We start from the raw sequence: 56,879 nt of genomic DNA, 5'->3' as shown, positions 1-56,879 counted from the left end.
CAGGAAGCGCCGCGGCCTGGCGGTGCGCTCCGGGATTCGGTTCGGCATGCGGCTACCTCCGCCGTCCGGGGGGGTGGGTTCCGGTCCGGTGTCCGGCGCGGCGCCGGTCGACGCCCGGAGCACGTCCCGGAAAGGCGGCTGCCCGAAGACCCCCGTTCGCACACGCGCACGGGCCGCCGGAACGTCGCAGCCCCCGGCGCACCCGGCGCGACCACCCGGCGCACGGGGCGCGCGCCGCCGCCGCGCCGCGCCGCCGCCCGCGCCTGCGGCGGGGGTGGGCGAGGCGGCGACCGCGGGGGTGAGCACGGGGCCGCGACCTGACGTTCCGTCCGCCGATCTGCCCTACGTGGTCCATCTCACGTACCGCAACCGGCCACCTACGGTGGCGTAGGTCACTTGAGACAGTGAACTATCTACTTCATGCCGAACCTCCAGGAGACCCTTGACCTCAGTTCGTACGCCGCCCTCGGGGACAGCTTCACCGAAGGCCTGAACGACCCCGGCGTCGGCGGCGCCTTCGCCGGCTGGGCGGACCGGCTGGCCGGGCTGCTCGCCGACGGACGGCCGCCGGGCGCCTTCCGGTACGCCAACCTCGCGGTGCGCGGGCGGCTGCTCGACCAGATCGCGGCCGAGCAGGTGCCGCAGGTCCACCGCATGCAGCCCGATCTGGTCACCTTCTGCGCCGGCGGCAACGACATCCTGCGCCCGGGCAGCGACCCGGACGAGGTGGCCGAGCGCTTCGAGTCGGCCGTCGCCCAGCTGGTCGACTCCGCCGGCACGGTACTGATCTGCACCGGCTTCGACACCCGCGGCGTGCCGCTGTTGAAGCACCTGCGCGGCAAGATCGCCACGTACAACGGCCACATGCGCGCGGTCGCGGACCGCAACGGCTGCAAGGTCGCCGACCTCTGGTCGCTGCGCGCGGTCCAGGACCGCCGCGCCTGGAGCGAGGACCGGCTGCACCTCTCCCCCGAGGGCCACCAGCGGGTCGCCCTGCTGGCCGCCCGCTCGCTGGGCCTGCACACCGAGCAGGACCCGGAGGCGCCGTGGCCGGTCCTGCCCGTGCAGTCCGCCGCCGAGCAGCGGCAGGAGAACCTGCAGTGGGCGCGCGAGTTCCTGATCCCGTGGGTCGGCCGCCGGCTGCGCGGCGAGTCCTCCGGCGACCACGTCGAGGCGAAGCGCCCGGACCTGCTGCCGCTCTGACGCAGCGTCAGACCGCTCCGGCCGCAGCCGCTCCCGTCATCGGGGGCGGCTGCGCCAGGATCGGGCGGCAGCCGCGTGCAGCGCTGCGGCCGCCGCGGCACCGACCACGTACCAGAACAGGTCCGGCGGATTGAAGGTCGAGCCCAGGACCAGCCGGGCGAGCGTGCTGCGCCGGCTGAGCTCGTCCGGCACACCGGTGAGCTGGAACAGCTCCACCGCCCAGCTCAGCCCGGCCGCCGCCAGGGCGGCGGGCAGCGGGCGCAGCCGCGGCGCGGCCAGCAGCACCAGGGCGTAGACCAGCACGGTGTAGAGCGCGTCGCCCGCGGCCTTGGCGAACTCACCGCCCGCCACCGCGCGTACGCCGAGGCCTGCCGCCACCGTCACGACCGCCGCCACCAGGGCCGCCGCACGCACGGCCCGCCTCCCCCGAAGATCATCCACACGGGCCAGCCTAGGGCGTCCCTTCGGCCGGGTGCTCCGAGTGTCGGGCAAGCCTGCTCCGAGTGCCGGGCAAGCCTGCTCGACGCGTCGTGCGATCAGGCTTCGAGGGCGTGTGCGCGGTGTTCACTGGGGGTGATCCCGTACGCCGCGCGGAAGGCGCGGCCGAAGGAGCCGGCATTGGAGAACCCCCAGCGGGCTGCGATCACCTGAACGGACTGGTCGCCCAGGCCCCGGTGCGCGAGATCGGCGTGGCAGCGTTCGAGGCGGCGTTGCCGAATGGTCGCCGCCACGCTGGCCGGCTGGTCACGGAAGAGGAGGTAGAGCGCGCGCAGCGAGATGTGGTGACGGTCGGCGATCGCCTGGGGCGTCAGCGCCGGGTCGCCGAGGTTGTGCTCGATGAAGCGGTCGATCCGTTGCAGCATCACCTGGGCGCGGGCCTCGGCAGGAGCCTTCTCCGGGGCGCCCAGCTGCTGGGCCAGGCAGGCCGTGGCCAGGTCGAGCGCGACGGCGCCGATCCCGGGCAGTTCCTCGGGGCCGCAGCCGGCGCCGAGGTCGAGCAGCGTTCCCATGAAGCGGGCGAGGATCGCCCCGGTGCCCCGCTGTGCGGGGATGCGCCGGGCGAGGAGTCCGTCCAGCCTGTCCGGGTGGAGCGGCAATTCGGACCGGGGCACCTGCAGCATCACCACCCGGACCGGTCGGCCGTCGCAGCCGGAGAAGTTCACCATCGGGCGCGAGGTGTCCGTCAGCACCAGGTCACCCGAGACCACGGACTCGTTGCGGAGCTGGGCGGTACGGATGGCGCCGTCCGTGATCAGCGCGAGCTGGTACTGCTCGGGATCCCCCTGCCGGACGTGGCAGGCGCTGCGGCTCGCCGACACCGGCGAGTAGGCGAAGCTCGACACCTGGACGGCTCCCAGCCCGACGCTCCTGATCTCCGCTCGGAAGCCGGCCGTGTGCTCCGCACGGATCGTGATGGGCATCAGGTCGCCCGACACCGCCTCGCAGAACCACTCGAACCGGTCCCCCGGCGGCACGACGGTCGACGACACGCACACCTCTCCCACCAGTACCTCCCCCTGCCCGACGAACACACCGACCCGCCCGGCCGCCGGCACGGCGGGATCGGTCGCGACCATCACCATGATCGATTGGCGCCCGTTCGGCAACTCGAATCCGGACGCCCGCCCGGATTTCCGGACGCGCCCCCGCGACGCCCCGGAACCGCCGCCACCCGCGTGGCGTCCCTCCCTCCCGACAGGTCGCCCCGACCGAGGGGTAGCCTGCTGCCCGGCCCGCCGAGGGGCCGGGTCCGCGCAGGTCGCGGACGGAACGACGGAAAGACGGGGCGGGGCGCAGTGACGCAGCTGACCGATGGGGTTGAGGGATCCGGCCTGGGGGCCGGCGCGCCAGGCGGCGGCCGGAAGGCCGGGCGGCGGTTCACGGTGGACGGGTTCGCACCGCGCCACGACGGCCGCGCCCGGGAACACGGCAAGGCGCTGCGCACACGCACCCCGCGCGAGCGGCACGCCGAGTTCGTGCCCACCGGCGACCGCCCGACCGCCGTCGAGGCGATCGAGGCGTCCAACGCCGGCCGGCTCACCGACCTGGTGCCGATCCGGCTCGGCCGGATGGCCGCCACCCCGTTCGCCTTCCTGCGCGGTTCGGCCGGCCTGATGGCCGCCGACCTCGCCGGCACCCCCGCCACCGGCGTCTCCGCGCAGCTCTGCGGCGACGCGCACGCGGCCAACTTCGGCCTCTACGGCGACGCCCGCGGCCGGCTCGTGATGGACATCAACGACTTCGACGAGACCGTCCCCGGCCCGTGGGAGTGGGACCTCAAGCGGCTCGCCGCCAGCCTGGTACTGGCCGGCCGCGAGATCGGCGCCGACGAGACCACCGCGCGCCGGGCCGCCTTCGACGCGGCCGGCTCGTACCGCCGGACCATGCGCGCGCTGGCCAAGCTCTCCGCCCTGGACGCCTGGAACGCCGTCGCCGACGAGCAGTTGGTCTCCTTCGCCCAGGCGCACGACCTGGCCGAGGTGCTGGAGCGGGTCGGCACCAAGGCGCTCGGCAACACCGGTGCCAAGTTCGCCGCCAAGTCCACCGTCCGCACGGAGGACGGCGGTTGGCAATTCACCGCGGCGCCCCCGGTGCTAAGCGAGGTGCCGGACACGACGGCCGCCGCGGTGGCCGCCTCACTCGGCCCCTACGTGCAGACCGTGCCGGCCGAGCTGCACCCGCTGCTCTCCCGCTACCACGTCCAGGACGTGGCGTTCCGCGTGGTCGGCACCGGCAGCGTCGGCACCCGCTCGTACGTCGTGCTGCTCACCGACCACCGTGACCAGGCGCTGGTACTCCAGGTGAAGGAGGCCCGCCCGTCCGTGCTGCTGCCGCACCTGGCCAAGGCGGGCCACCCGGTGCCGGCCGCCGCGATCGACGGCCACGAGGGCCGCCGGGTGGTGCTCGGCCAGAAGCGCATGCAGGTGGTCAGCGACACCCTGCTCGGCTGGACCACCGTCGACGGACTGCCCTACCAGGTCCGGCAGTTCCGCAACCGCAAGGGCAGCGTGGACCCGGCGGCGCTGCTGCCCGGCCAGCTCGACGACTACGCCCGGATCACCGGCGCCCTGTTGGCCCGCGCCCACGCGCACACCGCCGACCCCGGCGTGATCAGCGGCTACTGCGGCAAGAACGAGGCGCTGGACGAGGCGATCGCGACCTTCGCCGTCGCCTACGCCGACCGCACCGAGGCCGACCACGCCGACCTGCTGGCGGCGATAAGGGCGGGCCGCCTGCCGGCCGAGCACGGCATCTGATCGACCACCAGGAGGGTCGGGGCCTCGGGGCCTCGGGGCGTCAAGGCCTCGGGGCGTCAAGGCCTCGGGACCCCTGGACCTCAGGACCCACCACCCCGGCCGGCCGGATCGAGGAACGGCGCGACCAGCGCGACGTACTCGGCCGGCCGGCTGTGGTGCACCAGGTGCCCGGCGTCGATGGTGACCACCCGGCAGTCCGGGATCCGGTCCGCCAGCTCGGCGATCCGGTCCTGCGGGACGTGGCTGGTGGGACCGCCGGCCACCACCAGGGTGGGCGCGGTCACGGCGGCCATCCGCTCCAGCCAGACCGGGTCCGGGGTGTCGAGCTGCGCCTTGACCGCCCGCACCACCGCCCAGTCGAAGTCCACCGGCTCGGCCGGCGCCTCGGCCACCGGGCTCGCCGGCCGCGGGTACGGCACGGGGATGTCCTCCAGCACCAGCCGGCCGATCCGAGCGGGGTGCTCCTGCGCCAGCAGGTACGCGACGACGCCGCCCATCGAGTGTCCGACCACGTCCACCCGGTCGAGGCCGAGTGCGTCCAGGAAGCCGAGCACGTCGTCCCGCATCAGCTCGACCCCGTACGCGCCGGGCCGGCCGCTGTCGCCGTGGCCGCGCAGGTCGAGCGCGAAGACGTGGTGGTGCGGGGCGAGTTCCGGCAGCACGCCGTCCCAGTCCCGGGCCCGCTCGCCGAGCGCGTGCAGCAGCACCAGGGGCGGCGCCCCGGGCCTGCCGTGCTCCTGGTAGGCGAGGGTGACCCCGGGCAGGTCGACGGTCCGGTGGGTCCGGCGGGTCTCCCACCCCTGGTGGGTCCGGTGCCCCGCGCGCCCCTGGTGGGCGGGCCGGGCCGGAGTCCGGTGATCGGTCATGACAGCACCGTACCCGCGAACTCCGACCCCGCGGCCGCCCGTTCGCCCACCGCTCAAAAGCCCGTCGGCCGAAGGACCGCCGTGCAGGGGCCCGCCACGCGGGTCCCGCCGTCGAGGACCGGGGATCGGCGGCCGCCGGTCAACGCCCGCCGCCGGGTGCCGCGTCCTCCCGCACGCCGGGCGCCGGGGCCTCCGGAGTCGCGTCCACCCCCGCCGCGGGCGCCTCGCCGTCCCGCGCCGAGGCGCGGCCCGCGTACACCGAGGCCAGCACCGCCAGACCGGCCACCGCCGCGCAGACCGCGCTCGCATACGCGTACGCCGCGCGGTGCCCGCCGCCGCCCGCGGTGGCGCGCAGGTAGACGCCGGAGAGCGCGGAGACGCTCACCGCCGCCGCGATCCGCTGCGTCATCTGCAGGATCGCCCCGCTCACCCCGGCCGCCTCGGCCGGGGCGTGCCGCAGCACGAACGCCTGGTTGGTGGCGCCCATCACGCCGACCGCCGCCCCGCCGAGCAGTTGCAGGGCGGCGAGCAGCCAGGGCAGGGCGCCGGTCGGCCCCCACTGCACCACCAGTCCGCCGGCCAGCATCACCAACGCCGAGGCGACCATGCCCGCGGTGACGGTCCGGCGGCCGAAGCGCTGCACCACCCGCCAGGCCAGCGCGGAGGCGACGCCCATGGACATCGCCGAGGGCAGCGCGACCAGCGCCGCGCCGATCGGGGAGAGCCCGAGACCGTCCTGCAGGAACATCGCCAGCACCAGCCCGGCCGCGATGGAGGAGCCGAACTGGGCCATCGCCACCGCCGTACCCAGCGCGTACGGCGCGGAGCGGGTGAGCGCCGGGTGGATCAGCGGGTGCCCGCCGGCCCGGGCGTAGCGCCGCTGCCACCAGGCGAGCGCGCCGAGCAGCAGGCAGGCGCCGGCCGCGAACGCGAGCCAGCCGGTCCAGGCGGGCGGCTGGACGAAGGGCAGCATCAGCACCAGCGTCAGCGCGCCGACCAGCAGCAGGCCGACCAGGTCGAGGTCGGCGTGCCGGGCGCTGGGGCGCGGACGCGGCAGCCAGCGCGCCGCCAGTGCCACGGTGGCCAGGCCGAACGGGACGTTGAGCAGGAAGGTCAGCCGCCAGCCGGCCTCGGGGCCGACGGCGGCCAGCACCGCGCCGCCGATCGGCGGTCCGAGGGCGAAGGCGAGGCCGCCGGTCACGGCGTACATGCCGAGCGCCCGGGCGCGCAGCTGACCGTCGAAGACGTCCTGGAGGGTGCCGATCATCTGGGAGTTGACCAGACCGGCCCCCGCTCCCTGGAGCAGCCGGGCCGCCACCAGCACCCACGGCTCGGTCGCCGTCGCCGAGAGCACGCTGACCGAGGTGAACAGGGCCAGGCCCGCGACGAAGAACCACTTGCGGCCCCGCACGTCGCCGAGCCGCCCGCCCGGCACCAGGGCCAGGCCGAAGGCGAGCGAGAAGCCGGCCACGATCCACTGCAGGTGGGCGGGTTGGGCGTGCAGGCTCTCACGCAGCGCGGGTATGGAGGTGTTGAGCACGGACTGGTCGAGCAGGGTGGTGAACCCACCCGCGACACAGACCAGCAGGACGCGGCGCCCGGCGGCGTCGAACCGCTCCCGGGGCGCCGCCGGGGCGGGGTCGGCCGTCGACCGCTTCACGGGACGACCACCACCAGCGCGTACCGGGCCTCCGCCGGCCCCGGGCAGCGGAACCGGGTGGTCTCCGCGACGAACCGCAGGCAGTCCCCGGCCGCCAGCAGGTGCGGCTCACCGTCCACGGTCAGCTCCAACTCCCCCTCCAGCAGCCAGAGATGGTGTTCGAGCCCGGGGACGGACGGCCGGTCGTAGGCGAGGTCGGCACCCGCCGGCAGCCTGCCCTCGATCACCTCGGCCCGCAGCGACCCGTGCGGCGGCGACACCGACCGGCGCACGAACCCGGTCGCCTCGTCCCGCCACACCCGCTGCTCGCCCGCCCGCACCAGCCGGGCCGGCACCGACTCCACCTCGGCGAGCAGGCGCGACATCGTCCACCCGTACACCGCGCAGAGCCGCCCGAGCACCGCCGCCGTCGGGCTCACCTCCGCCCGCTCCACCCGCGACAGCGTCGACCGGCTGACATCCGCCCGCTGCGCCAACTCCTCCAGCGTCCACCCCCGTTCCACCCGCAACTCCGCCAACCGCGTCGCCAGCCGCTCATCAGCGGCGGTGTCGATTCCCATATTCGCGATGCTATCCCGGATATGAGATCACCGATACGGGGCCGGCGGGCCTGCAACCACCCCGCACCCCCGGGCACCCCCGCCGGACGGACGCGGGCGCCGGAGCCGGAAACGGTGGCGACCGGCCCGGCGGTGATCCGCTACGATCGCGCAGCCCGTGAACGTGTACACGGGGTGAAGACTGCGCGGGGGGACAGCTGGCATGAGCGAAGACGTCGTGGTGGCCGACAAGCGCGGGCCGAGTGCGTGGGCCCAGGCGGCGACGGCCCTACTGATGGTCGGGGGGACGGCGGCGGCGCTGTTGGGCCTGGGAGAGATCGGCGAGCAGGCCGCGGACGCGGACACGCCGGCCACGTGCCAGGCGGCCACGGACACGGACACGCCCGAGTACCCGGCGCTCTGTGCCGCGCTCAACCGGCCGGACTTCCCGGCCCTGGCCGGCATGCCGACCGAGCACGTCTCCCACGCGCAGTCCGGGGGCGGAACGATCACCTTCGTGGACGGAACGAAGAAGCGCAACGCCACCGCGGAGGTACAAATCGGCACGCTCCAGGTGCGGATCTCCGACCTCCACGACCTCCCGGTGCAGGACTACCTCGTCCTGGGCGGCGGCCCGACCACCCGCACCACGTTCCTCGGCCACCCCGCGATGACCTACTCCGATCACACCGCCGCGATCTACCTCAACCTCGGCGGCGGCAAGGCCACCACCGGCACCGGCGGCATCGCCCGGCACCTCGTCGTCGGGAAGGACGCCACCGCCGACGGCGGGTCGTACGAGCTCACGATCTGGCACCAAGACAGCGCCATCCCCGACGACGCGGCGCTGTTCCGGATCGCCGAGAAGGTGCTCCCGACACTCCAGGGCTGGACCGCGGGCCGGTAGCAGCGCCGGAGGCCGCGCCTCCACCGCCGGTCGGACCGTGCGCGGGCGACCGGAGCATGCGCGGCGCAGGCCTGCGATCACGGAGAGTCATACGCCTTCGGAACCCCTCCCACCTGGTCATATGATGTGCGCCGCCAGGGCCGATCAAGCCCTGGTCGGATGAGGGGGGATCATGTTCGGCATCATCAGACCGTGTCGTCACCGGCTCTCGGAGCGGTTGCAGACCTCGTGGATGGCGCACCTGTGCGGGCTCTGCCTGGCACTGCGGGACGACCACGGCCAGCTGGCGCGGACCGCCACCAACTACGACGGCCTGATCATCTCGGTGCTCGTCGAGGCGCAGAGCGCCGCGGACGACGCCTCCTGGCGCCGCACCGCCGGGCCCTGCCCGCTCCGGGGGATGCGCACCGCCTCGGTCGCCAAGGGGGAGGGTGCCCGGCTGGCCGCGGCGGTCTCGCTGGCGCTCGCCTCGGTGAAGATCCGCGACCACGTCGAGGACCGCGACGGCGTCTTCGCCCGCCGGCCGGTGGCGGCCGGCGCGCGGGCGGTGACCAGGCGCTGGGACCGCAAGAGCGCGGGCAGCGCGTCGTCCGTCGGATTCGACACGGCCGTGCTGCTCGACGCCGCGGCCCGCCAGGGCGAGCTGGAGCGCTCGCTGGCGCCGGGCGGCTCGGTGCTGCTGGTCACCGAGCCCACCGAGAGCGCCACCTCGGCGGCCTTCGCGCACACCGCGGAGCTGGCCGGCCGGCCCGGCAACGCCGCGCCGCTGGCCGAGGCGGGGCGGCTGTTCGGGCGGCTGGCCCACCTGCTGGACGCGGCCGAGGACCAGACCGCGGACGCCGCGAGCGGCGCCTGGAACCCGCTCACCGCGACCGGCACCGACCGGGCGGAGGCCGAACGGCTCTGCCGGGACGCCGTGCACGGCATCCGACTCGCACTGCGCGACGTGGAGTTCACCGACCGCGCGCTGGTCCACGTCCTGCTCGGGCACGAGACGGAGCGCGCCGTCGACCGGGTCTTCGGCCAGGCCGCGCACGCGGCGTCCTGCCGCACCAAGGCCGCACCGGGCGGCACCGCGCCCCACGCCGCGGCGCACGACGCCCAGCCGCACGCCGCACCGCACGCCGCCAACCCGTACCAGTCGCCGCCCCGGCAGGACCCGAACCAGGCTCCCCCGGCCGGCCCCGGGGCGCCGATCCCACCGTGGGTGCCGCAGGGCCCGGGCTTCACCCCGCCCGGCGCACCGCGCCCACCCCGGCGCAACCTGCTCTCCGGCTGCGCGATCTGGGCCCTGATGGCCTGCTCGTGCCAGCTGATGTGCTGCGACCACAACGACCCGTTCTCGCGCGAGCCCCGCGAGGGCTGGTGCGCCCGGCAGGACTGCGGCTGCGGGCAGTGCGACTGCAGCGGCTGCAGCAACTGCGACGGCTGCTGCCAGTGCTGCGGCGACGACGGCTGCTGCGACGGCTGCGGGTGCGACGGCTGCTGCGACGGAGGCTGCGACTGCGGCGGGTGCAACTGAGCCCGTGTTCGTGAGCGGCTCGCCGGCACGGTGGCGACAGGCGCACCGCACCGCACCGGCGAGCCGCTCTCCTTCCCCCGCAACAACATGACGGACGGTCAACACAGCGGGAGCAGCCGGCTGTTGCCATCCTCGCAGGCCAGGCCAGCCACCGGCACACCCTTCACCATCGACCCCTGTCGGTGATATCCGGCGATCCGTCCCCATATCCGTGCATTAGAGTGGCGTTCTAAACGGGGCCGGGGCGATCGGGGGATCATGCGGAACGCCGGTTTGGTGCATCAGGTACGGATGCTGCGGGCGGGAGTGGGCGACCCTGCGTTGATGGTGGCCCAGTTCCGGTTGAGTGCCGTACTGGTGCCGCGTTGGGGCGAGGAGGCGGTGTGGACCGCCGACCACGAGGGCCTGCGGTGGATCTACGCGTTCACGTCGGAAGAGGAACTCGCGGCGTTCGCACGGCTGAAGGAGCTTCCGGTGGACGGCCTGCCGTATCTGACGGTACTGGGCTCCCGGTTGCTGGACGTGGCGGTGCCCGCGCTGGGGATGCCCGGCGGCGTGGCGTTGGACGTGGCGGGGGCGGAGCCGATGTTCTTCCCCCCGATGCGGGGGATCGTGCCGGACGAAGTGGCCCTGGACGGGGCAGCGGTGTCGAAGGGGGAAGGCTGAGATGGCGGGGACGGGGTTCGGGGTTGATCCGCAGGCGCTGAAACTGGCGGAGGAGGGCATCAACGGGGCGATCGAGGAGCTGCAGAAGCTGGGGATCGCGGGTTTCGCGGAGTCCGGGCGGGGGTTCTCGGAGCTGGAGATGACCGGTATGGAGGCCGGTGACCCGGATCTGGGGACCGTGTTCACCGAGTTCTGCGAACGCTGGTCGTGGGGCGTGCGGAAGCTGGTCCAGGAGGGCACCACGATCGCGGGCAAGCTCGGGCTGTCGGCCGGTTACTACCACGAGCAGGAGAAGTACGCGAACGGCCTGTTGAAGGACGTCGTCGCGGCCGGCATCGGGAATCCGCACCAGACGGAGGAGCAGATCGAGGGCAAGTCCTGGGACCAGGTGTTGGGTGACAACCCGTACACCCAGATCACCAATCCGGACTTCTCCCCGGAGTCCGCGGACAAGGCCTTCGACAACATGAAGAAGACCTGGAAGGACGTCGCGAAGGAGAAGGCCGAGGGTCCGTTCGGGATCAACAAGGCGATCGCCGAGGCGGCGGGGGGCAACGGCTGATGGGCCTGCACTTCAGCATCACCGATGTGGTGGACGCGGCCGACACCTTCGTCGACGTGCACGTCAAGGCGGGTGCCAAGGTCCTGCAGAAGGGCTCGCACCTGACCGGTGACCTGCTGGACGAAGTCGGCCTGCACGGTGCGGCCCAGAAGGTCAACGGGTGGGGCGACGACGTCGCGGACGAGGCCGGCCTGAAGGTCGGCGAGCGCAGCCTCAAACAGACCGACGACCCGAAGGAGCTGGTCCACGGGGACGCGAAGAAGCTCAACGAGGTCGCCGGGCACCTGAAGAAGTTCCACGACGCGTTCGACAAGACCGGCAGCGGCCTGGCCAGGCTCGACCACGAGCACTGGACCGGGGACGCGGCCGAGGCCTTCCGGAAGGCGTTCCAGCCGCAGCCCAAGCAGTGGCTGACCGCCGCCGACGCGTGCGGCAAGGCCGCCGCCGCGCTGGAGACCTTCGCGCACACGGTCACCTGGGCGCAGGGGGAGGCCGCGGAGGCCGCCAGGATGTGGAAGGCCGCGAAGAAGAAGTCCGACGCGGCGGCCAAGGCGTGGCTTGAGCACGCCATGACGTACAACCTGCAGGTCAAGGCCTACAACGCGACTCCCGCGGACCAGCGGCCGACGCAGAAGCCGGTCGATCCGGGCGAGTTCAAGGACCCGGCGCAGGCCGAGTTCGAGCAGGCCGAGGAGAAGCTGGACGCAGCCCGCACCCAGCGGGACTCCGCCGCTCGCACCGCCACTGCCGCGATCGCCGCGCTGGTGCAGTCGGCGCCGAACATGCCGAGCAAGATGCAGATCCTCAAGGCCGACGTCATGGACGGTCTGGCGGGCGCACCGGTGATGTACCAGCACTTCACCGGTGGTCTGATCAAGAGCGGTACCGACCTGCTCAAGCTCGGCCGCTCGCTCAACCCCTACGACCCGTACAACCTCACCCACCCCGCCCAGTACCTCGACGGCCTCTCCACCATCACCGCGGGGCTGATCAAGGCCGGTGACCACCCCGTCGACCTGCTCAAGGGCCTGGTCGGCAGCGGGTGGGGCAACGACCCGTCCGAGGCGGGCGGAAGGCTCGTCGGCGACCTCCTCATCGGCGCCGGTACCGGTGGCGGCGGTACCGCCGCCACCGTCGCCGAGCGCGAGGCCGCCGCCGTCGCCAAGAACGCCGCCGAGAAGGCCGCGAAGGAGTCCGCGGAGAAGGCGGCCCAGGAGGCTGCGGAGAAGGCCGCGAAGGAGTCCGCGGACAAGGCGGCCCAGGAGGCTGCGGAGAAGGCCGCGAAGGAGTCCGCGGACAAGGCGGCCAAGGAGGCCGCCGAGCAGGCGGCCGCCAAGGCCGCCAGTGACGCCGACAAGTTGAAGGCGGCCGTCAACAAGGACATCAACATCGATGACATCACCCACGATCCGGTGTGGCGTGACAGCAAGGAGCCGCTCTGGCGGTACGACGACCGCCATCCGGAGGAGATCTTCGGGTCCGACAAGCCCGGGTTCGCGCCGCGGAGCAACACGGAGCACAACCTTCGCGGCTACGCGCACGCGAACTGGGACTCGATCTACGTCGGGACGAGCAAGGACCCTGCCTACTCGCTGGGCCGGAACTACAAGTACGAGGTCGACGCGCCGGGTGGCATCGACATCAACGCCACGTTCAAGAACGGCGACTACCCGCACGCGCACGAGAGCGAGATCGCCTTCCCCGGCGGCATCAGGGCGGAGAACGTCAAGGGCGCCTGGCGGCTCGACGAGAACCGGCAACCGTTGGAGTGGATTCCGAATCCGCGCTACCAGCCGGCCGCCGGCGCGAACCCGCCGCTGCCGTAGGCCCGGACCATCCCGTGACCCCGTTCGGCAACCGTGAGAGGCACAACACATGACCAAACCGTCCGACGGCCCGGCCGATCCGCCCGTGACCGACGCCCTGCGGGCCGAAGCCCGTCGTCGGCGCGGGGGCTGGATCTACTCGATCGACCCGGCCTTCGACCCGAACGGGGAGGTTCCCAACCACGCGGTCATCGGCGGCTGGCAGGTGGACGCCAACGGCGCGCTGGTCCGCTTCCTCCACAACCCCAACTACCGCCCCTCACCGCAGAGCCGGGGCTGGGCCAGGCCGGAGACCGAGGCCGAGGAGGCGTTGCAGTGGGCTGCGACGGGGTACTGGGGCGAGGAGAGGCTGAAGGCCGCACTGCTCGACGCGGAGCTGCTCGTGTTCGCAGAACCCGGCCCGATGAACCTGCACGTGGTACCGGGACCGGACGGACGGAGCGTTCTGGAGGCGTGTACGTCGGAGCGCCATCTGCCCGGCCACTGGCCCGGGTTCAGCCGGATCACGGGACGGCGGCTGGCGGAGCTGACACGTGGCCTGGACCTGCGTGTGAACCCCGGCGCCACCCCGTCGGTCACGCTCCCCCTCGACGACCTGGCGGGCTGAGCGGCGGCGGCTGCCGGGGTCAGCGGACCTCGGCAGCGGCCGTGACGGGAGCCCGCAGCGATTCCGGCAGCAGGGGGCTGTTCTTCCAGAATCCGAGCATCTCCAGGAGGATCCCCCAGGCGCGGGCCGCGGCGTGGGCGGCCCGGGGGGTCGTCCGCTCGTCGCCGAGCACCGTGACGTACCTGACGGCCATCCTGGTCCAGGCGCTGTAGACGGCGTACGTCGTCGGTTCCATCCCCCGGTTCATCCGCTCGATCTCCGCCTGCCGCTCGATGGTCGTCACGAAAGTCCGCAGGTCGCGGTATTGCGTGGCGGTGGGCAGGTCCGGTTCTGTGCTCAAAGGTGCTCCCCGTCGGTTCCCTCGGTCGCCCCGAAGGATACCGGCGCCGGCAGGCTGATCCGGGCCAGGCCTTCCGCGAGGACGCAGACGACGTCGCCGGGGGCAGTGGCCAGAACGGTGCGGACGGGCGTTCCGAGACGGACGTCGACCGCCGGGCCGTTCCGGTCGACGGGAACGGCCCTCAGGAGTCCGTCCTCCCAGGCCATGGCCAGGAAGAGGCCGGAAGGAGTGTTCGTCAGGCTCACCGAGACGACCGCACGGGCACGCTCGGCGATGCTGCCGGGCATCGGCGGCAGGCCGGGACGCCAGGCGCGGACCCGGCCGTCGGCGCCTCCGCTGACGACGAGTGACCGGGCCTTCGCCTCGTCGCCGGGGAGCAGGACGCCGCTCAGGGCGGTGACCGGCCCCCGGTGGAGCGGCTCGGCACAGGCCTCCCCCGGCGCGAACCAGTGCACCGTCCCCGTTCCGTCGCCGACCGCCGTGAGCTCGGCCGATGCCGTCCACCGGCCCGTCGCGGGCGGTGGGAGCCGCAGGTCGCCGGTGAGCAGCCGCACCTCGCCGTCGGGGCCGAACGCCGCGACCGTCCCGTCCGGGTGACAGGTGAGCGCGGTCAGGTCGGCCGGTCCGACGAGCGCCCTGCGGTCGAGAAGCCGCCCCGTGGCCAGGTCGACCAGGTGTACGCCGCCGGTGACGTCCGCCACCAGGATCCGGCCGTCGAACGCCCCCCGGCCGAGGGCCGCCGCGACGAGCGGGGCGTCCGCCTCCGCGGGCCCGCAGAACCACTCCGCGTGCCAGGGCGCACCGGAGACCGGCGGGAAGGTGTGGTCGGTGCCGCCCTCCAGCAGACGCACCCTCAGGATCTCGGCCCGCGAGGCGCCGGCGTCCTCCCCCAGCAGGGCGGGGCCGGCCACCTGCCACGCGGTGCGGAGAGGGCTGTCGCCGTGGGAGCCGAATGCCGCCGCCACGGCGAGCGGATCCGCGCAGGCGATGAACAGCGGGTCTTCGAGCAGCTGTTCCGCCATTCCGGCCCGGACGCACTGGCCGAGGAGAAGGCCGAGCCGGTCGGAGTCCGCGCTCAGGAGGTCCGGAGCGCCGTCGGCCGCCCGGGGGACGGTTGCGGCGAGGGCGCGGGCGACGTCGGTCGGGTCCAAGGGGGCGGCGCCGGCCGTCACGACCTGTCGGAGCGGACCGACGGGCAGCCACCACGTGTCGCCGGCCGGGGAGTCCGCCGGCAGCCGGTCCACGGCCCGCTCGACGGCTGCGGGATCGGCCAGGACCGCCCACTCCTGCCGGGTGAGGGGTCGCACCGCGGCCGTCAGCGCGCCCACGGCCGGACGCACCTCGTCCGGCAGCGAGGCCCACCACGCCGCGGGCACGTCCGGGCCGAGCGGGCCGACCGGGCCGACCGGGCCGACCGGGCCGACCGGGCCGACCGCCGGCAGCATGGCCCCGGCCGGGACCTTGGCCGCGAGCAGGGCCAGACCCGGGCTCGGGTACACCTGCTCGGCACTGAACGGAGAACCTGCGCGCCGCCGGTCGTACCAGGAGGCGAAGCGCCCGGCGTCCGTCCACCGTGCCTCGTCCAGCGCCAGCACCGCCGGCTGCCCGGCCACCGGCAGGGCTCCGGGCGACTCGACGACCATCCGGACGCGGGGCACCTCCGACAGCGGGCCCACCAGGAGCTCGGCCACCGCCTCCGGCTCGGCCGAGCGGTTGAGATCCCACAGGAACAGCAGCCAGGGGCGGTCCGCCGCACGCAGCCCGGCGACGAGCTCCGCGGGCGTGCGCGCCCACACACCCAGGCGGGCGGCGATGCTCCACGTGGCGCTCCGGACGGTCGCTCCCGCCAACGACACCGCAGCGTCGGGCCGTTGCGCCGCGGGCGTGGCAGGGTCCGAGCAGGCGGTGGCCAACCAGGTCAGCAGTCGGGTCTTGCCGATGCCGGCCGGGCCGGTCACCTGGCACACCCGGGGCGCCCGGGCGTCGTCCAACAGGGCCAGCAGTGCCCGACCCGCAGGACGGCGACCGGCGCCCAGAGGCGGTATCCAGCGCGTGGTCGTGTCCATCCAGCGCGTGGCCGTGTCCACCCGGTCTCCCCCACTCACCCGTTCAGCGATCATGATCATACGACCCCAAAGGGGTTGTTCATACACGGATCCGACCCAACGGGTTCTTACCGGGCCCTGGTCGCGCCCTTGAACACGCCGCCGCCCTCGGACCGTTCGCCGGGCGCCTGCTCAACCGGGCGTTGCTGCACGCCCTCTGGACGCGGGCTGTCCTGAGCATGTAAAACATCTCTCCCGGCGGCTTCTTCGCACAGCGCCACCCCCACACCGCTCGCGCACCCGGTCGGCGCCCGCGCCGACACCCCTGCCGACACCGTGACCGGCTCCCCCCTTCGCCGGCACCGCTGCCGGCGCCCGCGTTCCCCACCCGCGTTCGCCCGCCCGCGGCCAGGTCCGCCCGGCCGTGCCGCGCCCGAGCGCCGACTCCCCCCGCCGCTGCCGCCGTTCACCGCGCACCGCCGCCGCATCCCTCGCCGGCGCGCCGCCCTGCCGCACCTCGGCACCCCGTGCCGCAGGTGGTGGCGCGCGCCGCCGCCGCGGCCACCGCCGAGAACCGAGGAGCACCATGACGTTCCGTCTCCGCACCACCGCAGCAGCCGTCGCCGTCGTCGTCGCGGCCACCACCTTCACCGCCGCCGCCCTCCCCGGCAGCGCGTTCGCCGCCCCCGCCGCGGCTCCCGCGCCCGCCGGAGCAGCCGCCACCGCGGTCGCGGTGGGCCAGGCCGACGCCGCGCTCACGGCCAACGCGGCCCGGCTCGGCGTGACCGCGCAGCAGGGCCGCACCGTGCGCGACGTGGTCACCGACGCCGACGGCACCCAGCACGTCCGCTACGACCGCACCTATGCGGGCCTGCCGGTGCTCGGCGGCGACCTCGTCGTCCACCTCTCCCCCGGCGGGGCGTTCCGCGGCGCCGACCGGGCCGCGGCCGGCGACCTCGCCGTACCCACCACCCGGCCCGCCGTCCCGGCCGCCAACGCGCAGGCGCAGGCCGTCCGGGCGCTCGGCGGGTCCGCCCGCCAGGCCGGGGCCAAGGCCGAGCTGGTGGTCGACGCGCTGCACGGCGCGCCCCGACTCGCCTGGCAGACCACCGCCGCCGGGCAGGACTACCTGGGCAACCCGGTGGCCCGCACGGTGCTCTCCGACGCCGCGACCGGTGCGGTGATCGACGCCTGGGACGCGATCGAGACCGCCACGGGCGACGGCGCCTCGCTCTACAGCGGCACCGTCCCGCTGGAGACCACCGCGGCGAGCGGCGGCTTCCAGCTCAAGGACCCGACCCGGGGCAACACCTACACCGGCGACGCCCAGAACAAGACCGACCTCTGCTTCGGCACCATCTGCTTCAGCCGGGCGCCCGCCGTGGTGTTCACCGACGCCGACAACCACTGGGGCACCGGCGCCACCGCCGACCGCTCCACCGCCGCCGTCGACGCGCAGTACGGCACGAACACCACCTGGGACTACTACAAGAACGTCCACGGCCGCAGCGGCATCGGCGGCGACGGCAAGGGCTCGTACAACCGCGTCCACTACGGGAGCAACTACAACAATGCCTTCTGGCAGGACAGTTGCTTCTGCATGACGTACGGCGACGGCGACGGCACCACCTTCGGCCCGCTGGTCTCGCTGGACGTGGCCGGGCACGAGATGTCGCACGGCGTCACCTCGCGCACCGCCAAGCTCGTCTACTCCGGGGAGTCCGGCGGGCTCAACGAGGCCACCTCCGACATCATGGGCACCCTGGTCGAGTTCTACGCCGCCAACCCCTCCGACCCGGGCGACTACCTGATCGGCGAGGAGATCGTGAAGTCCGGGTTCGGCAAGGCCGCCCTGCGCTTCATGGACCAGCCCTCCAGGGACGGCAAGTCGGCCGACTGCTGGAGCTCCGGCGTCGGCAACCTCGACGTGCACTACTCCTCGGGCGTGGCGAACCACTTCGCCTTCCTGCTCGCCCAGGGCAGCGGCGCCAGCACCGTCAACGGGGTCCAGTACAACAGCCCCACCTGCAACGGCTCGACCGTCACCGGTATCGGCCGGGACAAGCTCGGCGCGATCTGGTACCGGGCGCTCAGCGTCTACATGACCTCCGGCACCAACTACGCCGGGGCCCGTACGGCGACCCTCAAGGCCGCCACCGACCTCTACGGCGCCGGCAGCGCGGAGTACGCCGCGGTCGCCGCCGCCTGGTCGGCCGTCGCGGTCAACTGACCGGCACCGCCGCCCTCGCCGACCGGCCCGGAGTGCCCGTGCACCCCGGGCCGGTCCGCGCCTCCGGTCGCCCGGCTCCCGTCGATCGCCCCCGCCGCGCCCGCGGGCACCGGCCCGCGCTGCCAGAGCGGCAGCACGGACACCGGCCGGCCGGGCCCCCCGTCACCCACCCGAGCCCGCCGTCTCCGCCAGCAGGGCCGCCCGCTGCGCCATCAGGGCCGCCCGTTCGCCGAGCAGCGCCTCCCGGTCCGCGGCCAGCGAGCCCTCCAGCCGCGCCAGCAGCACCCGGAACTGCTCGACGTCCTGCTCCGTCATCCGCCCCTCGGCCCGCACCCGGTTCTCCCCCATGCCACGCCCACCCCAACTCTCGCCCGCTGCCTCAGCCATGACGCGACGCTACGCGCCGACGATCAACGGCCGATAAACGAGCCGCGGGACGCACCGCGTGGGTTGCGAGACCTCAGTAACGCCGTTATTGTCGAGTAACAGCGTTATCCACGGGAGGGGAACCATGAGCGCCACCGCACCGAACGCGACCGGCACCGACACCGCCGAGGCCATCGGGACCGCCGGAACCACGGGGGCCGTGACGGCGGCCGGAATCGCCGTCGTCGAGCTGACGGTCCTGGACGACCACGCCGAGAGCCGGGTCACCGCCGAGCTCCGGCCCACCGAGGACGGCGCGCACCCGCACATCCGGCTCTCCTTCCCGGACGTCGAGCGCGCCCTGGGCTTCACCCGCAAGCCGCAGGGCTGGTGCCGGGGCGACGTCTGCGTGCCGGCGGCGGCCGTCGCGGAGATCGAGGACCCCGCCGCCGGGACGCTGGACGTGACGGCGTTCGCCGCCCTGCTGGACCGGCCGGTCGCGAGCGAACTCGCCGCCGGGGTCGTGGCGTTCGGCGCGACGGCCGGCGACCGGTCGGCGGTCCTGGCGGGCGGCACGGCCCCCGACTTCACACTTCCGGACGTCGACGGCGTGCCGCATTCGCTCGGCGAGCTGCGCGGGCGCAAGGTGGCCCTGGTCTTCTGGGCGTCCTGGTGCGGCTGCCGCTACGACCTCCCGGAGTGGGAGCGCCGCCACGCCGAGCTGGCCGGCGAGGGGTTCTCGGTGCTGAGCATCGCGGTGGACCGCCGGATCGAGGACGCCGCGCCGTGGATCGCCGAGGCCGCACCCACGCACCCCGCACTGGTCGACGTCGACGGCCGGGTCGCGGACCTCTACCAGTTGCTCAACGTCCCCACCGTGGTCTGGGTCGACGAGGAGGGCCGCATCGCCCGCCCGAACGACACCCAGTTCGCCACCGACCTCTTCCGCTCGATGAGCGGCCTGGACTCCGCGAAGGCGCTCGACGCGCTGCGGCGCTGGGTCACCACCGGCGACTCGGGCCTCGGCCCGGAGACGGTCTCCGAGCTGACCCGGACCGGCACGGCCGAGCAGCAGCAGGCCCGTACCGAGGCCGCCCTGGCACTGTGGCTGCTGCGCCACGGCCGGCAGGAGGCGGCGGAGCGGCACTTCACGGCCGCTGCGGAGCTGGCTCCGGAGGACGTCACCACCTGGCGCAGCGCCATGCCGCTGCTGGGCGTCGACCCCATGGGCGAGGAGTACTTCGCCCGGCGGACGGCGCTGGAGGAAGCCGGCGTGCCCATCTACCGGCCGCTGCCGGACTGGCAGTAGCCGCCCGGGCTCGCGCAACGGCACCGGCGGGCACGGGTACCGCCGGTACCGTCCCGGCTCCCGGTCAGCACGGGTACCGACCGAACCGCGCGGCCCGCCCCACGACAACAGCCCCCGGTCTCCAGGAGGATCGTCCCCATGCCCGCCAAATCACCGACCGGGGCCTTCGCCCGGGCCCAGGCCCGTGGCGAGTCGGCCCTCCGCACCGCCATGCTCGACATCGCCGCCGAACTGCTGGCCACCGAAGGCCCTGCGGCGCTGAGCATGCGCCGACTGGCCGCAGCCGCCGACTGCTCGACCACCGTCCTCTACCGCCTGTTCGGCGCCAAGGAGGGCATCGCGGCGGCACTGTACCGCGAGGGCTTCGCCCGGCTGCACCGCCGCCTGGAGGAGGTGCCCCGCGACGATGACCCGGCCGCGTACCTCGCCGCCGTCGGCCGCGCCTATCGCGCCGGCGCCGTGGAGCAGCCGAACTTCTACAGCGTCATGCACGGCGAGGGCATCCCCGGGTTCGTCCCCGACGAGGCCTCCCGCGCCGTGGCCACCGCGAGCCTGGACGTCCTGCGCGAGGCCGCCCGCGCCTGCATCGAGGCCGGGGTGTTCAGGGCGGACGCCGACGCCGACGAAGTCGCCGACACGCTGTGGGCGGCGGCGCACGGGGTGATCAGCCTGGAGCGCGGCGGGCACTTCCCGGGTGCCCTCGGCGAGCAGCGGTACCGGACCCTCACCGCGGCCGCCGCGGCGGCGTTCCTGGCCTGAGCACCGCGCCGCGGTCAGGCGCGGCCGAGCACCCGGTCGACCGTGATCTCGATGACCACTCGGTCCGGGTTCACCCGCGGCTCGCGGTAGCGCTCGGTGTACCGCCGCTCCGCGTCGGCCACCGCCTCCGGCGCGTCCCGGACGACGGCCACGCCCTCCAGCGTCGACCAGCGGGCCCGGTCCACCTGGCAGACCGCCACCCGCATCCCGGCCTCCCCCGCCGCCAGCACGTTGCGCACCTTGCGGCTGGTCCGGCTGCTGATCACCCGCGCGACACCGGTCTCCGGCTGGTACGTCACCCCCACCGGCACCACGTGCGGCGAGCCGTCCGGGCGGGCGGTGGTGAGGGTGGCGATGTGGCGCTCGCGCCAGAAGGCGAGGAAGGCGTCGTCGAGGTCGCGCGGATCATGGGCCATGGCCGCGATCGTACGTCGCCCGCCCCGGTGCGCGGGCACCGGGGCGGGGCGGGACACGTACGATCGCGCGGCCGTCGGCGGACCGCCGACGAACGGCGCGGCTCAGTGACCGCGGGCGATCCAGTCCGGCAGCGCCGGGGCCTCGTCCCCGATCGTGGTCGGGTCACCGTGCCCGGTGCGGACCACCGTCCCGGCCGGGAGCGTGAGCAGCCGGTCGCGGATCGAGTCGATGATGGTCGGGAAGTGCGAGAACGACCGGCCGGTCGCGCCCGGACCGCCCTGGAAGAGCGTGTCGCCGGTGAACACCGTGCCGAGGTCCGGCGCGTACAGGCAGACCGCGCCCGGCGCGTGGCCGGGGGTGTGAAGCACGGTCAGCGCGGTACCCGCGACCTCGATCCGCTGCCCGTCGGCGAGCTCGCCGTCCGGCAGCCGGTCGGGGTGGGTGAGCTTCCACAGCGGGAGGTCGTCGGGGTGCAGCAGGATCGGCGCGCCGGTGCGCTCGGCGAGCGCCGGTGCGGCGTCGATGTGGTCGTTGTGCGCGTGGGTGGAGACGATCGCCAGCAGCCGGCGGCCGCCGAGCGCCGTCGCGATGGCGTCGGCGTCGTGGGCGGCGTCGATCACCACGGCCTCGGCGTCGTCGCCGACGATCCACACGTTGTTCTCCACCTCCCAGCTGCCGCCGTCGAGTTCGAAGGTGCCCGCGGTGACCAGCCGGTCGATCCGCACCGCGCCGCCGGCCTTCTCGTCGTGGACCGCGCCGCTCACAGGACCACCACCGAGCGGAGCACGTCGCCCTCGTGCATGCGCGCGAACGCCTGCTCCACGCCGTCGAGTTCGATGGTCTCGGTGACGAACGCACCGAGGTCCAGGCGGCCTTGGAGGTAGAGGTCGATCAGCATCGGGAAGTCCCGCGAGGGCAGGCAGTCGCCGTACCAGGAGGACTTCAGCGCGCCGCCGCGGCCGAACACGTCGAGGAGCGGCAGCTCCAGCTTCATCTCCGGGGTCGGCACGCCGACCAGGACGACGGTACCGGCGAGGTCGCGGGCGTAGAACGCCTGGGTGTACGTCTCCGGGCGGCCGACCGCCTCGACCACGACGTCCGCGCCGTTGCCGTCGGTCAGCGCACGGATCGCCTCGACCGGGTCGGTGGTACGGGAGTTGACGACGTGGGTGGCGCCGAGCTTCTGCGCACCGGCGAGCTTGCGGTCGTCGATGTCCACCGCGATGATCTTCGCCGCGCCGGCCAGCCGGGAGCCGAGCACGGCCGCCCCGCCGACCCCGCCGCAGCCGATCACGGCGACCGAGTCGCCCCGGCCGACGCCGCCGGTGTTGATCGCGGCACCGATGCCCGCCATCACGCCGCAGCCCAGCAGGCCCGCGACGGCCGGCTCGGCGGCCGGGTCGACCTTGGTGCACTGGCCGGCCGCGACCAGGGTCTTCTCGGCGAAGGCGCCGATGCCCAGGGCCGGGGAGAGCTCGGTGCCGTCCAGCAGGGTCATCTTCTGCTTCGCGTTGTGGGTGGCGAAGCAGTACTGCGGCCGCCCGCGCTTGCAGGCGCGGCACTGGCCGCAGACCGCACGCCAGTTGAGGACGACGAAGTCGCCGGGCCCGACCTCGGTCACGCCCTCGCCGACCGACTCCACGATGCCCGCGGCCTCGTGGCCCAGCAGGAACGGGAACTCGTCGTTGATGCCGCCCTCGCGGTAGTGGAGGTCGGTGTGGCAGACGCCGCAGGCCTGGATCCGGACCACCGCCTCGCCCGGCCCGGGGTCGGGCACGACGATCGTCGTCACCTCCACGGACGCGCCCTTGGCGCGCGCGATGACTGCCTTGACCTGCTGGGCCATCCGATTCCACCTCCGTCGGCCGGGGCGACTCTGCACCCGGCGTGACCTGCGTCGACCTGTGCCGACGTGTGTCGGCCGGCGTCGAACGAGCTGCCCACGAAGCGTATCGTCCGGGGCCGGCCGGGACCGACGAACGGCGGCGGTGATCCGGACCGCCGCCGAATCGGCCCTGCCACGCACCCGGTCCTGCCGCTGCTTCACCCCCAGTCCTGCCGCGCGGTCCTGCGCCCGTTCGGTCGCCGGTTCACCTCCGGACCCGCCACCGCTTCACCTCCGGGCCCGCCGCCGTTCCGCGGCCGTTCCGCCGCCCGGCCCCGCAGGGGCGCGAGGACCGAACCGAGCGCCCGTCATCGTCCCCCGGTCCCCCCGGCGTTGGCTGGAATCATTGCTGACTGTGGCGCGGCGCCCACGTACGGTCGTACCGAACCCGACCCGTCCGACCCACGCGCCCCGCCCGCTCGCCCCGCCCGTCACCACGCGCGCCCCCGGGCCGACCCCGTCCGACGCGTGCCCGCCTGCCTCCCCGGACCCAACCCGTCCGAGCCGTCCCCGCGCACCTCCCCGGATCCACCCCCCGCCGGGCCGCCCCGCGCGACCCACCGCCCTGGAGTCTGGAGTACGGATGTCCGCCGAGAACAGTGCCACCGCCCCGACCGCCGCGGACGCCGCGGCGCCGCTGCCCCCACTGCACTGCCTGCGCCTCCTCGAACCGGGCCCGCCGCGGCTCGGCAAGCTGCCCACCGGCACCCCGGTCTGGCTGGTCAGCCGGCACGCCGACGTCCGCCAGGTGCTCACCGACCCGCGGATGGGCCGCGCCGCGCTGTACGCGCCGGACGCGCCCGCCGTCGCGCTCGTCCCCAACATCCTGGGCGACCCCGAGGCCATGCTGAACCTCGACGGCACCGACCACCAGCGGCTGCGCCGGACCGTGCAGCGGGCGTTCACCCCGCGCGCGATCGAGCGCTGGCGGCCGTGGGTGGCCTCGGTGGTCGAGCACCTGCTGGACGAGCTGATCGACCAGGGCTCGCCCGTCGACCTCGTCGCCGCCTACACCCGCCCGCTGCCGGTGGCCGTGATCAGCAAGCTGATGGGCCTGGACGGCCTGGACGGCAAGCGCCTCGCCCACTGGAGCGACCACGCGCTCTCCACCACCGCCTACACCGCCGAGGCGGTCGGGGCGGCGCTCGCCGACTTCGCCGCGTTCGGCGCCGAGCTGATCGCGCAGCGCCGGGCCTCCCCCGGCGACGACCTGGTGAGCGGGCTGCTCGCGGCCGCCGAGGAGAGGGGCGACATCAGCGAGAAGCAGCTGGTCTCGCTCGTGATCGGTCTGGTGGTGGCCGGGCACGAGACCACCATGACCACCCTCGGCAACGCCCTGGTCTACCTCCTCGGCGACGGCCGGGACGCCTGGCAGCGGCTCGCCTCGGACGAGCAGAGCGCGACCGCGGCCACCGAGCAGCTGCTGCGCGCCGTCCCGCTCGGCGACGGCCAGCACCTGCCGGGGCTGCTCCGGCGGGCCGTCGCGGACGTCGAGATCGGCGGCGTGGCGATACCGGCCGGCAGCGTGGTCGCCGCCGACACGACCGCGGCCAACCACGACCCCGGGGTCTTCACCGGCGACCTGCTGACCGAGCTCTTCGCCCCGCTCGCCGCGCCGCTGCTCACCTTCGGCGCCGGGCCGCACCACTGCCTCGGGGCCTGGCTGGCCCGGATGGAGCTGGAGCTCGCCCTGCACCGGCTGGCCCGCCGGCTGCCCGCGCTGCGGCTGACCGAGCCGGTGGCGTCCCTCGACTGGCGGCGCGGCCTGCTGACCCGCAGCCCGCAGAGCCTGCCGGCCGCCTGGTGACGGCGGACGTGAGCGGCCCGGCGGACGCACCCGGCGCGGCCGGGCCGGCGGCGGGGCAGCGGACGGCGGCCGAGCGGGTGGTGGTCCGGGTCGACCGGGACCGCTGCATCGGCTCGGGCATGTGCGCGCTCACCGCGCCCGGTTCCCTGGAGCTCGGCGCCGACGGCCTGGCCCGCCCGCTCCGCGTGGCCGCCACGGACGGCGGCGGGGGCGAGGACGGGGACGGCGGCGGGGGCGAGGACGGGGCCCCCGCCGGTGCCGGGCCCGGCAGCGGCGAGCCGCTGACGGAGCGTCTGGCCGAGGCCGTCGACTACTGCCCGGTCGAGGCGCTGGCCCTGTACTCGGCCGGTGACGGCCGCCGGATCGCCCCGGCCCGGTAGCACCGGCCCGGTAGTGACCGCCCTACACGGTGGCGCCCGCGCACGGCGTCGCCGGCCGCCCCGCACCCGGGGCGGCCGGCGACGCCGACGCGAGGTCGGTCAGGCGGCACCGCCGTCGGCGGCGGCCCAGGCCAGCGCCGCACGGATCTCGCTCTCCGGGTCGCCCTCGTGGTACGGCCGCTCGCTGTCCTCGATGTGGTCCAGGAACTCCTGGTACCGCACCGCGTACGCGAAGTGGAACAGCGGCTCGATCAGCTCCAGCGCACGCTCCGGGTCCGAGCCCGGGGCGTGCGTCCGCCAGGCCTCGGCCCAGACCGCGGCCACCTGCGCCCACCGCTCCCCGTCGACGTACTGGCGCGGACGCAGCCCGTCCATGGCCGGGTGGCCGAGGCAGGAGTCGGAGTAGTCGACCACCACCGCATGGGTGCCGTCGGAACGCCAGTTGCCGGGGTGGAAGTCGCCGTGCACCAGCGTCTCCGGCAGCCCACAGGCGGCCAGCTCCTCGACCAGCCCCGGCAGCCGCGCGGCGAGCGCCCGGGCGGCGGCGAGCTCGTCGGCCGACAGGTCGGAGCCGGGCCCGGTGCCGAGACGGTCGAGCAGCGCGTCCACCTGGGCGAGCAGGGTGCGCGGGGTGCGGTCGCGCAGCCCGGCCGCGGCGGCCCGGCCGTCGGCGGCGAGGGCCGCCTGGGCGGCCACCAGCCGGGGCACGACGGCGGTGACCTCCTCGGCGGACGGGCCCCACAGGTCCTCCCCGGGGGCGTGGTCCAGCAGCAGCCGGCCGTGCTCCGGGTCGGCGCCGAGGACCGTCGGGACCAGCGTCGGGTCGGCGCTGCCGAACAGCGCGATCACCTCGCCCTCACGGGCGTTGAACGCGGGGTTGATCACCTTCAGCCAGGCGTCGGTGCCGGTGGCGGTGCGGTAGCGGAACAGGCCGGAGAGGTTCCACGTCCGGATCTGCTCCGCCGTGCCGGCCGCCGGACGGCCCGCCCGGTCGAGCGACTGCTCGGCCCAGTCGAGCGCCGCGCGCAGGCCGGGCAGCGTGGCCCAGCCGGCCCGCCGCTCAGCCGGTCCGATCAACGCGGCCACCCCCGGCGCCGCCTGTCGCGGCACCAGTCCGGTGGGCCGCTCCAGGGCCTCGACGTGGTAGACCACGTGCCCGCCGTGGCCGGCGCCGTCGCCCGGAGCGTCCGCGAGCCGGAGCACCACCGCGGGCACCCCCAGCTCCGCGGCCACCCGCTCGACCACCGGCGCGGCGGACGACCAGAATCCCCCGTCCACCTCGAACGGGCCGACTTGCCCGAAGTACTCGCCCCCGTGGGTGAGGTGGATGCTGACCGTCCGGTTCTTCGTTTGTTGCATCCGTGCAGGATCTCGCACCGCGGCGCAGCGCGCGACCGATTATTCCGCGCGCTGCGCCACCGACCGGCGTCGATCCGGGAGGCCGGATCCGACGCACGGACCGCCCGCCGGAAATGCGGCGAATTCCGATTCCGATCACGCCACGGCAGGGGGCTTTCGATGGAAATACGGCTGTTTCCCCGGGAATTGCAGGATCATGCCGTTCTGCTCGCCCGCTCACCGGTGCCACCTGCCCGGACCGTAGCGTCACCGAAGAGGTTCGCCCGCCGATCCCCCCTCGATGATCGGCGGCGCGAATTCCCTTCCGAAGACCCCGCGCCGCCGCTCTTCCGGGGGCGCACGACACAAAGGAGAGCATTCATGAACAAGCTCATGAGGGCCGCCGCTCCGGCTCTGGGTGCACTTGCCCTCGTCGCGGCAGTTCAGGGCACTGCACAGGCCTCCGCTCCGGTGGCGACGACCACGCAGGGCGCGGTGCCGAGCTGTGTCACCTACGTCAACACCGACTACTGGATCGACTACGCGCGGGCCAAGGTGACCAACGGCTGTTCCACCACGCAGAGCTTCCGGCTCATCTACAGCTTCAACAACTACGACCCGTACGGCTGCCTGACTCTCGCCCCCGGCGTGACCAAGGACCTCTTCGCCTTCAGCTTCGTGAACAAGCCGATGCTCAACGGCCTCACCACCTGCTGACAGACGAACAGGATCTTCAACGCATCCGGCCGCCCCGGCTCCCGGCGGGGCGGCCGGACTCGCGGTCGGCACCGCCCGAAGGCCCTCATCCGCTCTGACCAGCGCGAACACCGGACTCTCACCCCGACCCACCGGCCCGGGACCGGCGACCGGGTGACAGGATCGTGCGGACGGATCCGTACGAGGAGGCACGGTGGACGACCGCCCGAAGCATGACCACTCCGACTGGGAGGAGGTCGTGTTCGCCGCCCGGGAGCGTGCCCGCTCGCGGCAGGCCCGGATGATCGAGCGCTACGGGCTGTCGGGTGACGTGCAGTACGACTGGTCGCTGGACGACGCCCGGATCACCTGGTCCCGCGGCGGGGAGGTCTTCCTCACCGGTCGGCTCACGATGATCGGCAGCGTCAGCCTCTCCCGGGGGACGTGGCTCTGGTCCTGGGCGAACGACTCCCTGCCGCGGGTGGCCCTGGGCGACATCGAGAAGGTGCGCCGGTTCGGCGAGGCGAACGGCTACCCCGTCCTGCCGTGGCCGGGCTTCGACCACCACCCGGAGCTCGTGGCCGAGGCACGGATGGTCGCGGCATCGCTGCTCGACGCCGAGGGCCTCTGGGCGGAGTCCCTGGACGACGTGCAACTCCACTTCCTGGTACATGATTTGACGCTCTCTGCCGGGCATCGGTGACGCGCGGCGGGCGGCGGCGGCCGAGCCGGGCGAACCGCACGGAGCGACGTGCACGCACGGGTCACACGGCATGCGCCGCAGGGCAAAGGTGAAGACGGGAGTCCGTGCAGGCTGGGTCGAAACGCCGGGACCGATCACGGTGACGTTTCGGCGACTGCCACGACACCGGTCGGGCGTCGCCGCTCGGACATGCGCACCGCGTCCGAGCGCAGTGATCGACCGAGTCCCGCTCGGACCTCGTCATCCAAGAAGGAACCGTGTTCAAGAAGAACTCCGCCGCGCTGCTGTCGCTCTCGGCAGCCACCGCTCTTCTCATCTCCCTCGCGGGCACCGCGTCCGCGGCGCCCGCCCCCGTCGGCGAGTCGGCAGGTGCAGGCCAGATCCGGCTCGCATCCGCCAACCGCGCTGCGGCGCTGCAGAGCTGGCCCATCATCGACTGGGACATCACCGACATCACGTCCGGCCGGGGCGAGCACGCGAACCGCTACTGGAACCTGATCGACGCGATCCACCGCAACACCTACGGCGACGCGACCGACGCGGGTAGCGCGCTCGTCCAGCAGACCACCCGGAACACCAACCGGCTGATCCAGATCCGGGTGATGAACGAGGGGGCCCACCTCGTCTCCGTCTACATGTGGGCCGACAACCTCTACATCGCGGGCTTCTACTCCCCCGCCGCCAACCGCCACTGGGCCTTCCAGGACGGCCGCCAGGAGCAGTTCCAGACCGACCTCGGCATCACCGCACGGCTCATGCCGCGCACCGGCAACTACAACGGCATCAACGGCGGCAGCACCCGCGAGAACCTCTACCTGGGCGCCACGAACATCTTCGACGCGCTCTACGGCCTCCACAACGTCGGGCAGTGGAACGAGACGACCATCGACCGGGGCATGCTGATGGCGATCACCATCTTCTCGGAGGCCGCCCGGTTCGGACCGATCTTCAACCGGATCTACGGGAACATCAACGGCTTCACCAACTACCAGCTGAGCGTGGACTACCGGGACATGGAGAACCAGTGGGGCAGGCTCTCCCAGGCCGCACACGCCTGGCGGCAGGGCCGGTCCGCGTCGGTGCGGCTGATCGGCAACAACGTCACGAGCTTCGACCAACTGCGGCGCGTCGTCGGCTTCGTGGAGCTCCACGGCTCGGAAGCACTGCTGTAGCCCTTCCACAAGCGTGATCGCGGGGCCGGAACCTCGGCCAAGGAGCCTGGTCCCGGCCCCGCTTCTGCCGATCAGTCGGCGATCGCCACCGCCGCGCCCGAGACCCGGACGCGGTTGTCCCCCTCGCGGAGCTCGACCCGGAGCACGCCCGGCCGGCCGAGGTCCTCGCCCTGGTGCAGGGTCAGGGTGGCCGGCACGGTGGCGGCGGCGCGCTCGCGCAGGTACGCCCCGAAGGCGGCCGCAGCGGCGCCGGTGGCCGGGTCCTCGACGATGCCGCCGACCGGGAACGGGTCGCGGACGTGGAAGACGTGCTCGCTCTCGCGCCAGACCAGCTGCAGCGTGATGAGATCCCGGGCCGTCATGAAGGCGGCGAGGCCGTCGAAGTCGTAGTCCAGGCGGGCCAGCCGGTCCCGGGTCGCGGCCGCCAGGACCAGGTGGCGCGCGCCGGCGAAGGCGACCCGGGGCGGCAGCGCGGCGTCCAGCTCGTCGGCCGACCAGCCGAGCAGGGCGAGCGCCTCGGCGACGTCCGCCTCGTCGATCCCCTCCACGTGGGGCTCGACGCTGGTGAGGGTGGCGCGCAGCACGCCGTCCGCGCCCTTCTCCACCTCGATCGGCACCTCACCGGCCCGGGTGGCGAAGACGTACGCGCCGGGGCCGTGCCGCTCGGCGACCGCGACGGCCGACGCGACGGTGGCGTGGCCGCAGAACGGCACCTCCGCCAGCGGGCTGAAGTACCGCACGGTGTAGGCGCCTTCGGCGGCGCCGGGGATCAGGAACGCCGACTCGGAGTAGCCGACCTCGGCGGCGATGGCGAGCATCCGCTCGTCGGAGAGGCCGGTGGCGTCGAGCACCACACCGGCCGGGTTGCCCCCGGCCGGGTCCGTGGCGAAGGCGGTGTAGCGCAGGACCTCGGGCTCGGCGGCGGAGGCGGTCACGGGAACGGCATCACTGGTCATGATCGTTCGAACGCCTCTCCCCGGCCCCCTGTTCCCGGCTGGGCGCACTCGCGGTGGGCGATCCTCAGGACGAGTCCCCGTAGCGGGTGGCGATCGCGACGGCGCGGTTGCGCAGGGAGGTGCGCAACGACGCCGGGGCCAGGGCTTCCGCGTCCGTGCCGAGCTGCCACAGTGCCCACTCGGCGTGTCGCAGATCCTGGAACGTCGCCTCCAGCCGCAGCCAGCCGTCCGCGTCGGGTTCTGCGGTGCGGACGGCAACCGCGGTGCTCAACAGGTCCGCGCGGCGTTCCGGGTCGACCCGCAGCTGCACGGCGATGTGATCGCCGGAGAGGAACTGTGCGCAGCGCTCCCGCCAGACCCGGTCCAGGTCGACCCGGTCCGGCCGCTGTGCCGGTTCGGAGAGTTCCTCGGCGGCCAGCACCCGCGACAGCCGGTAGGTGCGGTCCGCTCCGGACCTCATGGCCAACAGGTAGCCCCGGTCGCGCACCGTGACCAGGCCGACCGGGTCCACCGTGCGCCACTGCGGTGCCCGGTCCGCGGCCGCGTAGTGCAGGCGCAGCTTGTGTCCGGCGAGCACCGCGCGCCGGATCTCGATCATCGTCCTGTCGGGCACCTCCTCCGCGACCGACCGGCGTGAGAGCAGGTCGGTCTCCGGCTCCACGAGAAAGCGCCGGGCCGCGTCGCTCGCGGCGTCCCGGTGGCCTTCGGGCAGGGCGTCAACCACCTTGCGCATGGCCGAGGCCAGCGCCGAGCCGAGGCCGAAGACCTGCTCGCCGCGGCCCGATCCGGCGGTCAGCAGGGCAAGGGCCTCGTCGTGGTTCAGTCCGGTGAGCTCGGTGCGGAAGCCGGGCAACAACGCGAAGCCGCCGTGCCGACCGCGTTCGGAGTAGACCGGGACACCGGCTGCGGACAGCGCCTCGATGTCGCGCAGCACGGTCCGGGTGGACACCTCCAGCTCGCGGGCCAGCGTGTCCGCGGTCAGCCGACCGCGCTGACGCAGCAACAGCACCAGCGAGACCAGCCGATCGGCGCGCATGCGAGAACGCTATCGAATACACGACCGAGGATGTCGTGATTCGTTGGAAGGGTCATCAGCACCGCAGTCGACGACGGCGGCCACCGCGCCGACGGGCGCGAGTACACCCGATGAATCGAATGGAGCTGACGTGGCAGTGGAACGAACGGCGGTCAACCCGGTGACGTGGTCGGTGGAGATGGGCTTCAACCAGGGCGAGCTCGTCTCCGGGCACACCCGGACCCTGTACTGCTCCGGGCAGACCGCGATGGGCGGCGACGGCACACCCCGCCACAACGGCGACATGGCCGCACAGTTGGCGCTGAGCCTCGACAACCTGGAGGCCGTGCTCGGCCGGGCCGGCATGTCCCTCGCGAACCTCGTCCGGCTGAACGTCTACACGACCGACGTCGACCTGTTGTTCCCGCACTACGGCGTGCTGGCCTCGCGTCTGGGCGCCGCCGGGGTGGCACCGGCCACCACGATGCTCGGGGTGACCCGACTGGCGGTCCCCGGCCAGCTGGTCGAGCTCGAAGGGACCGCCGTCGCCTGAGGCCGCGTCACCGCCGCTGCCGCCCGGGCCGGTCGGACCGGCGCGGACGGCAGCCAGCGGACGGCAGCCGGCGGACGGCAGCCAGCGCCCAGCGCGTACGGCGCCGGTCACCGCAGGACGGCCTCCAGGAGGTCGGTGCCGAGCCGGGCGCTGCCGGCCAGGTCCAGCTGGTACAGCATGTAGCGCCCGCGGCGGTGGGTGGTGAGCAGTCCGGCCTTGCGCAGCACCGCCAGGTGCCGCGACACCTCCGGCGCACTGAGGTGCCAGGCCGCCGCCAGTTCGGTCGTGGTGTGCGGCCCGCGCGCCATGGTGCGGGCCAGCCGCAGCCGGACGGGGTGGGCCAGCGCCTCCAGCCGCTGCTGCATCACGGCCAGCGAGACCGGCTCCGGCACCCCGGGCTGCGCCAGCGGGTACTGCACCACCGGGCGCCAACCGGGCGCGGACACCACCAACAGGTGCGGGCGGCCGAAAGCCGTCGGAATGAACGTCACTCCCCCGGCGGCAGCGGCGCTGGTGGTGTTGTCCTGCAGCTTGTCGATGACGATCCGGCGCCGGCCGCCCGGGTCCCCCTCCAGCGCGACCGAGGGCGACACCGCTGCCAGCGCCTCCCCGGCACCGTGCCGGACCAGCAGGTCGGTCTTGTGCCGGGCGTCGGCCGCGAGGTCCGGCAGGACGCGCTGCCAGGCGTCCGCGAAGAACGCCTGCTGGCACTCCTCCAGCATCCGCCGGACCATCGACCGGACGGCCGGCGGGTCGGCGAACAGCCGGTCGGCGAACGCGGCCTGCCGGGGGCCGCGGGCGAGTGCCAGCTCCCGGGCCCGCTCCTGCGCCACCGGGTCGGTGAGCGGCGAGTCGAACCGGTGCGAGAGCCGCGACGCGCCGCAGCTCATGATGACCGCGGCCCGGACGTACAGCTCGTCGTCGATCCGGTCGACCGCGTCCAGCTCCTCGGCCAGGGTGGCGCCCGGCACTCCGGGGACGAGGAAGTCGGCCCGCGACGAGCGCCAGAGGAAGTCGGCCTCGGCGAGGCGCTCGGAGAGTTCGGGCGCGATCGCCGCGGCGGTGCTCGCGGCCCAGCCGTTCAGTGCGGGGTGGTGCGCGGGCTCGCCGAGGACGTGCAGCATCGCGCTCAGCTCGGCGAGCGGCGAGGGGGTGAAGAGGACGCGTTCGTCCGGCAGGGCGGCGAGGTCGATGGTCAGGCTCACGCAGCCGATCCTGCCAGCCTGCGCGAACGGCGTCTGCGTCGATTGACGGGACTCGTCAATCGACGTGCCCGGAGCCGGTGGGCGGGCGGACGGTACGGGGCATGAGCCCGATCACCGAAGCACCCGCACCCGCACCCGCCGCGGCCCCCGCCCCACACCTCACCGACCCCACCGGACCCGCCGACCCCACCGACCCCACCGGGCCGGGCCGGCGCGGCGCCGCCGACCGCCGGAGCCCCGCCGCCCTGCTCGGGATGCTCACCGCCGCAGGCGGGCGCCGCTACGCCGCCGCGCTGCTGGTCGACGCGCTGGGCGCGGGCCTGCTCCGCCCGTTCCTGCTGCTCTACGGCATCGGCGTGCTGCACCTCGGAGCGGGGGCGGCCGGGCTGGCGTTGTCCGCCGGGATGCTGGCCGGCCTGCTGGTGCTGCCGCTGACCGGGCGTTGGATCGATCGCGGCGCCCGCAGCCTGCCGGCGGCGGCCACCCTGCTGGTCCGGGCGGCCGGTTCGGTCGCGCTCCTCGGCGCCGACGGGCCGGTCGGCTTCACGGCCGCCGCCGTGCTGCTCGGCATCGGCAGCCAGTCCTGGCCGGCCACCCACGCGGCCGTGGTCAGCACCCTGACCACCGGCCGCATCCGGGACGCCGCACTGGCGGCCGGGCGGACGCTGCGCAACGCCGGGCTGGGCGCGGGCGCACTGCTCGCCACGCTCGCGGTGGCCGGCGGGACGGGCGCGGTCCGGGCGCTCGCCGCGGTGACGGCCGCCGCCTGCCTGGTGGCGGCGGTGCTGGTCCACTCCCTCCGCGTCACCGGACCCACCGCGCCTGCCGTCCCCGCTGCCCAGGCCGTCCCCGCCGCGCCCGGAACAGCCGCGCCGACCGCCCGCCGGGCGGCCCCGTCCGACCCGGCCCTGCGCCGGATCACCCTGCTGAGCCTGGCCAACCTCCCCTACGCCTTCAGTTTCGACGTGCTGGAAGTGGCCCTGCCCGCCCTGCTCGTGCTCCACCTGCACGCCTCCGCGGCCTGGTCCTCGGGCGTGTTCGTGGGCAACACGGTGCTGGTGATCACGCTCCAGCTCGCCGTGGTGCTCCGCCTCGCCGAACGCTCGCGCCGTGCCGTCCTGGCCGCGTCCGGCGTCGTCCTCGCCCTCTCCTACCTCGGCTTCTGGGCGGCCGGAGCCGTCGGCGGCACCGGCGGTGCGGCCGCGGTGGCGGCCGTCTCGGTGATCTTCACGCTCGGTGAGATCCTCTACAGCGGCTCCGGAACGGCCCTGGTCGCGGCCGCCGCCCCGCCCGGGCTGCTCGGCCGGGCGCTCGCCCGCTGGGAGCTGGCCACGGGCCTGGGCAAGACGCTCGCCCCGGCGGTGCTGACCGCGCTGCTCGCCGCCGGACCGGGTGTGCTCTGGCCCGCCCTCGCCGGGGCCACTCTGCTCGCGGCGGCCGCAGTGGCCCGGCTGGCCCCGGCGGCGTGAGCGCCGCCCCGGGCCGTCGAGGCGGCCAGCACCCACCGACCGGGCCTCGCCCACCCGACCGCCCACCCCGCCCACCGGCCACCGGCCACCGGCCACCGGTGCGACGATCACCCCGGCCGTACCAGGAGCAGCACCGGGCCCGCTCCCCCTCCTCCGGCTCCGTCCGAGGTGCGGGCGGTCCGGCGGTCGCCGATGCTGGCGGCGACGCGTGCCCGGTGTTCGGCGGCCGGGCCGGCCCGAGGAAGGACCGCGCATGAGCTCCCTCGACTTCGAGGTCATCGACACGCCCGACAGCTCGCTCAACAAGACGTCCGTGCTGGTGACCGGCCCCAACGACGCGCTGCTGGTGGACGCCGGGTTCACCCGCTCGGACGGGCGCCGGCTGGTCGAGCGGGTGCGGGCCGGCGGCAAGCGGCTGACCACCGTCTTCGTGAGCCACGGCGACCCCGACTTCTACTTCGGCGCGCAGGAGGTGCAGGACGCCTTCCCGCAGGCCCGGTTCCTGGCCACGACGGCCACCGTGGAGCACATCCAGGAGACCTTCGACGCCAAGCTGCGGGCCTGGTCGCACCTGGGGCCCGAGCTGCCGACCCGGCTGGTGCGCCCGGAGCCGATGCACACCGACGAGATCGTCTTCGAGGGCCACCGGTTCGAGCTGCGCGGCGCCGACTTCCACCTCCCGGACCGGCACTACCTCTGGCAGCACCACCACCGCACGATCCTGGGCGGCGTGCTGCTCTTCGAGGGCCTGCACGTCTGGACCGCCGACACGCCGACGTCCGCCCAACGGGCCGCCTGGATCGACCTGCTGGACGGCATGGAGGCGCTGGAGCCCCAGTTCGTGGTGGCCGGGCACCGGACCGCCGACGCGCCCACCGACTCCACCGCGATCAACCACACCCGCGACTACCTGCGCGCCTTCGAGACGGAGATCGGCCGGGCCCCGGACGCCGCGGCGGCCAAGGACGCGCTGGAGCGGCGCTTCCCGGAGCTGGGGATGCCGCTGGCGGTCGACCTCGGGACGAAGGTCGCCAAGGGCGAGCTGACCTGGGGCTGAGCCGGCCCCGAACCCGGCCGGCCCCTCGCCCACCCAGCCGGAACCGAACCCCCGCCACCGCCCGCTTCACCCGTTCGGGGGAGCCTGGCGCGGCGCGCCCCGCCTGCCCTCGACACTCCCCCCACCCGGCGGCAGGCTGTCCGTGATTCCGGCCGGAGAGCGAGGAGTTCAGCATGAGCACGGGCACAGCGGGAACGGCCGGCGACAGCGGGGACGGGCGGCCCGTCGTCATCGTCGGTGCCTCGCTCGGCGGCGCCAAGGCCGCCGAGGCGCTGCGCGAGGCAGGGTACCGGGGCGGCATCGTCCTGATCGGCGACGAGCACGAGCGGCCGTACGAGCGGCCGCCGCTCTCCAAGGGCTACCTGCTCGGCAAGACCCCGCGCGAGAAGATCTACGTCCACCCGCCGCAGTGGTACGCCGAGCACGACGTGACGCTGCGGCTCGGCACCGCCGTCGTCGCCGTCGACCCGGCCGCGCACACGGTGCGGCTCGCCGACGACGGCCGCATCGAGTACGCCAAGCTGCTGCTCACGACGGGCTCGGTGCCGCGCCGGCTGCCGGTGCCCGGCGCCGAGCAGGACGGGGTGCTCTACCTGCGCCGGGTGGAGGACAGCGACCGGATCAAGGCGGCGCTGCGGCCCGGTGTGCGGGTCGTGGTGATCGGGGCCGGCTGGATCGGGTTGGAGACGGCGGCGGCCGCCCGGACGGCGGGTGCCGAGGTCACCGTCCTGGAGGCGGCCGAGCTGCCGCTGCTGCGGGTGCTGGGCCGGGAGGTCGCCCAGGTCTTCGCCGATCTGCACCGCGACCACGGCGTGGAGCTGCGCTTCGAGGTGCGGGTCGAGGAACTGACCGGCGAGGGCGGCCGGGTGACCGGCGTCCGGCTGGCGGACGGCGCCACGGTGCCGGCGGACGTGGTGGTCGTCGGCATCGGCATCGCCCCGGACACCGCGCTCGCCGAGGCGGCCGGCCTGACGGTCGACAACGGGATCAAGACCGACGAGCACCTGCGGACCTCTGACCCGGACGTCTACGCGGCGGGCGACGTGGCCAACGCCTACCACCCGCTGTTCGGCCGCCACCTGCGGGTCGAGCACTGGGCGAACGCGCTCAACCAGCCGCAGACCGCGGCCCGCGCGATGCTCGGCGAGGACGCCGCCTACGACCGGGTGCCGTACTTCTTCACCGATGCCGAGTGGACACCTAGGCATCCCAACGAGCCGGTGGCCTCGCGGGACCAGCTGAGCATGGAATACCTCGGCTACGTCGAGCCCGACGGCTACGACCGGGTCGTGTTCCGAGGGGACGTGAAGGCCAACGAGTTCATCGCGTTCTGGCTCAAGGACGGCCGGGTCCTCGCCGGTATGAACATGAACATCTGGGACGTCACCGACCCGATCCGCGAACTGATCGTCTCCAAGCGGGTGGTGAACGCCGACCGCCTGGCGAACCCGAACGTCCCCCTCGGCGAGGTCTGAGAGACACGACAGGAGCCCTGGCCAGCGAGCAGCCAACCGACCCCCACCGCGGGCCGCACGAACGGGACCGGCTCGGTGGCCAGGACTCCCTCCGGCGGGCGTACGACCCTCGCCGAGTAGGGAGAAGCCGTGTCGCGCGACCCGTCCAACCACTTGGCCCCCAGTCGCCCGGCAATAGGTATCGCTGCACGTCAGGCGGTAGACAGCCCGCGCTGTTCGTTCACCGAAAGACGCCTCAGAGGCGATGGTGATCGACGCGTGGTCCCCGGCACTTCCTTGGCCGCGTCCCGGACGCCCGGGCCGCCGGCGTACTGGATCTGGGACAGCAGCACGCGCTGGTCATGCTCGAACGGGGCCTTGGACCCGTTGCCGAGGAAGTCCTGCAACGCGGCGGGCGTGCCCACGGCGAGCGCGGCGAGCACCTTCTCCCGGACCCCGGGGCCCGAAACGGCGACCAGCTCCTCGACCTTGGCCCGCAGGTCCTGGTCGGCCGCTGCCGCCCGGCCGCCGGCCACGAATGCGTGGACATCGGCATCCGAACCCGTGAGCGCGAGCTCGGCGGCCCGGCGCACCGCCGGGCCGCCGCTCATCCACACCGCGACCGCGGCCACCCGGTCAGCGACCGGGCCTGTCGGAGGCGCCGTCTCAGCCGCCGTCGGGGCCGGCCAACAGCCCGGTCAGCACACTGCCGGCCGCCAGGCCGGCGGCGAACCGCCTCCAGGCGGCCCTCCTGCTTCTCGTGATCCTCATCGAAGAACGGGAATCCTGTCCTGTGGGCCCCCGGACTGCTGGCCGGTGGCGTGGATGTCGGTGCACCCTGTTCCGGCTTGCCTGCCGGAGCAGACTGCGGTGTTGGATGCAGGGCAAAGGAAGGGGGCGGTTCCGCACACGGATCCGTCGAATCTGGAAGATCTGGCCCCGCGGCGAGGCGGGCCTCCGGCCGCCGGAAGCCGGTCGGAGGCCACAGTTCGCATCTCGGCTCGGGCGGTTACCAGGTGCCGACGGCCTTGTTCCAGTCGGGGGCGCCGCTGGTGAACGTGCTCGACCCGTCGGTTTTGGCGGTGAAGTGCCGGTGTCGTAGCCGAGGAGGGTGTTGCTGAACTGTCCGTTGGCGGTGGCGACGGCGGTGAAGACCTCCATGGTCATCTGTGAGGCCGGGTGCGCGTACATCATGATCAGGTCGGCGCGGCCGTCCTTGTTGGCGTCGCCCATGGTGAACTGCGCGGCGTTCATGTCCCAGTACGCACCGGCGTAGGTGGCGCCGAGGGTGTTGAAGCCGGGGAGTTTGCCGGTCGGCGCCGCCGCCGCCTGGGGCGGCGGCGCCTTGGTGCGTGGTGCGCTGCTGGGCTCAGAGGGGTTTGAGGTCGGGGTAGAGGTGGAGGGTTCCGTCGGGCCAGATGGAGACGACGTCGGGTTTGCCGTTGGCGTCGAAGTCGGCGCTGGCGGCGTCGCGGGCTCCGCTCCAGGAATTGTCGGGCCACATCTTCACGCCGCTGGTGATGTGTCCTTGTCCGTCGCCGGGTTGCATCCAGAAGCCGTCGCTGGACCAGATGACGCCCATGTCGGTCTTGCCGTCGCCGGTGTGGTCGCCGGCGATGAGCTGGCGGGCGTTGAGGAAGATGTTGTCGGGCCACATCTGGATGGCGTCAAGGCCGTTGTCGAGGCGGCCGGTGTTGTTGCCGGGGGCGAGCCACAGCGAGCCGCCGTTCCACAGGACGCCCAGGTCGGTCTTGCCGTCGCCGGTGAAGTCCCCGGCGAAGATCTCTTTCGCGTCCTTGTAGAGGTACAGGGAGTCGGGTTTGCCCCACAGCGCGGTGGAGGGTTGGAAGGTGCCGTTGGCGTTGCCCGGGTAGACCTGGAGTTGGCCGTCGCCCCAGATTGCGACGAGGTCGGTCTTGCCGTCGCCGGTGAAGTCCCCAGCGGTGATCTTGGTGATGCCCTTCCAGCCGGAGCTGGGCCACAGCAGCACCGGGTCGCCGAGGGTGGTGCCAGTGGTGGCGGGGTGGAGCCAGAGGTATCCGTCGTTGTCGATGGTGACCGCGTCGGCGTGGCCGTCGCCGGTGAAGTCGCCTGCGGTCACGGCGATGTTGTCCAGGGCGTAGTGGTGGGCGCTGGCGGCGGCGGTGGGCTGGTGGGTGGCGACGAATCCGCCCTGGAAGCCGGTGCGGGTGCCGGTGAGGTTGGGGGATTCCTCGGTGATGGGGAAGCCGAGCCAGCCGTTCTCCCAGCCGTTGTCGGCCCACACGCTGCGGGTGCCGCCCGTGACCAGGTGGGCACCGGTGGCCGCGCTCCAGTAGATGGAGGTGTTCGCGGTGTTGGAGCCCGGCGATGCGAAGTGGGCGTATTTGCCGGGCTGTACCGGGGTGGCCGTGGTGTCGGTCGTCGGGATGCCGACGGTCGCGGGGCCGCCGAGTTCGAGGTACTTGGTGAGGATCGGGCCGCACAGCGTGCGGCCGGTGCCGGGCGGGTACTGGATGCAGGTGTTCCAGTCGAGGTCGAGCGCCTTCTTGACCCAGTCGCCGAGGTCGTCGACGCGGGTGCTCACCGCGCCGGTGCCTCCGGGGGCCTCGCCGAGGCAGCCGCCCTGCCAGGAACGGGAGACGACACCGGCGATCTCGACGGTGCCGCCGCGGGTACGCAGCAGCGGCGCTCCGGCATCCCCCGCGCACAGCGTGGAGTCACCCGAGGCGGGAGCACTGTCGATGCCTATGGCGGAAACGGCGCCGACGGTGTGGGAGACGGTTCGCGGGTTGGCCGGCGCCCAGCCTGCCGCAGTACGTCCGAAGCCAGGAATCCGGAAACTGTCACCCGGGACGGGGGCGGCAGTCGCGATCTTCACAGGGGCCACACCCGGGACCAGGCTGTCGAGGCGGACGAGCGCAGCGTCCCGGCCGGTCTGAGGGACGACCTCGGCAATGCCGATCGCCGCGCCGCCGACGGTGAACGTGCTCGTGGCGGACGGCCGACCCCGGGTGAGCGAGGCGGGGTTGTCGGTGAAGCAGCCGGCCGCGGTGAGAGCCCACAGCGGATTGACGAGAGTCGCGGTGCAGCCCCGGGAGCCGGCCCGGCCCTCCAAGCCGACGTTGATCTTGCCGACGGCCGGGTATTCCGATGTGACCGGCGTGGCGGCGGGCCCTCCGGAGGTCACCAACTCCAGAAGTACTGCTGAGCCTTCGGGTGACGCGCCCTCGCCGACGGGCTGGAACAGGTTCTTGGGGATGTCGATCTGCGTGACTGTGCCGTTCGTGCTGAGTGTGGCCTTGGTCGTATGGTCGTCCCCCTTGATGCTGTAGACCTTGGGGATCTCCAATGACAGGTAACCCGAAGGCCCAGTCGCCCGGAAGCAGATCGGCGTAGCGGGATCCGTGATCCGGCTGTACACCATCAGCAGGTTCTCGCCCGAGTGGCAGTCCGAGACGATCCGGATGTTCCCGTCCCCGGACTTCACGGTCACCCCCTGATCCGCCAGGATCTTTGCGGCCCCCGGGTAGGCGAACCCCTCGACCGCCGAAGGCGGCACGGCCGCATCCCCCGCGGCCGACACTGCGGACACCATGCTGACTGGTATCGCCAACAAGACCGCGAAGCGCAGTATCAGCCTACGTTCTTTGCGCACAGATACCCCAAAGAGACATGCCAGAAGGCGCTGTTGGGCAACCGCATGGATTCCCGGGAGAACGATAGGGGGTGGCCAGACAGACGGACAGGTAGCCCGCGAGGAGTTGCAGCGTCTGTGAGGTCACGGTCGGGCATCGTGCCGCGCTCCTCCAGGCCGTCGCTGGCACCCGGCCCCGCCTCCGCCCCGCTCACCGACGCCGCCCCGGCCTCCACCACGCGTGGGACACGCCGGCCGCCCCGGCATCGCCGCCCGGCGCTTCACCACCCACCCGCCCCGCGCCGCCGACGGCACCATGCACATCCCGAACACCTGGCGCCTCAACCGGACATGAGCCCATGCCGCCGCAGCGTCAGCACCGGTCCGGCCGCGGGCAGGTGATCGCGGCACCGTCCCCGGCGCGGGCGCGGGTCTCGCCCGGCTCGGGGTCGGCGTACGGGCTGTGGCCGGGGAAGCCGTGCCCGTCCGGGCACACGCGCCACCTGGCCCGGTGGCCGGGTCCGTCCTCCCCCTCGACCGTCCACGCACCCGCCCCGTCCGCGTCGTTCGGACACCAGCACTGCTCAGCGCCGTCCTCGTTCATCGCCCGTCTCCTCTCGCTACCGACAGGCCACGCGGTCAGGCCGCGTCGTCGGCGCAGCGGCCGGTGCCCGGTGCCGTCGAACTGCGCGATCTCGCGGTCGTAGTCGACCGCGATGGACCCGAAGAAGTTGACGGATCCGGAGCGGGCCGGGGAGATGTGCGCGAGGACCTCGTCGTCGATTGCCCGCCCGGCGCGGCGCAGTTGCGCCACCGCCAGGCCCAGGTACTCGGTGTGCCAGGCGACGACGGAGTTGGTGACGACGGTCAGGCACCAGGCCTGCTCGTTCTGCTGCTCGCGGTGCCGGCCGCGCACGATGCCCTGGTCGGCGTAGTGCAGGCGGCGGCGCAGCGCGTGTAGGGACTCGCCCTTGTTGAGCTGCCGGGTGAGATCACCGGGAGTCGGTTTCTGTCGCGGAGGTTGCGGCGGCGGACAGCCAGTTCGTGGGCGCGACCGAGCTGGGTCGGTGCGGTGGTCTTGCCGGTGCCCGAGGCGCCGCTGATGATGACGCCACGACGGGCGGAGACCTGGCGGCGGTTGAGCCGGACCAGCAGGCGGGTGGTGGCGATGACCTTGCGGATCGTCGGCGTGTTCACCAGCGGGAGAGAGCGCGGTCGTGGACGCTGATCGGAGGTTCCTGAGCCTGGCGGCTGTTACGGGTACGTGGTCATGCCCGGACAACGCGCACCCCTCGGGGGGCGGGGCGCCGGGTTCACGCGGTCGGGCAGCGTCGTCCGCCGCCGACCTGGCCAGCTTGGCCTGAGGCGAGTATCGGGTGACACCTTCGCGCGTGCCCTTTACGTGTACACGGTCAGTCGATAGCTTCCCCTTGGCAACTGCTCAGCCAGGGGGGTGCGCGGGCTTCCCTCAGGCGTGTCGTCTTCCGGGGGGAATGCGTGCATACGAGTCGAAGGTGGGCGTGGCCGCTGGCCGCCGCCCTGCTGGCGGTGGCGGCCGTCACCGGATCGGCGCCAGCCGCCGCCGTGGCCGAGACCGCACCGTCGGCGGTCGAGGGGTACGGCTACCCCGGGGCCGCGCGAATCCTCGAACAGCAGCACGTGCGGCTGAAGTCGGGCGACGGGAACATCCTGCTCATCGACTGCTCCTCGCCGGGCAATCTGCTGGAGGTCTTCAGCCGGGCCCTCGATCCGGGCCCGGCCAAGATCTGCTTCCGGGTCGACAGCCCGACCGGCTACCTGGCGCTGGAGCTGCCCAGTGTCTACAGCATCAAGGGCGACGACCACACCGTCAGGGCGACCCTGCACAACGGCAGTTCAAGCAGCAGCACCGAGATCCGGAAGAACTACTACACACCCGTCGGCGAGGGGGCCTCCACCGACGGCACAACCCTGCTCGAACTGACCGCCACCGACGGGCCGCAGGCGACTGCCGGTCCGGCCGCTACCGCCCCGGCAGCGGTCGCCGCCCTCACCGTCGGCCGACCCGGCCGCCCGGGTGCGCACAGCTGCACCGCCACCCTGGTCGCTCCGCAGTGGCTGCTGTCGGCGGCCGGCTGCTTCGCCGACCAGCCCGACACCCCGACCGCCGTCGCCGCCGGTGCGCCCAGGCAGCAGAGCACCGCAACCGTGAACGGCCGCAGCATCGAGGTGGTGGAGCTCGTGCCCCGGACCGACCGTGACCTCGTCCTGGCCCGGCTCGCCGAGTCCGTCGCAACGGCCACCCCGGTCGCGGTCGCCACCGCGGCGCCCGCCGCAGGCGAGGAACTGCGCGTCCTCGGCCTCGGTCGCACCGGCACCGAGTGGCTTCCCAAGGCGCCGCACGCCTCGGCCGTCACCACCGGTGCGGTCGCCGCCACGGGCCTCGACCTCACAGCCAGGACCCCGGCCGACCGGGTCTGCCAGGGCGACGGCGGTGGCCCCGTGTGGCGCGTCGGCAACGGTGAGCCCGCCATCGTGGGCGTCCTCTCCCGCTCCTGGCAGGCCGGTTGCCTCGGTACCGACGCCACCGAGACCCGCACCGGCGCGTACGCCGGCCGGGTGGACGACCTGGCGACCTGGGTGAAGGTCACCACCTCGGCGGGGCCGTACCTGCTGTCCAACACTGTCACGGGGAAGTGCGCCGACATACCCGACCTGGGGCCGGGCCGGATCGGTGCCCCGGTGGGCCAGTACACCTGCGACGGGACGGCGGCGGACAACCAGCTCTTCTACTGGGACTCCTTCGGGACGGGCAGCGACGGCTTGACGCAGTACGTCATCCGCAACGCCAAGGACGGTCTCTGCCTGGACGTGCACGACCACGGTGCGGTGGAGCTCGGCGCGTTGGTAAGCGAGTACACCTGCGACGGGACGGCGGCGGACAACCAGCTCTTCGAACGGGTGCCCCGGCCGACCGGCGGCGCCTGGATCGTGAACGTGAAGAGCGGCCTGTGCCTCGACGTCGACGGCGTACGCACCGGTGGCGACGGTGCCCGGCTGACGCTGTACGCGTGCAGCGACAGCGACGACCACACCTGGACGACGGTCACGGCGGCTGGCCCGTACCTGTTCCTCAACACCGTGATGGGGAAGTGCGCAGACGTTCCTGATCTGGGGCCGGGCCGGATCGGCGCCCCGGTGGGCCTGTACTCCTGTGTCGGGACGGCGGCGGACAACCAGCTCTTCTACTGGGAGGGCAGCGGGACCGGGCAGTACGTCATCCGCAACGCCAAGGACGGTCTCTGCCTGGACGTGCACGACCACGGTGCGGTGGAGCTCGGCGCGTTGGTAAGCGAGTACACCTGCGACGGGACGGCGGCGGACAACCAGCTCTTCGAACGGGTGCCCCGGCCGACCGGCGGCGCCTGGATCGTGAACGTGAAGAGCGGCCTGTGCCTGGACGCCGACGGCACCCGGCTCACGCTCTACACCTGCAGCGACGACGACGACCACAACTGGCAGCTGCGCTGAGCGCTACCAGATCCGGAACGCCGTGACCCAGCGTTGCATGTTCGTCTCCTGGCGGACGCCCGACAGCGGCGCCGACGTTCTGCAGGTCGAGTGCAACCCCGCCTACGGGACCAGGTCTGGCGGTTCTTCTGATGGGCCTGTCCGGCCCCGGCCCTGCTGGCGCCGCCGATGCGTCACGGGGACTCCACCCGCTCCCTAGAACCGACGCCCGCGTGCTTCCACTCCGCCTGCCGGATGGCCGGTGGCCCCACTCAGGACAGGATGTCTGGTTCTTCGATGAGGATCACCAGGAACAGAGGGACCGTCAGGCGGAGGCTGGCCGCCGCCCTGGCGGTCGGGGGCCTGTTGACCGGCCTGCTCACCGTGCCGGCCTTCGCGGCCGACGAGCCGCCCGCCGGTCCGGTCGCCGAACGGGTGGCCGCCGTGGCGGCCTGGACCTCAGGCGGGCCGGCGGTGCGGCGGGCGGCCGAGCTGGCGCTCGCCGGGTCGGACGCGGACGTCCGGGCCTTCGTGAGCACCGGGCGGGCGGTGGCGGCCGACGAAGACCTGCGGGCGCGGGTCGAGGAGCTGGTGGCCCTCTCGGGGCCGGGGGTTCGGCAGGCGGCGACCGCCGCACTGGCGGCGGGGCCCGCCGCGGTGAAGGCGTTCGCGGACGGCGGGTTCAAGGGGCCGTACGAGCACGACCAGCGGGTCCTCCTCTCGCAGGTCCAGGCAGCCGGCGGCCCCGGCGTCCAGGACGCGGCGAACAAGGCGATGGCCGGGTCCCTCGCGGATGTCACCGCCTTCCTGGACAAGGGCCAGCACACCGCCCGCGAGCACGACGACCGGGTGAAGCTGACCCAGCTCCAGTCCTCCGGTGGCCCGGAGGTGCGCAAGGCCGCCAACGCCGCGATGGCCGGTTCGGGGGAGGACGTCAGGGACTTCCTCCGGTTCGGCTACCAGACCGCTGCCGCCCACGACAGCGAGACCCTGACGGTCGCTCAACTTGCCGACCTCACCGGCAACGCGGCGGCCCGGGCGGGCGAGCAGGCCAAGGCCGCCGAGAACGCCGCAGCGAAGGCGATCGAGGCCACCGCCCTGGCCAAGCAGGCGTCCCAGCGCGCCGCGGAGGAGACCCGGCTGGCCCAGGGCGACTCTGCGAAGGCGTCCAACGCGGCTGGCCGCGCGGCCGACGCCGCGAACCGGGCCGCCAACGCCGCCCGCACCGCGTCCAGCGCCGCGGCCGCCGCTAACGAAGCCGCGCGCCAGGCGGCCAACGCCGCCGCCGACGCCGCCCTGGCGGCAGCCGTCGCGGGTGACGCCGCCACCCGGGCACAGAGCGCGGCGGCCGCAGCCGCCGGCGACGCGAGCAGGGCCGCCGAAGCCCGCGACGCCGCCGTCGCCGCCCGGAACGCTTCCCGGCAGGCCCAGGCGGTCGGCGAGTCGGCCGCCTGGGCGGAACGGGCCGCTCAGCAGGCCGTGCTCGCGGCGTTCGCCGCCGAGTCCGCCGGCATCAACGCTGAAACCGCCGCCCTGGCAGCCGACCAGGCGGCCGAGCAGATCGGAGTGGCCAACGAGGCGGCCCAGCGGGCCAGGCAGGAAGCGGCCGAGGCCAGGGCCGCCGCCACCGAGGCCACCCGGGCGGCGCGGACCACCGCCAAGATTGCCAATGACGCGGCAGCGGCCGCCGCCGAGGCCAAACGCGCCGCCAGCTCGGCCGCTGCCCACGCCGATTCGGCGGCCGCAGCTGCCGAAGCCGCCGCCGCACACGCCGGGGACGCCGCCACCGCCGCGAGCACCGCCCAGGCCGCCGCCACCGCCGCGGCCGCCGCTTCCGACTCGGCCGCGAGCTCCGCCACCCAGGCCCATAAGACCGCCGCCGTCGCCCGGGCCTCCGACCAGGAGCGCCTCGACGCCCAACAGGCCGTGCAGTTCGCCGAGGCCCGACGTGCCGCCCGGGAGGAGCAGACCAAGGCCGAACGGGCCGCCTGGCAGGCGGGCCGGGCCACCACTCTCGCCGCCGAGACGCAGCGGCTGCTCACCGAGGCCGGCGAAGCCGCCGGCACCTCGCCGGAACTCGCGGTCCGCAGGACGCGGCAAGCCGCCCTCCGACTGCTGGAGGCCGGCGGCCCCTGGGCCAGGGCCGCGGCCCAGCGGGCACTCGAAGGCACCGAGGCCGAGGCGCTCGCCTTCCTCACCACCGGCCTGGCGACGGCCAAGGAGAGCGACGACCGGTCAGCCGTCCTGGCGAAGGCACAGGCGTCCGTCAACCTGGCGCAGCGGCTAGCCGCCGAAACCGCCTCGGCCGGCACCGCCGCCGACCTGCGCGCCTTCCTCGACACCGGCGCCTACCCGGGCCAGGAACACGACGACCGGATCGCGCTCTCCCGGATCCAGGCGGCCGGCGGCCCCGGCGTGCAGGAGGCCGCCAACCGGGCGATGGCCGGCACCCACACCGACGTCCGCGCCTTCCTGGCCACGGGTCAGTTCACCGCCCGAGAACACGACGACCGGGTGCTGGTCAACCAGGCCCTCACCGCGGGCGGCCCCGAGGTCAAGGCCGCCGCCCAGGCCGCACTGGCAGGCCCGGCCGCCGGTCTGGTGACCTTCCTTCGGACCGGCCTGCCCAAGGCCCAGCAGCGGGACGCCTTCACCACCGCCCACGTCGCCACCATCGAGTCCTACCTCGCCGCCATCGACGGCGACGTCGCGACCGCGCGCCAGCATGCCGCCGACGCCGCCGCCTCCTACGCCACCGCCCGTGGCGCCGCCGCCGAAGCGGCCGGCCACGCCGAGCAGGCCCGGGACTCCGCCACGCAGGCCGCCGACTGGGCCGCCAAGGCCGCCGAATCGGCCCGCCGGGCCCAGGAGTCCGCCGACCGCGCCGCCGCCTACGCCCAACAGGCCCGGAGCTCCGCCGCCGGCGCCGAGGCCGCCGCCCGAACCGCCGAGTACTCGGCCGTCGCGGCCCAGGGCTACGCCGTCCAGACCGAGAAGTACGCCGCCGACGCCAGGACCGCCGCCGACCAGGCGTTCGCCTCGGCCATCGCCGCCCGGCAGAGTTGGGAGGTGGCCAGGAGGGCGGCCCAGGACGCGATGGCCCAGGCCGGCCGTGCCGAGTTCCTCGCGGCCTACGAGGGCAAGACCCAGACCGAGACTGTCGTCATCGACCCCAGCGGCCGGGTCGCGTTCGTCGAAACCGTCCCCCGGCCCGACTTCAAGCAGAAGACGCTCGGCTCCGCCGGCAACTGCCCGCAGGTCCTGTTCCTGCTGCTCCCGCTCTACCCGCAGTGGCAGCGACTCCCGAACGGAACCGCCGTCTGCGACGAGTCCGTCAGCATCGAGCTCTCGGGCACCGTCGACCACTTCCTCAAGACCTGCCCCGAGGCGGGTCTGTCCATCGCGGCCTGCCAGGGCAAGTACACCACCTGGGACGTGCTGCTGCTGGAGTCCCAGACCTTCGACCGGACCCGGGTCGACACCACCGTGCGCGTGACCTACCAGGACCCCCTGGAGGCAGTCGGGGAAGCACTGATCAGCGACTTCACCAAGTGCTGGAACAACCCCGGCCTGAACGGTCCCTGCGCCTGGGCAGCCTCGTGGTTCATCCCCTACGGCACCCTCCTCAAGGGCGTCAAGGGCGTCGTCGCCTTCCGCTTCGCCCTCGAAGCCGGCGTCGAACTGAACCAGGCCAAGATCGCCCTGCAGGCCGCGCTGGACGGCTACAGCGAGGCAACCAAGCTCAAGCTGCTGCAGACCGCAGACGCTGTGAGTGCGTACCGTCTCGCGATCGTCAACGGTGTGAGCACCAAGGAGGCGATCGCGGCGCTGAAGGCTGACTCGAACGTCGACCGCAACCTGATCCGCAGCCTCGAGGGCGAAGGGGAGGCGGCGGAGAACGCGCTGAGCGGCTGCATCCGCAACAGCTTCCCGGCGACCACCCGGGTGCTGCTCGCCGACGGTTCGTCACAGGAGATCGCCTCGGTGCGGGTGGGGGACCAGGTCCTGGCCACCGACCCGTCGCAGGACGGTGTGCGGCCGCAGGCGGTGACCGCCACCTTCGCGCACGACACCGAGCGCCTGGTGGACGTCGCGCTCGAGGACGGCGGTTCGCTCTCCAGCACCGCCGGCCACCGGTTCTGGACCGAGGGCGGGGGCTGGACCCTGACCTCGAACCTGAAGGCGGGGGATCGGCTCCGCGGCTCGGACGGCGCCCTGCGCACAGTCCGCGAGCTGCGCGACCGCAGCGGGCTCGCCCCGCAGCGGGTGTACGACCTCACCGTCGACGGGGATCACACCTTCTTCGTCCGCACCGAGGGCGACAGTAGCCAGGACCTGCTGGTCCACAACTGCAACGACCTCGTCAAGGACGAGCTGGCCTTCCCCGACGTCGCCCACACGCTCAGCACACACGTCAACCCCACACCCCAGCAAGCGATCGACCACGCGGCGAAGAACCTTCGGGAGGGCAAGGCGCCCGTCTGCGGTGTCTTCCTGGACCAGCAGACCGCGCAGCAGGTGGTGGACTACGCCATCGCGGGCAAGGACCAGCTGAACCCGAGGGCCATCAACGACTGGCTCAGCGGCCGAGGCCCGTTCGCCGGACGGGACATGGAGATCCCGGGCTACTTCGGCAAGCCGGGCAACTCGATCGGCAAGGTCTACGGACCGAACGGCCTCATCGGTGACGCTGGCAACAGGTACATGGTGGTCCTGCGCAAGGCGCCCGGACACAAGCCCGGCGGGTACATCGTCCTGACCGCCTATCCTGTGCTGTGAGGAGGAGCGATGACGGCTGAGAACGGGTTCGACTTCGGGCTGAGCGGCCTGTCCACGCAGTTCCACCAGGACACGGTGGAGACGCCGCTCGAACTGGCCCGGCTCTGGGCCGAGAGCGACGCCGTCGGCCTGCAGGCGGACATCGACCGTCTACTGGAAGTACCCCTTCCGGACTGGGCGTTGACCGCCCTGTGGCGCGCGGCCTCCGGCATGGTCGGCATGGAGGGAGTCCCGGACTGGCTCCGGGAGGTCGAAGCCCAGTGCACGGCCCGCCTCCGCACCGATCACGAGGTGATCGCCGGACCAGAGGCGCCCGGCCTGGTCGACGGCGTCCTCGATGAGCTCCGGCTCGTCGGGCACGCCCTCGCCGAGGCCACCACGTACCACCCGTACGCCGCGGTCCGGGACGTGGTGCCCGCTCTCGAACTCGTCGTCCGGGAAACCGATCCCAACCTCGGCTTCCGGCTCCTGCTCCGCTGCCTGTCCCGGTACTGGATCGAGATCGACCGGACCACCTACGACCGGTACGTCGACCTGGGGAAGGAGTTCGGACTCGGCGAGCACGTCGTCGAGGCCTGTGCTTTTCTGATGCATCCTCAGGACTGATCGCGGCACCGACCCGCGAACCCGGACGGGGGTCTGCCCATTGAAGGGCTATGTCCCGTAATCGGTGGTAGCGCTGTGTGGTGATCACTGGAGGAGGATGCGGTGGCGGAGCAGAGGGAACCCGGCTCGGCCGCGCATCTGCCTCGTGATCCGTTTGGTTCGCGTGTTGACTCCCTCGGTGTGGCCGTTGTGGAACGGGAGGGTGAGTCTGGCGTCGACGGCGGCCCGGTCGAGTTCCAGGCCGTTCGTGAAGGAGTGCAGATGGGGCAGGCCGACGGCGCGGACTGACGTGATCCACTCGGTGAGCTTGGCGTCGTTGCCCTCTGTCGGTGTCAGCGGTTGCGCGAACCCTTCGATCAGACGAGCGAATTCGGCGAGCTCGGGACAGGGCTCGGTGAGTTCTCCCAGTAGTTCGGTGTCCTTGTCTCGCCGGTTCTCGGGGCGGGTGAGAATGAGGCGGGCGAAGCGCCGCGGGGTTGTGACGGGTTTGTCGCCCTCGGCGCGGCTCCGGGTGATGTAGCGGACCAGGAGGCTCGCGCTGCCGGTGTAGCCGAGCTTCTTGATCTCGCGCAGGAGGTGGGTGACGGGCACCGCAGGGTCCTCGGCCCTCCGTCGGCGCAGGTGGTCGCGGTATGGATCGACCAGCGTGGGCTTGAAGCGGGGTGCCCGGCGGTCACCGGTGGGCTCCTTCATACGGGCGTACCGCTTGACGGTGTTCAGGGCAACACCGAGGCGCCGGGCGCATTCGAGCAGTCCGACGCCCTGGGCGAGCAGACCGTGGACCTGTAGCGAGCGCTCGCGGGTGGTCTGCTCGCGGACCCCCCCCCGCGTGGCGGCGGCAATGCCTGGCGCATGAGCACACGCAGGGCGGTCGAGCGGGAGATACAACAGGCCAGGGCACGGGAGAGGCGGGCGCTCGGCCGGCCCGACGGGTCCTTCACCACGGATCCGAGCTGGTCGCCCAAGCGGGTAGTGCGGCGTTGGTAGCGCTCCACGACACCGGGCACCTGCTCGTGGAGCGTCTGCCGCGAGCAGCCGAGCACCGGGCACACCAGCCGCCGCAGCCTCGCCGAGACGACGACCCGCCGCCCGTCCACCGGCACGTCCGCCACCGTCCGATGGTGGAAGCCTGCACCCGCCCTGTCGGCGTACCGCACACGGGACACGGCACTGGATCCTCCCGGGTCCGCGCGGTCACCTGGATCACGCCGCACTCGCCTGTCACGCCCTCGACCACCAGCGCCGACACCGCGGCAATATTCCGGCACCGCGGGCCGCACCGAGAACTGCCAGGTCGGCGTCTTCCTCGCCTACTCGGTCGATCGGGGTCGGACCTTGATCGACCGCGCGCTCTACCTGCCCAAGTCCTGGACGGACGACCGCGAACGGTGCCGGGCCGCGGGGATCGACGGCGGCGTCGAGTTCGCGACCAAGGTGCAGCTCGCGAGGGCGATGGTCCGCCGCGCGATCGACGACAGCATCCCGTTCCGCTGGGTGACCGCGGACGCCGGCTACGGCTACAGCAAGGGATGGCGCTACGAGCTCGAGCAGGCCGACGTCTTCCATGTCGTGGCCACCACCCGGCACGACACCGTCGTCACCTGGCGGGCCATGGACCACCGGCTGCACGACCTGATGGCCGACCTGCCACGGCAGAAATGGAAGCGTCGTTCCTGCGGTGACGGCGCGCACGGCCCCAGGGTCTACGACTGGGCCCGCGTCGAGGTCCGGCCCTGGCATCGCCCGGACCGGCGGCACTGGGTCCTGGCCCGCCGCAGCATCACCGACCCCGCAAGGATCGCCTACTACATCGCCCACGCACCTGCCGATGCCACGCTGAACGAACTGATCGCCGTCGCGGGCGCCCGCTGGGCGATCGAGGAGTGCTTCCAGAGCGCGAAGGGCCAGTGCGGCCTGGACGACTACCAGGTTCGGCGCCATCAGGGATGGTACCGGCACATCACCCTCGCGATGGCCGCCCACGCCTACCTCACCGTCATGCGGGCCCAGCAGCTCGAAAAGGGGACACATCAGCTCGAACGCCAGACCTGATCCCACTCACCGTCCCCGAGATCCGCCGACTGATCACCCACTTCACCCGGCCCGTCCGCCGCACCATCGACCATGTTCTGCACTGGTCCCGCTGGCGCCGCCGACGCCAACACCAAGCTCGCGCCAGCCACTACAAGAGACGAGGCACCAGCCCACGAGCTGGCGCCTCGTCACGGCAAGCACCGTTGCAGTACTAGCGAGCTCCTGGAAGCGCACGCGGCCGTGCTGGACGTGAGACCGGCGCAGACTCGGTAGAGCTTGAGGTCGCAGGCCCGCGAGCGGCCGGTCGATCAGCGGGGCAGGATGCGCAGTACTGCCTCGCGTTCGCCGCTGAGCCGCAGGCCTTGCTGTACTGCGGCGCTCAGATCGAGGTCGCCGAGCAGGGTCGCAGCCAGCAGGTGCGGCGGTCCGGTCAGGGACGCGGTGGGGTGGTCGACCCGGCCGGCGTGGGTGTGCACCGAGCCGTCCTTGACTTCGATGACCAGGTCTTCGTTGCCGTCGGCGTGCAGTTGCAGGGCGATTGCCGGCTGGTCGGGGCGGTGGTCGGTCAGTGCCCGGGCGGGCATGTCCAGCCAGTGGGTGCGGAAGGTGTCGCTGCCGGCCGGCTCACGCAACAGCGGAATTCCCCATCGGCTCAGTTCCTGCAGCACCGGCTCCAGCGCGCGGCCACGCTCGGTGAGGGAGAAGAGGGTGGTGGCCACCGGCGGCGGGGCGGCCTTGCGGTGGATCAGGCCGGCTTCCTCGAGTTCGCGGAGCCGGTCGACCAGCAGGTTGCTGGCGATCCCGGGCAGCCCGTTGCGCAGGTCGGTGTGCCGGCACGGACCCAGGGCGAGCAGTTCGCGGACGATCAACAGGGTCCATCGGTCGCCGATGGTGTCCAGTGCTTTCGCGATGCCGCAGTACTGCCCGTAGGTGCGCATGCCACCACCCTACATTGTGGCGTTGAGATTCAAAACTCTCTTGTTGACTTTCTCAACAACGTCGGTCTAGCGTCGCTGCCCATGACCACCACCCTTTCCGTGCGTCGGCTGGCCTGGGCCGGCGTCGAGATCCGTCTCGGCGACACCCGCCTGCTGATCGACCCGCTCGAGAACGTCGCTCCGCTGGCGCCGGTGATGGGGCCGCCGCACCGGCCGGTCGACCCGGTCGATGCCCCGGCCGGCACCCACGCCCTCATCACCCACCTGCACCCCGACCACTACGACCACGACCTGATCGCCCGGATCGCGGCCACCGGCACGATCGGCTGCCACACCCCGAGCGCGGCGGCGCTGCGCGAGGTGGGCATCACCCCCGTTGCCCAGGACCTGGGCCAGTCACGCCGCATCGGAGCGCTGACCGTCACCCCGGTGACCTCGCTGGACTGGCGCGGCAACGACTGTGACCAGGTCGCCTGGGTCGTCGAAGGCGCCGGCCGGCGGGTCATCCACTGCGGCGACACCCAGTGGCACGGCAGCTGGTGGCAGATCGCCCGCGACCACGGCCCGTTCGACGTCGCGTTCGTCCCGGTCAACGGCGTCATCGCCCACTTCGAGGGCTACGCGGCCAACGTCCCGGCGACCATGACCCCCGAGCAGGGCGTCGAGGCCGCCGTCGCACTCGGCGCCGGCACCGTCTGCGCCATGCACTACGGCCTGTTCCACAACCCGCCGTTCTACACCGAACAACCCGACATCGAGCAGCGCTTCCAGCATGCCGCCGACGAGCGCGGCATCACCGCGGCCATCATCGCCGACGGCCAGCCCGTCCTCTGACCATCAGAAACAAGGAGCAACACATGAAGATCGTCCTGTTCGGTGCCAGCGGCAACATCGGCCGGCCCACCACCGAGGAACTACTGCGTCGCGGCCACACCGTCACCGCGGTCACCCGAGCCGGCCACGTCGACGGACTCGAGCACAAGGCCCTGACCGTGACCACCGGTGACGTCACAGACGCCGCCGCGGTCGCCGGCCTCGCCGCCTCCCACGACGCCGTACTGTCGGCCGTCGGCCCCCGGATCGGCCAGGAGAACGACCGCGCCACGATCGTCGGTGCCGCCCGTGCGCTGATCGACGGACTCCGCCGAGCCGGCGTCACCCGCCTGGTCACCATCGGCGGTGCCGGTAGCCTGCGCACGCCGACCGGCACCCGGGTCATGGACGACCCGGACTTCCCCGCGCTGTGGAAGGCCAACGCCGAGGCCCAGTCCGAAGCGCTCGACCTCTACCGCGGCGTGCACGACCTCGACTGGACGTACGTGTCGCCCGCCGCGGTCATCGGAGCGGGCGAGCGGACCGGGGCCTACCGCAGTGCCGGGGACACCCTGCTCACCGACGACGACGGCAACAGCCGCATCTCGTACGCCGACTACGCGATCGCCTTGGTCGACACGATCGAGAGCGGCACCGCGATCCGCCGCCGCATCACCGTGGCGTACTGAGCCATGAGCAACGACGCCGCCGGCCGGCACGCCCGATTCATCGTCCTGCTCGCAGCGCTCGTGGCCCTGGGACCACTGTCCATCGACGGCTACCTGCCCGGACTGCCGGACCTCGCCGGCGACCTGCGCGCCAGCGCCGCGGCCACCCAGCTCACCATCACCGCCTGTCTGGCCGGGCTGGCCATCGGGCAGCTGATCGCCGGGCCGCTGAGCGACACCTACGGCCGGCGGCGTCCGTTGCTGGCGGGCCTCGCCCTCTACACGATCGCCAGCGCGCTCTGCGCGGTGGCACCCGACGTCCGAACCTTCGTCGGCCTACGCCTGGTCCAGGGCATCGGCGGGGCGTTCGGCATCGTCATCGCCAACGCCATGGTCCGCGACCGCACCTCCGGAACCCGCACCGCACGTCTCTTCTCCACACTGACCTTGATCACCGGCCTGGCGCCGGTGTTCGCGCCGGTCCTCGGCGGCCAGCTACTGCGCGTCACGGCCTGGCCTGGAATCTTCGTGGCCCTGGCCGTACTGGGCGCCGTGATGCTGGCGGCCTCCGCCGCAGGACTGCCGGAGACCCGGCCCTCCGCGTCACGCCAGCCGCTGCTGGCTGTCGTCGGGCAACTGCTCAGCGACCGGGTCTTCACCGGGTACGTCCTGGCCAACGGCCTGGTCTTCGCGGCGATGTTCGCCTACATCTCCGGCTCGCCGTTCGTCCTGCAGGAAATCCACGGCCTGTCACCGCAGCAGTACAGCGCCGTGTTCGCCGTCAACGCCGCCGGACTCATTGCGGCCGCCCAGATCAGCGGCCGGCTGGTGGCCCGGGCCGGCGCCCGCGTGCTGCTGCTCGCCGGCCTGCTGGGCGCGACAACCGGTGGCACCACGGTCCTGGCCGCGGTGCTGACACGGGCACCCCTGCCCGTGCTCCTGATCGGCCTGTTCGTCCTGGTCTCCAGCGTGGGCCTGGTCATGCCGAACGCCGCGGCCCAGGCCCTGGCCGACCACGGCGGACACGCAGGGTCGGCCGCCGCTCTGCTCGGCTTCAGCCAGTTCATATTCGGCGGGGCACTTGCTCCGCTGGCCGGCGCGGGTGGCGCCACCGACGCCTTGCCGATGGGAATCATCGTCGCCGTGCTGCCGGCGCTCGCTCTGCTCACACTCGGCGTCCTCACCCGGTCGATGCCCGGTAAGCGCACTCGCAGGCCGGCTCGCCAAGGACCTGCCGGGCACCGGCGACCGCGCCGGCACATCGATCGCAGACGAGCCGGCCGAAGCCATGGGCGTCGGGCCCGCCTTCGCCGCCAATCTCGGACTGGCAGCAGCTACGACAGCAGGTGAAGTGCTCGCGGGCGGTGATGCCGGTCTCCTGCAGGGCGGTGAACGCACGGGTGAGCCGTTCAGGGTTTTCCATCAACTCGGTGCGCCCGCTGGAGACCCGCGCCGCGGATGCTCAAGTGGCGCTGACCTGCCTCGGAGTCCTCGGCCAGGAGCGTCCCGCGGGTTGGCTCAACGTCAGCTACACCGACCTGCGCCGGGCCGACTGCGACGGACTGTGGCTGAACGGTGTCAACCTCGACGGCACGTGCCTGGAAGCGGCAAGCGCGTACCAGGTCAACCTGCGCGGGGCCTCGCTGATCACGGCTAATCTGCGGCACGCTGAACTCGGGACCTCGATTCTTCACCAGTCCCGTTGCACTGAAGCCGATCTGCGCGGCGCGCGCCTGCTCAAGGCCGACCTGCGTGAAGCGAACTTCTCCGGCGCGGACCTGCGAGAGGCGAATCTGCGCAAAGCCCGTGCCGCAGGAACCGTGTTCGTCCGGGCGGACCTGCTCATGGCCGACCTTCGCGGCTGCGACCTCAGCGGTACCGACCTGCGGCAAGCGAAACTGGAAGCCGCACTGGCGAGCGACCTCACCATCTGGCCGGCCGGCTTCGATGTCGAGGCGGCGGGCGTTGTCGTCGCCGAGGACCCGGGCACTGAACCGGACGTCCTGCTGCCGGCCGCCGCGATCATGATTCCGGAAAATGTACGTCTACAAGATCGGCCGCACCTGGATCCACCGCCCCGGCGGCCGTTGCTGGCAATGCCACCAGGAACAGACAGAACGGCTGGAACGGAGCCGAACAGCAGCTGGGGGCCGCCCGCGAGGCGGACACCCGGCGGGCGGCGTGCTGGAAATACCGGGGTACGACTGGTGGGAAGGCTGGCTCATCGCTGGAACTCGACGAGGAGCTCGAGGCCGGGGTGGACTGCGTGATGGGCCAGGCCGGATCCTCGCCGAAGTCCGGGCGCAGCTGTTCGAGTGGCATCTCGAGTGGCTGGCCAGGAGTGGTCCGGGTGGGGCGTCGGGTGCCTGTGCACCGTGGCCCGGGTTCGCGGCACGGCCTGTGATTCGGCCGGTCGGCTCGTGACGGTCGGTCAGGCGGTCAGGCGTTCAAGGAGTGCGGGGTGGTCGGCGAGGGCTTGGCGAAGGCGTTTCTGGCCCTGGGGGGCGTACTGGCCGGGGTTGGCGGCTTCCCAGTCGATCGGGCCGAACGGGGGCTTGGGGTCGTATTCGAGGAACAGTTGGACCTTGCGCGCGGTGTCGTGGCCGGCGAGTTCGCCGACCAGGTGGAGCGCCAGGTCGATGCCGGCCGACACCCCGGCGGCGGTGATGACGTAGTCGTCCTGGACCCAGCGCTCGGCCACCGGGGTCGCCCCGAACTTGGCAAGCAGGTTGCGGTACATCCAGTGCGAGTTGGCCCGGCGTCCTTCCAGGAGGCCGGCGGCGGCCAGCAGCAGCGAGCCGGTGCACACGGAGCCGACGAGTTGGGACCGTGCGGCCGCTGTGCGCAGTCTGTCCAGCAGCTTCTCGTCGGCCATCGCGGCGAGGGTGGGGGCCGTGCCGCCGGGGACGATGAGCGCGTACGGGTCGGGCATGGTGTCGAAGGTGTGGCTGGGGACCAGGCACAGCGGGGTGTCGGTTGCCATCGGTTCGATCCGCTCGCCGACCACGATCGTGTCGTAACCGGGGACGAGACGGGACAGCTCGCTGAAGACCTGCAGGGGGTCGACGATGTCGAGCGGGGTGAGGCCCGGGTACTGGACGAAGGCGATGGTCTTCACCGGGGCTTCGCGCTTTGGGCACAGAGGATTCGGTCATGGGGATGGGC

Annotated in this window: 48 protein-coding genes and 4 pseudogenes (1 of these 52 running past the window's edge); 28 read left to right on the top strand and 24 right to left on the bottom strand. The window is 73.2% G+C overall.

From position 1 onward, the window contains the following. Nucleotides 1–48, bottom strand: the beginning of a protein-coding gene (gene ddaH / locus RMN57_RS33855; protein WP_313767109.1) for a dimethylargininase. 780 nt of this gene lie to the left of the window's left edge; the window shows 48 of its 828 coding nt (coding positions 1–48); it begins with the start codon at nt 46–48; its stop codon lies beyond the left edge, outside the window. 372 nt (nt 49–420) lie between these two features. On the opposite strand from ddaH, the gene RMN57_RS33850 reads away from it, so the two are divergent. Next, on the top strand, nt 421–1,203 hold the full coding sequence (locus RMN57_RS33850; RefSeq protein WP_313767108.1) for an SGNH/GDSL hydrolase family protein: 783 nt from the start codon (nt 421–423) through the stop codon (nt 1,201–1,203). Nucleotides 1,204–1,239: 36 nt separating this feature from the next. Here RMN57_RS33850 and RMN57_RS33845 read toward each other — a convergent pair whose 3' ends face one another. Together RMN57_RS33845 and RMN57_RS33840 are read right to left on the bottom strand one after the other, a co-directional pair. Then, nucleotides 1,240–1,617 (bottom strand): DUF2809 domain-containing protein, encoded by a 378-nt coding sequence (locus RMN57_RS33845; protein ID WP_313767107.1) that lies wholly within the window; start codon nt 1,615–1,617, stop codon nt 1,240–1,242. Between the two features lie 122 nt (nt 1,618–1,739). Then, nucleotides 1,740–2,693: a helix-turn-helix domain-containing protein gene (locus RMN57_RS33840; protein ID WP_313767106.1), complete on the bottom strand. Its 954-nt coding sequence runs from the start codon at nt 2,691–2,693 to the stop codon at nt 1,740–1,742. A gap of 306 nt (nt 2,694–2,999) precedes the next feature. Between RMN57_RS33840 and RMN57_RS33835 the strand changes: the two genes are divergently transcribed. Beyond that, nucleotides 3,000–4,460 carry a DUF2252 domain-containing protein gene (locus tag RMN57_RS33835; RefSeq protein ID WP_380235804.1) on the top strand — a complete coding sequence of 487 codons (1,461 nt, stop codon included), beginning with the start codon at nt 3,000–3,002 and terminating at the stop codon, nt 4,458–4,460. A gap of 80 nt (nt 4,461–4,540) precedes the next feature. On the opposite strand, the gene RMN57_RS33830 is transcribed toward RMN57_RS33835, so the two are convergent. The 3 genes from RMN57_RS33830 to RMN57_RS33820 all read right to left on the bottom strand — a co-directional run bounded on the left by RMN57_RS33830 (nt 4,541) and on the right by RMN57_RS33820 (nt 7,546). Then, a complete protein-coding gene (locus RMN57_RS33830) occupies nt 4,541–5,326 on the bottom strand; it encodes an alpha/beta fold hydrolase (protein ID WP_313767104.1) in 786 nt (261 codons plus the stop codon). A 139-nt stretch (nt 5,327–5,465) separates the two neighbouring features. Beyond that, complete coding sequence (locus RMN57_RS33825; protein ID WP_313767103.1) at nt 5,466–6,986, bottom strand: MFS transporter; 1,521 nt, start codon at nt 6,984–6,986, stop codon at nt 5,466–5,468. Continuing rightward, nucleotides 6,983–7,546, bottom strand: a complete 564-nt coding sequence (locus RMN57_RS33820) for a helix-turn-helix domain-containing protein (RefSeq protein WP_313767102.1) — start codon at nt 7,544–7,546, stop codon at nt 6,983–6,985. Before RMN57_RS33820 ends, RMN57_RS33825 begins: the two co-directional genes overlap by 4 nt. A gap of 202 nt (nt 7,547–7,748) precedes the next feature. Here RMN57_RS33820 and RMN57_RS33815 point away from each other — a divergent pair, with 202 nt between their 5' ends. From RMN57_RS33815 to RMN57_RS33790, 6 genes are all read left to right on the top strand, one after another. After that, complete coding sequence (locus RMN57_RS33815; RefSeq protein ID WP_313767101.1) at nt 7,749–8,432, top strand: DUF6215 domain-containing protein; 684 nt, start codon at nt 7,749–7,751, stop codon at nt 8,430–8,432. 172 nt (nt 8,433–8,604) lie between these two features. Continuing rightward, complete coding sequence (locus RMN57_RS33810) at nt 8,605–9,954, top strand: DUF5685 family protein (RefSeq protein WP_313767100.1); 1,350 nt, start codon at nt 8,605–8,607, stop codon at nt 9,952–9,954. Between the two features lie 324 nt (nt 9,955–10,278). Then, the gene (locus RMN57_RS33805) at nt 10,279–10,620 is read left to right on the top strand and encodes an SseB family protein (RefSeq protein ID WP_313767099.1); all 342 of its coding nucleotides are present in this window, start codon (nt 10,279–10,281) and stop codon (nt 10,618–10,620) included. Between the two features lies 1 nt (nt 10,621). Further along, nucleotides 10,622–11,182: a hypothetical protein gene (locus tag RMN57_RS33800; RefSeq protein WP_313767098.1), complete on the top strand. Its 561-nt coding sequence runs from the start codon at nt 10,622–10,624 to the stop codon at nt 11,180–11,182. Further along, nucleotides 11,182–13,008 carry a putative T7SS-secreted protein gene (locus tag RMN57_RS33795; RefSeq protein ID WP_313767097.1) on the top strand — a complete coding sequence of 609 codons (1,827 nt, stop codon included), beginning with the start codon at nt 11,182–11,184 and terminating at the stop codon, nt 13,006–13,008. Before RMN57_RS33800 ends, RMN57_RS33795 begins: the two co-directional genes overlap by 1 nt. A gap of 49 nt (nt 13,009–13,057) precedes the next feature. Continuing rightward, entirely contained in the window at nt 13,058–13,615 is a 558-nt protein-coding gene (locus RMN57_RS33790; protein ID WP_313767096.1) for a type VII secretion system-associated protein, read from the top strand. 19 nt (nt 13,616–13,634) lie between these two features. Here the strand turns inward: RMN57_RS33790 and RMN57_RS33785 are convergent, their stop codons facing one another. Continuing rightward, complete coding sequence (locus RMN57_RS33785) at nt 13,635–13,955, bottom strand: hypothetical protein (protein ID WP_313767095.1); 321 nt, start codon at nt 13,953–13,955, stop codon at nt 13,635–13,637. Continuing rightward, the gene (locus RMN57_RS33780; protein ID WP_313767094.1) at nt 13,952–16,042 is read right to left on the bottom strand and encodes a hypothetical protein; all 2,091 of its coding nucleotides are present in this window, start codon (nt 16,040–16,042) and stop codon (nt 13,952–13,954) included. Before RMN57_RS33780 ends, RMN57_RS33785 begins: the two co-directional genes overlap by 4 nt. Nucleotides 16,043–16,586: 544 nt before the next feature. On the opposite strand from RMN57_RS33780, the gene RMN57_RS33775 reads away from it, so the two are divergent. Beyond that, nucleotides 16,587–18,230, top strand: a complete 1,644-nt coding sequence (locus RMN57_RS33775; protein ID WP_313767093.1) for a M4 family metallopeptidase — start codon at nt 16,587–16,589, stop codon at nt 18,228–18,230. A 162-nt stretch (nt 18,231–18,392) separates the two neighbouring features. Here RMN57_RS33775 and RMN57_RS33770 read toward each other — a convergent pair whose 3' ends face one another. Continuing rightward, a complete protein-coding gene (locus RMN57_RS33770; RefSeq protein WP_313767092.1) occupies nt 18,393–18,617 on the bottom strand; it encodes a hypothetical protein in 225 nt (74 codons plus the stop codon). Between the two features lie 214 nt (nt 18,618–18,831). On the opposite strand from RMN57_RS33770, the gene RMN57_RS33765 reads away from it, so the two are divergent. Continuing rightward, the gene (locus tag RMN57_RS33765; RefSeq protein ID WP_313768053.1) at nt 18,832–19,905 is read left to right on the top strand and encodes a TlpA disulfide reductase family protein; all 1,074 of its coding nucleotides are present in this window, start codon (nt 18,832–18,834) and stop codon (nt 19,903–19,905) included. 138 nt (nt 19,906–20,043) lie between these two features. Further along, on the top strand, nt 20,044–20,664 hold the full coding sequence (locus tag RMN57_RS33760) for a TetR/AcrR family transcriptional regulator (protein ID WP_313767091.1): 621 nt from the start codon (nt 20,044–20,046) through the stop codon (nt 20,662–20,664). A 14-nt stretch (nt 20,665–20,678) separates the two neighbouring features. On the opposite strand, the gene RMN57_RS33755 is transcribed toward RMN57_RS33760, so the two are convergent. The 3 genes from RMN57_RS33755 to RMN57_RS33745 all read right to left on the bottom strand — a co-directional run bounded on the left by RMN57_RS33755 (nt 20,679) and on the right by RMN57_RS33745 (nt 22,927). Next, a complete protein-coding gene (locus tag RMN57_RS33755; protein ID WP_313767090.1) occupies nt 20,679–21,080 on the bottom strand; it encodes a TIGR03618 family F420-dependent PPOX class oxidoreductase in 402 nt (133 codons plus the stop codon). 102 nt (nt 21,081–21,182) lie between these two features. Continuing rightward, nucleotides 21,183–21,845 carry an MBL fold metallo-hydrolase gene (locus RMN57_RS33750; RefSeq protein ID WP_313767089.1) on the bottom strand — a complete coding sequence of 221 codons (663 nt, stop codon included), beginning with the start codon at nt 21,843–21,845 and terminating at the stop codon, nt 21,183–21,185. Beyond that, the gene (locus RMN57_RS33745; protein ID WP_313767088.1) at nt 21,842–22,927 is read right to left on the bottom strand and encodes an S-(hydroxymethyl)mycothiol dehydrogenase; all 1,086 of its coding nucleotides are present in this window, start codon (nt 22,925–22,927) and stop codon (nt 21,842–21,844) included. The genes RMN57_RS33750 and RMN57_RS33745 overlap by 4 nt, the downstream gene beginning before the upstream one ends. Before the next feature lie 622 nt (nt 22,928–23,549). Between RMN57_RS33745 and RMN57_RS33740 the strand changes: the two genes are divergently transcribed. Together RMN57_RS33740 and RMN57_RS33735 are read left to right on the top strand one after the other, a co-directional pair. After that, nucleotides 23,550–24,773 carry a cytochrome P450 gene (locus tag RMN57_RS33740; RefSeq protein ID WP_313767087.1) on the top strand — a complete coding sequence of 408 codons (1,224 nt, stop codon included), beginning with the start codon at nt 23,550–23,552 and terminating at the stop codon, nt 24,771–24,773. A gap of 8 nt (nt 24,774–24,781) precedes the next feature. Beyond that, on the top strand, nt 24,782–25,153 hold the full coding sequence (locus RMN57_RS33735) for a ferredoxin (protein WP_313767086.1): 372 nt from the start codon (nt 24,782–24,784) through the stop codon (nt 25,151–25,153). Between the two features lie 99 nt (nt 25,154–25,252). On the opposite strand, the gene RMN57_RS33730 is transcribed toward RMN57_RS33735, so the two are convergent. Next, nucleotides 25,253–26,512, bottom strand: a complete 1,260-nt coding sequence (locus RMN57_RS33730) for a phosphotransferase (protein WP_313767085.1) — start codon at nt 26,510–26,512, stop codon at nt 25,253–25,255. 360 nt (nt 26,513–26,872) lie between these two features. Between RMN57_RS33730 and RMN57_RS33725 the strand changes: the two genes are divergently transcribed. The 3 genes from RMN57_RS33725 (at nt 26,873) to RMN57_RS33715 (ending at nt 29,062) form a co-directional block, all read left to right on the top strand. Further along, on the top strand, nt 26,873–27,208 hold the full coding sequence (locus RMN57_RS33725; protein ID WP_313767084.1) for a hypothetical protein: 336 nt from the start codon (nt 26,873–26,875) through the stop codon (nt 27,206–27,208). Nucleotides 27,209–27,401: 193 nt separating this feature from the next. Beyond that, entirely contained in the window at nt 27,402–27,890 is a 489-nt protein-coding gene (locus RMN57_RS33720) for a DUF6882 domain-containing protein (protein WP_313767083.1), read from the top strand. Between the two features lie 257 nt (nt 27,891–28,147). Next, nucleotides 28,148–29,062 (top strand): ribosome-inactivating family protein, encoded by a 915-nt coding sequence (locus RMN57_RS33715; protein ID WP_313767082.1) that lies wholly within the window; start codon nt 28,148–28,150, stop codon nt 29,060–29,062. 71 nt (nt 29,063–29,133) lie between these two features. Here the strand turns inward: RMN57_RS33715 and RMN57_RS33710 are convergent, their stop codons facing one another. Beyond that, nucleotides 29,134–30,018: a PhzF family phenazine biosynthesis isomerase gene (locus RMN57_RS33710; RefSeq protein WP_313767081.1), complete on the bottom strand. Its 885-nt coding sequence runs from the start codon at nt 30,016–30,018 to the stop codon at nt 29,134–29,136. A gap of 64 nt (nt 30,019–30,082) precedes the next feature. Beyond that, the gene (locus RMN57_RS33705; RefSeq protein ID WP_313767080.1) at nt 30,083–31,054 is read right to left on the bottom strand and encodes a WYL domain-containing protein; all 972 of its coding nucleotides are present in this window, start codon (nt 31,052–31,054) and stop codon (nt 30,083–30,085) included. Between the two features lie 136 nt (nt 31,055–31,190). On the opposite strand from RMN57_RS33705, the gene RMN57_RS33700 reads away from it, so the two are divergent. Continuing rightward, nucleotides 31,191–31,586: a RidA family protein gene (locus tag RMN57_RS33700; RefSeq protein WP_313768052.1), complete on the top strand. Its 396-nt coding sequence runs from the start codon at nt 31,191–31,193 to the stop codon at nt 31,584–31,586. 107 nt (nt 31,587–31,693) lie between these two features. On the opposite strand, the gene RMN57_RS33695 is transcribed toward RMN57_RS33700, so the two are convergent. Then, nucleotides 31,694–32,791 carry a DUF5937 family protein gene (locus RMN57_RS33695; protein ID WP_313767079.1) on the bottom strand — a complete coding sequence of 366 codons (1,098 nt, stop codon included), beginning with the start codon at nt 32,789–32,791 and terminating at the stop codon, nt 31,694–31,696. Nucleotides 32,792–32,892: 101 nt separating this feature from the next. On the opposite strand from RMN57_RS33695, the gene RMN57_RS33690 reads away from it, so the two are divergent. The 3 genes from RMN57_RS33690 to RMN57_RS33680 all read left to right on the top strand — a co-directional run bounded on the left by RMN57_RS33690 (nt 32,893) and on the right by RMN57_RS33680 (nt 36,792). Then, nucleotides 32,893–34,260, top strand: coding sequence for an MFS transporter (locus RMN57_RS33690; protein WP_313767078.1), 1,368 nt, complete (start codon nt 32,893–32,895; stop codon nt 34,258–34,260). A 253-nt stretch (nt 34,261–34,513) separates the two neighbouring features. Beyond that, complete coding sequence (locus RMN57_RS33685) at nt 34,514–35,317, top strand: MBL fold metallo-hydrolase (RefSeq protein ID WP_313767077.1); 804 nt, start codon at nt 34,514–34,516, stop codon at nt 35,315–35,317. Between the two features lie 173 nt (nt 35,318–35,490). Next, nucleotides 35,491–36,792, top strand: coding sequence for an FAD-dependent oxidoreductase (locus tag RMN57_RS33680; protein ID WP_313767076.1), 1,302 nt, complete (start codon nt 35,491–35,493; stop codon nt 36,790–36,792). A 191-nt stretch (nt 36,793–36,983) separates the two neighbouring features. Here RMN57_RS33680 and RMN57_RS33675 read toward each other — a convergent pair whose 3' ends face one another. From RMN57_RS33675 to RMN57_RS33660, 4 genes are all read right to left on the bottom strand, one after another. Further along, nucleotides 36,984–37,403, bottom strand: a complete 420-nt coding sequence (locus RMN57_RS33675; RefSeq protein WP_313767075.1) for an ALF repeat-containing protein — start codon at nt 37,401–37,403, stop codon at nt 36,984–36,986. Nucleotides 37,404–38,140: 737 nt separating this feature from the next. Beyond that, nucleotides 38,141–40,348: an FG-GAP-like repeat-containing protein gene (locus tag RMN57_RS33670; RefSeq protein WP_313767074.1), complete on the bottom strand. Its 2,208-nt coding sequence runs from the start codon at nt 40,346–40,348 to the stop codon at nt 38,141–38,143. Between the two features lie 412 nt (nt 40,349–40,760). Then, a complete protein-coding gene (locus tag RMN57_RS33665; RefSeq protein ID WP_313768051.1) occupies nt 40,761–41,327 on the bottom strand; it encodes a Tn3 family transposase in 567 nt (188 codons plus the stop codon). After that, complete coding sequence (locus tag RMN57_RS33660; protein WP_313768093.1) at nt 41,255–41,584, bottom strand: hypothetical protein; 330 nt, start codon at nt 41,582–41,584, stop codon at nt 41,255–41,257. The genes RMN57_RS33665 and RMN57_RS33660 overlap by 73 nt, the downstream gene beginning before the upstream one ends. Before the next feature lie 300 nt (nt 41,585–41,884). On the opposite strand from RMN57_RS33660, the gene RMN57_RS33655 reads away from it, so the two are divergent. The 3 genes from RMN57_RS33655 (at nt 41,885) to RMN57_RS33645 (ending at nt 49,261) form a co-directional block, all read left to right on the top strand. Further along, nucleotides 41,885–43,897, top strand: coding sequence for an RICIN domain-containing protein (locus RMN57_RS33655; protein ID WP_313767073.1), 2,013 nt, complete (start codon nt 41,885–41,887; stop codon nt 43,895–43,897). Between the two features lie 276 nt (nt 43,898–44,173). Further along, the gene (locus RMN57_RS33650; protein WP_313767072.1) at nt 44,174–48,655 is read left to right on the top strand and encodes a polymorphic toxin-type HINT domain-containing protein; all 4,482 of its coding nucleotides are present in this window, start codon (nt 44,174–44,176) and stop codon (nt 48,653–48,655) included. Nucleotides 48,656–48,664: 9 nt separating this feature from the next. After that, nucleotides 48,665–49,261 (top strand): hypothetical protein, encoded by a 597-nt coding sequence (locus RMN57_RS33645; RefSeq protein ID WP_313767071.1) that lies wholly within the window; start codon nt 48,665–48,667, stop codon nt 49,259–49,261. Between the two features lie 84 nt (nt 49,262–49,345). Here RMN57_RS33645 and RMN57_RS33640 read toward each other — a convergent pair. Next, a pseudogene (locus RMN57_RS33640) lies at nt 49,346–50,519 on the bottom strand (transposase family protein). On the opposite strand from RMN57_RS33640, the pseudogene RMN57_RS33635 reads away from it, so the two are divergent. Next, nucleotides 50,501–51,313 (top strand): annotated as a pseudogene (locus RMN57_RS33635) (IS701 family transposase); the annotation flags it as partial. The pseudogenes RMN57_RS33640 and RMN57_RS33635 overlap by 19 nt on opposite strands. A 290-nt stretch (nt 51,314–51,603) precedes the next feature. Here RMN57_RS33635 and RMN57_RS33630 read toward each other — a convergent pair. After that, on the bottom strand, nt 51,604–52,233 hold the full coding sequence (locus RMN57_RS33630; protein ID WP_313767070.1) for a winged helix-turn-helix transcriptional regulator: 630 nt from the start codon (nt 52,231–52,233) through the stop codon (nt 51,604–51,606). Between the two features lie 81 nt (nt 52,234–52,314). Here RMN57_RS33630 and RMN57_RS33625 point away from each other — a divergent pair, with 81 nt between their 5' ends. The 3 genes and pseudogenes from RMN57_RS33625 to RMN57_RS33615 all read left to right on the top strand — a co-directional run. After that, nucleotides 52,315–53,067 (top strand): MBL fold metallo-hydrolase, encoded by a 753-nt coding sequence (locus tag RMN57_RS33625; protein ID WP_313767069.1) that lies wholly within the window; start codon nt 52,315–52,317, stop codon nt 53,065–53,067. 23 nt (nt 53,068–53,090) lie between these two features. Next, nucleotides 53,091–53,735, top strand: a complete 645-nt coding sequence (locus tag RMN57_RS33620; protein ID WP_313767068.1) for an NAD(P)H-binding protein — start codon at nt 53,091–53,093, stop codon at nt 53,733–53,735. Nucleotides 53,736–53,738: 3 nt separating this feature from the next. Continuing rightward, a pseudogene (locus RMN57_RS33615) lies at nt 53,739–54,869 on the top strand (multidrug effflux MFS transporter); the annotation flags it as partial. A 127-nt stretch (nt 54,870–54,996) separates the two neighbouring features. Here RMN57_RS33615 and RMN57_RS37155 read toward each other — a convergent pair. Next, a pseudogene (locus RMN57_RS37155) lies at nt 54,997–55,131 on the bottom strand (DUF6891 domain-containing protein); the annotation flags it as partial. On the opposite strand from RMN57_RS37155, the gene RMN57_RS33610 reads away from it, so the two are divergent. After that, nucleotides 55,082–55,984, top strand: coding sequence for a pentapeptide repeat-containing protein (locus tag RMN57_RS33610; RefSeq protein ID WP_313767067.1), 903 nt, complete (start codon nt 55,082–55,084; stop codon nt 55,982–55,984). The pseudogene RMN57_RS37155 and the gene RMN57_RS33610 overlap by 50 nt on opposite strands. A gap of 161 nt (nt 55,985–56,145) precedes the next feature. Here RMN57_RS33610 and RMN57_RS33605 read toward each other — a convergent pair whose 3' ends face one another. After that, on the bottom strand, nt 56,146–56,832 hold the full coding sequence (locus RMN57_RS33605; RefSeq protein WP_313767066.1) for a DJ-1/PfpI family protein: 687 nt from the start codon (nt 56,830–56,832) through the stop codon (nt 56,146–56,148). Nucleotides 56,833–56,879 lie beyond the last annotated feature (47 nt).

The sequence above is a fragment of the Kitasatospora sp. CM 4170 genome (assembly GCF_032110285.1).
Taxonomy (GTDB): Bacteria; Actinomycetota; Actinomycetes; order Streptomycetales; family Streptomycetaceae; genus Kitasatospora; species Kitasatospora aburaviensis.
This window is presented reverse-complemented; position numbering and strand designations above follow the sequence as displayed.

What these genes read in the sequence shown, in the direction of transcription:
- RMN57_RS33795 (WP_313767097.1), top strand. Translation starts at nt 11,182, where the DNA reads ATGGGCCTGCACTTCAGCATCACCGATGTGGTGGACGCGGCCGACACC.
- RMN57_RS33755 (WP_313767090.1), bottom strand. Translation starts at nt 21,080, where the DNA reads ATGGCCCATGATCCGCGCGACCTCGACGACGCCTTCCTCGCCTTCTGG.
- RMN57_RS33770 (WP_313767092.1), bottom strand. Translation starts at nt 18,617, where the DNA reads ATGGCTGAGGCAGCGGGCGAGAGTTGGGGTGGGCGTGGCATGGGGGAG.
- RMN57_RS33775 (WP_313767093.1), top strand. Translation starts at nt 16,587, where the DNA reads ATGACGTTCCGTCTCCGCACCACCGCAGCAGCCGTCGCCGTCGTCGTC.
- RMN57_RS33610 (WP_313767067.1), top strand. Translation starts at nt 55,082, where the DNA reads ATGCCGGTCTCCTGCAGGGCGGTGAACGCACGGGTGAGCCGTTCAGGG.
- RMN57_RS33650 (WP_313767072.1), top strand. Translation starts at nt 44,174, where the DNA reads ATGAGGATCACCAGGAACAGAGGGACCGTCAGGCGGAGGCTGGCCGCC.
- RMN57_RS33690 (WP_313767078.1), top strand. Translation starts at nt 32,893, where the DNA reads ATGAGCCCGATCACCGAAGCACCCGCACCCGCACCCGCCGCGGCCCCC.
- RMN57_RS33620 (WP_313767068.1), top strand. Translation starts at nt 53,091, where the DNA reads ATGAAGATCGTCCTGTTCGGTGCCAGCGGCAACATCGGCCGGCCCACC.
- RMN57_RS33810 (WP_313767100.1), top strand. Translation starts at nt 8,605, where the DNA reads ATGTTCGGCATCATCAGACCGTGTCGTCACCGGCTCTCGGAGCGGTTG.
- RMN57_RS33805 (WP_313767099.1), top strand. Translation starts at nt 10,279, where the DNA reads ATGGTGGCCCAGTTCCGGTTGAGTGCCGTACTGGTGCCGCGTTGGGGC.
- RMN57_RS33820 (WP_313767102.1), bottom strand. Translation starts at nt 7,546, where the DNA reads ATGGGAATCGACACCGCCGCTGATGAGCGGCTGGCGACGCGGTTGGCG.
- RMN57_RS33645 (WP_313767071.1), top strand. Translation starts at nt 48,665, where the DNA reads ATGACGGCTGAGAACGGGTTCGACTTCGGGCTGAGCGGCCTGTCCACG.
- RMN57_RS33685 (WP_313767077.1), top strand. Translation starts at nt 34,514, where the DNA reads ATGAGCTCCCTCGACTTCGAGGTCATCGACACGCCCGACAGCTCGCTC.
- RMN57_RS33830 (WP_313767104.1), bottom strand. Translation starts at nt 5,326, where the DNA reads ATGACCGATCACCGGACTCCGGCCCGGCCCGCCCACCAGGGGCGCGCG.
- RMN57_RS33725 (WP_313767084.1), top strand. Translation starts at nt 26,873, where the DNA reads ATGAACAAGCTCATGAGGGCCGCCGCTCCGGCTCTGGGTGCACTTGCC.
- RMN57_RS33630 (WP_313767070.1), bottom strand. Translation starts at nt 52,233, where the DNA reads ATGCGCACCTACGGGCAGTACTGCGGCATCGCGAAAGCACTGGACACC.
- RMN57_RS33815 (WP_313767101.1), top strand. Translation starts at nt 7,749, where the DNA reads ATGAGCGAAGACGTCGTGGTGGCCGACAAGCGCGGGCCGAGTGCGTGG.
- RMN57_RS33705 (WP_313767080.1), bottom strand. Translation starts at nt 31,054, where the DNA reads ATGCGCGCCGATCGGCTGGTCTCGCTGGTGCTGTTGCTGCGTCAGCGC.
- RMN57_RS33710 (WP_313767081.1), bottom strand. Translation starts at nt 30,018, where the DNA reads ATGACCAGTGATGCCGTTCCCGTGACCGCCTCCGCCGCCGAGCCCGAG.
- RMN57_RS33850 (WP_313767108.1), top strand. Translation starts at nt 421, where the DNA reads ATGCCGAACCTCCAGGAGACCCTTGACCTCAGTTCGTACGCCGCCCTC.
- RMN57_RS33790 (WP_313767096.1), top strand. Translation starts at nt 13,058, where the DNA reads ATGACCAAACCGTCCGACGGCCCGGCCGATCCGCCCGTGACCGACGCC.
- RMN57_RS33670 (WP_313767074.1), bottom strand. Translation starts at nt 40,348, where the DNA reads ATGGTGTCCGCAGTGTCGGCCGCGGGGGATGCGGCCGTGCCGCCTTCG.
- RMN57_RS33730 (WP_313767085.1), bottom strand. Translation starts at nt 26,512, where the DNA reads ATGCAACAAACGAAGAACCGGACGGTCAGCATCCACCTCACCCACGGG.
- RMN57_RS33625 (WP_313767069.1), top strand. Translation starts at nt 52,315, where the DNA reads ATGACCACCACCCTTTCCGTGCGTCGGCTGGCCTGGGCCGGCGTCGAG.
- RMN57_RS33745 (WP_313767088.1), bottom strand. Translation starts at nt 22,927, where the DNA reads ATGGCCCAGCAGGTCAAGGCAGTCATCGCGCGCGCCAAGGGCGCGTCC.
- RMN57_RS33740 (WP_313767087.1), top strand. Translation starts at nt 23,550, where the DNA reads ATGTCCGCCGAGAACAGTGCCACCGCCCCGACCGCCGCGGACGCCGCG.
- RMN57_RS33760 (WP_313767091.1), top strand. Translation starts at nt 20,044, where the DNA reads ATGCCCGCCAAATCACCGACCGGGGCCTTCGCCCGGGCCCAGGCCCGT.
- RMN57_RS33680 (WP_313767076.1), top strand. Translation starts at nt 35,491, where the DNA reads ATGAGCACGGGCACAGCGGGAACGGCCGGCGACAGCGGGGACGGGCGG.
- RMN57_RS33800 (WP_313767098.1), top strand. Translation starts at nt 10,622, where the DNA reads ATGGCGGGGACGGGGTTCGGGGTTGATCCGCAGGCGCTGAAACTGGCG.